This window comes from Rhizobium atlanticum (assembly GCF_030182485.1).
Lineage (GTDB): Bacteria > Pseudomonadota > Alphaproteobacteria > Rhizobiales > Rhizobiaceae > Rhizobium.
The window spans coordinates 279,989-337,267 of sequence record NZ_JAQJCJ010000003.1 but is presented as its reverse complement, the minus strand read 5'-3'; the positions used below and the strand labels follow the sequence as shown (position 1 = coordinate 337,267).

At 61.0% G+C, this 57,279-nt stretch carries 53 protein-coding genes and 2 pseudogenes (2 of these 55 only partly in view); 25 read left to right on the top strand and 30 right to left on the bottom strand.

The window, feature by feature from the left end:
- From PH551_RS06935 to PH551_RS06900, 8 genes are all read left to right on the top strand, one after another.
- Positions 1-1,916: the 3' portion of an FdhF/YdeP family oxidoreductase gene (locus PH551_RS06935; RefSeq protein ID WP_285192395.1), read on the top strand. Its footprint begins 487 nt before the window's first position; only the last 1,916 of its 2,403 coding nucleotides appear in the window; the start codon falls outside the window, past its left edge; its stop codon occupies positions 1,914-1,916.
- A gap of 215 nt (positions 1,917-2,131) precedes the next feature.
- Positions 2,132-2,674 (top strand): c-type cytochrome, encoded by a 543-nt coding sequence (locus tag PH551_RS06930; RefSeq protein WP_285192462.1) that lies wholly within the window; start codon positions 2,132-2,134, stop codon positions 2,672-2,674.
- Entirely contained in the window at positions 2,671-3,654 is a 984-nt protein-coding gene (gene coxB, locus PH551_RS06925) for a cytochrome c oxidase subunit II (protein WP_285192394.1), read from the top strand. Before PH551_RS06930 ends, coxB begins: the two co-directional genes overlap by 4 nt.
- Positions 3,651-5,564: a cytochrome c oxidase subunit I gene (ctaD, locus tag PH551_RS06920; protein ID WP_285192393.1), complete on the top strand. Its 1,914-nt coding sequence runs from the start codon at positions 3,651-3,653 to the stop codon at positions 5,562-5,564. The genes coxB and ctaD overlap by 4 nt, the downstream gene beginning before the upstream one ends.
- Positions 5,561-6,163 carry a cytochrome c oxidase subunit 3 gene (locus PH551_RS06915; RefSeq protein WP_285192392.1) on the top strand — a complete coding sequence of 201 codons (603 nt, stop codon included), beginning with the start codon at positions 5,561-5,563 and terminating at the stop codon, positions 6,161-6,163. Before ctaD ends, PH551_RS06915 begins: the two co-directional genes overlap by 4 nt.
- A complete protein-coding gene (locus tag PH551_RS06910; RefSeq protein WP_285192391.1) occupies positions 6,160-7,056 on the top strand; it encodes a cytochrome c oxidase assembly protein in 897 nt (298 codons plus the stop codon). Before PH551_RS06915 ends, PH551_RS06910 begins: the two co-directional genes overlap by 4 nt.
- A complete protein-coding gene (locus PH551_RS06905; protein WP_285192390.1) occupies positions 7,031-7,453 on the top strand; it encodes a c-type cytochrome in 423 nt (140 codons plus the stop codon). The genes PH551_RS06910 and PH551_RS06905 overlap by 26 nt, the downstream gene beginning before the upstream one ends.
- 211 nt (positions 7,454-7,664) lie before the next feature.
- Positions 7,665-7,928, top strand: a complete 264-nt coding sequence (locus tag PH551_RS06900) for a hypothetical protein (protein WP_285192389.1) — start codon at positions 7,665-7,667, stop codon at positions 7,926-7,928.
- A gap of 132 nt (positions 7,929-8,060) precedes the next feature.
- Here PH551_RS06900 and PH551_RS06895 read toward each other — a convergent pair whose 3' ends face one another.
- The 12 genes from PH551_RS06895 to PH551_RS06840 form a co-directional block, all read right to left on the bottom strand.
- Complete coding sequence (locus PH551_RS06895; protein ID WP_285192388.1) at positions 8,061-12,032, bottom strand: CheR family methyltransferase; 3,972 nt, start codon at positions 12,030-12,032, stop codon at positions 8,061-8,063.
- A 64-nt stretch (positions 12,033-12,096) separates the two neighbouring features.
- Positions 12,097-13,119: a chemotaxis protein CheB gene (locus tag PH551_RS06890; protein ID WP_285192387.1), complete on the bottom strand. Its 1,023-nt coding sequence runs from the start codon at positions 13,117-13,119 to the stop codon at positions 12,097-12,099.
- A 244-nt stretch (positions 13,120-13,363) separates the two neighbouring features.
- The gene (locus tag PH551_RS06885; protein ID WP_285192386.1) at positions 13,364-14,536 is read right to left on the bottom strand and encodes a helix-turn-helix domain-containing protein; all 1,173 of its coding nucleotides are present in this window, start codon (positions 14,534-14,536) and stop codon (positions 13,364-13,366) included.
- A 150-nt stretch (positions 14,537-14,686) separates the two neighbouring features.
- Positions 14,687-15,601 (bottom strand): cytochrome c, encoded by a 915-nt coding sequence (locus PH551_RS06880; protein WP_285192385.1) that lies wholly within the window; start codon positions 15,599-15,601, stop codon positions 14,687-14,689.
- Between the two features lie 121 nt (positions 15,602-15,722).
- Positions 15,723-16,457: a TIGR04290 family methyltransferase gene (locus PH551_RS06875; protein WP_285192384.1), complete on the bottom strand. Its 735-nt coding sequence runs from the start codon at positions 16,455-16,457 to the stop codon at positions 15,723-15,725.
- Positions 16,458-16,477: 20 nt separating this feature from the next.
- Positions 16,478-17,524, bottom strand: coding sequence for a UDP-glucuronic acid decarboxylase family protein (locus tag PH551_RS06870; protein ID WP_285192383.1), 1,047 nt, complete (start codon positions 17,522-17,524; stop codon positions 16,478-16,480).
- 12 nt (positions 17,525-17,536) lie between these two features.
- The gene (locus PH551_RS06865) at positions 17,537-18,637 is read right to left on the bottom strand and encodes a CgeB family protein (RefSeq protein ID WP_285192382.1); all 1,101 of its coding nucleotides are present in this window, start codon (positions 18,635-18,637) and stop codon (positions 17,537-17,539) included.
- Positions 18,634-19,722, bottom strand: a complete 1,089-nt coding sequence (locus PH551_RS06860; protein ID WP_085781471.1) for a CgeB family protein — start codon at positions 19,720-19,722, stop codon at positions 18,634-18,636. The genes PH551_RS06865 and PH551_RS06860 overlap by 4 nt, the downstream gene beginning before the upstream one ends.
- On the bottom strand, positions 19,719-20,849 hold the full coding sequence (locus PH551_RS06855; protein ID WP_285192381.1) for a CgeB family protein: 1,131 nt from the start codon (positions 20,847-20,849) through the stop codon (positions 19,719-19,721). The genes PH551_RS06860 and PH551_RS06855 overlap by 4 nt, the downstream gene beginning before the upstream one ends.
- Positions 20,850-20,851: 2 nt before the next feature.
- The gene (locus PH551_RS06850; RefSeq protein WP_285192380.1) at positions 20,852-21,964 is read right to left on the bottom strand and encodes a glycosyltransferase family 4 protein; all 1,113 of its coding nucleotides are present in this window, start codon (positions 21,962-21,964) and stop codon (positions 20,852-20,854) included.
- Positions 21,961-24,003 (bottom strand): NAD-dependent epimerase/dehydratase family protein, encoded by a 2,043-nt coding sequence (locus PH551_RS06845; protein ID WP_285192379.1) that lies wholly within the window; start codon positions 24,001-24,003, stop codon positions 21,961-21,963. Before PH551_RS06845 ends, PH551_RS06850 begins: the two co-directional genes overlap by 4 nt.
- The gene (locus tag PH551_RS06840; RefSeq protein WP_285192378.1) at positions 24,000-25,103 is read right to left on the bottom strand and encodes an NAD-dependent epimerase/dehydratase family protein; all 1,104 of its coding nucleotides are present in this window, start codon (positions 25,101-25,103) and stop codon (positions 24,000-24,002) included. The genes PH551_RS06845 and PH551_RS06840 overlap by 4 nt, the downstream gene beginning before the upstream one ends.
- 198 nt (positions 25,104-25,301) lie before the next feature.
- On the opposite strand from PH551_RS06840, the gene PH551_RS06835 reads away from it, so the two are divergent.
- Both PH551_RS06835 and PH551_RS06830 read left to right on the top strand, forming a co-directional pair.
- Positions 25,302-26,291, top strand: a complete 990-nt coding sequence (locus tag PH551_RS06835) for an MDR/zinc-dependent alcohol dehydrogenase-like family protein (RefSeq protein ID WP_085781467.1) — start codon at positions 25,302-25,304, stop codon at positions 26,289-26,291.
- Entirely contained in the window at positions 26,288-27,313 is a 1,026-nt protein-coding gene (locus PH551_RS06830; RefSeq protein WP_285192377.1) for a Gfo/Idh/MocA family protein, read from the top strand. Before PH551_RS06835 ends, PH551_RS06830 begins: the two co-directional genes overlap by 4 nt.
- 4 nt (positions 27,314-27,317) lie before the next feature.
- On the opposite strand, the gene PH551_RS06825 is transcribed toward PH551_RS06830, so the two are convergent.
- From PH551_RS06825 to PH551_RS06815, 3 genes are read right to left on the bottom strand one after another with little or no spacing between them, the layout of a single operon-like run.
- On the bottom strand, positions 27,318-27,488 hold the full coding sequence (locus tag PH551_RS06825) for a hypothetical protein (protein ID WP_285192376.1): 171 nt from the start codon (positions 27,486-27,488) through the stop codon (positions 27,318-27,320).
- Positions 27,485-27,682 (bottom strand): hypothetical protein, encoded by a 198-nt coding sequence (locus PH551_RS06820; RefSeq protein WP_285192375.1) that lies wholly within the window; start codon positions 27,680-27,682, stop codon positions 27,485-27,487. The genes PH551_RS06825 and PH551_RS06820 overlap by 4 nt, the downstream gene beginning before the upstream one ends.
- The gene (locus PH551_RS06815) at positions 27,679-27,900 is read right to left on the bottom strand and encodes a hypothetical protein (protein WP_285192374.1); all 222 of its coding nucleotides are present in this window, start codon (positions 27,898-27,900) and stop codon (positions 27,679-27,681) included. The genes PH551_RS06820 and PH551_RS06815 overlap by 4 nt, the downstream gene beginning before the upstream one ends.
- A 186-nt stretch (positions 27,901-28,086) precedes the next feature.
- Between PH551_RS06815 and PH551_RS06810 the strand changes: the two genes are divergently transcribed.
- Together PH551_RS06810 and PH551_RS06805 are read left to right on the top strand one after the other, a co-directional pair.
- The gene (locus PH551_RS06810) at positions 28,087-28,893 is read left to right on the top strand and encodes a nucleotidyltransferase family protein (RefSeq protein WP_085781464.1); all 807 of its coding nucleotides are present in this window, start codon (positions 28,087-28,089) and stop codon (positions 28,891-28,893) included.
- A 10-nt stretch (positions 28,894-28,903) separates the two neighbouring features.
- The gene (locus tag PH551_RS06805; RefSeq protein ID WP_085781463.1) at positions 28,904-29,626 is read left to right on the top strand and encodes a metallophosphoesterase family protein; all 723 of its coding nucleotides are present in this window, start codon (positions 28,904-28,906) and stop codon (positions 29,624-29,626) included.
- Between the two features lie 18 nt (positions 29,627-29,644).
- Here the strand turns inward: PH551_RS06805 and PH551_RS06800 are convergent, their stop codons facing one another.
- Positions 29,645-29,851 (bottom strand): hypothetical protein, encoded by a 207-nt coding sequence (locus tag PH551_RS06800; RefSeq protein WP_285192373.1) that lies wholly within the window; start codon positions 29,849-29,851, stop codon positions 29,645-29,647.
- A gap of 271 nt (positions 29,852-30,122) precedes the next feature.
- Between PH551_RS06800 and PH551_RS06795 the strand changes: the two genes are divergently transcribed.
- Entirely contained in the window at positions 30,123-31,292 is a 1,170-nt protein-coding gene (locus tag PH551_RS06795) for a zinc-dependent alcohol dehydrogenase (protein ID WP_285192372.1), read from the top strand.
- 11 nt (positions 31,293-31,303) lie between these two features.
- A complete protein-coding gene (locus PH551_RS06790; protein WP_097599714.1) occupies positions 31,304-32,104 on the top strand; it encodes an SDR family NAD(P)-dependent oxidoreductase in 801 nt (266 codons plus the stop codon).
- 71 nt (positions 32,105-32,175) lie between these two features.
- Here PH551_RS06790 and PH551_RS06785 read toward each other — a convergent pair whose 3' ends face one another.
- The 3 genes from PH551_RS06785 to PH551_RS06775 form a co-directional block, all read right to left on the bottom strand.
- Positions 32,176-32,439: a hypothetical protein gene (locus PH551_RS06785; RefSeq protein ID WP_064712032.1), complete on the bottom strand. Its 264-nt coding sequence runs from the start codon at positions 32,437-32,439 to the stop codon at positions 32,176-32,178.
- Positions 32,440-32,493: 54 nt separating this feature from the next.
- Positions 32,494-32,739 (bottom strand): hypothetical protein, encoded by a 246-nt coding sequence (locus tag PH551_RS06780; protein ID WP_285192371.1) that lies wholly within the window; start codon positions 32,737-32,739, stop codon positions 32,494-32,496.
- 75 nt (positions 32,740-32,814) lie between these two features.
- Positions 32,815-34,713, bottom strand: coding sequence for an APC family permease (locus PH551_RS06775; RefSeq protein WP_285192370.1), 1,899 nt, complete (start codon positions 34,711-34,713; stop codon positions 32,815-32,817).
- A gap of 213 nt (positions 34,714-34,926) precedes the next feature.
- Here PH551_RS06775 and PH551_RS06770 point away from each other — a divergent pair, with 213 nt between their 5' ends.
- The 7 genes and pseudogenes from PH551_RS06770 (at position 34,927) to PH551_RS06745 (ending at position 41,999) form a co-directional block, all read left to right on the top strand.
- Positions 34,927-36,333 (top strand): cytochrome B6, encoded by a 1,407-nt coding sequence (locus PH551_RS06770; RefSeq protein WP_285192369.1) that lies wholly within the window; start codon positions 34,927-34,929, stop codon positions 36,331-36,333.
- 120 nt (positions 36,334-36,453) lie between these two features.
- Complete coding sequence (locus tag PH551_RS06765) at positions 36,454-36,978, top strand: DUF4142 domain-containing protein (RefSeq protein WP_285192368.1); 525 nt, start codon at positions 36,454-36,456, stop codon at positions 36,976-36,978.
- 61 nt (positions 36,979-37,039) lie between these two features.
- A complete protein-coding gene (locus PH551_RS06760) occupies positions 37,040-39,022 on the top strand; it encodes a protein-L-isoaspartate(D-aspartate) O-methyltransferase (RefSeq protein WP_285192367.1) in 1,983 nt (660 codons plus the stop codon).
- Positions 39,023-39,124: 102 nt separating this feature from the next.
- Positions 39,125-39,652 (top strand): DUF4142 domain-containing protein, encoded by a 528-nt coding sequence (locus tag PH551_RS06755; protein WP_285192366.1) that lies wholly within the window; start codon positions 39,125-39,127, stop codon positions 39,650-39,652.
- Between the two features lie 51 nt (positions 39,653-39,703).
- Positions 39,704-39,790: pseudogene (locus PH551_RS32885) on the top strand (DUF2934 domain-containing protein); the annotation flags it as partial.
- Between the two features lie 51 nt (positions 39,791-39,841).
- On the top strand, positions 39,842-40,099 hold the full coding sequence (locus tag PH551_RS06750; protein ID WP_245362264.1) for a hypothetical protein: 258 nt from the start codon (positions 39,842-39,844) through the stop codon (positions 40,097-40,099).
- Between the two features lie 115 nt (positions 40,100-40,214).
- A complete protein-coding gene (locus PH551_RS06745) occupies positions 40,215-41,999 on the top strand; it encodes a thiamine pyrophosphate-requiring protein (protein WP_285192365.1) in 1,785 nt (594 codons plus the stop codon).
- A 68-nt stretch (positions 42,000-42,067) separates the two neighbouring features.
- Here PH551_RS06745 and PH551_RS06740 read toward each other — a convergent pair whose 3' ends face one another.
- From PH551_RS06740 to PH551_RS06710, 7 genes are all read right to left on the bottom strand, one after another.
- Positions 42,068-42,832, bottom strand: a complete 765-nt coding sequence (locus tag PH551_RS06740; protein ID WP_085781452.1) for a FadR/GntR family transcriptional regulator — start codon at positions 42,830-42,832, stop codon at positions 42,068-42,070.
- A 25-nt stretch (positions 42,833-42,857) separates the two neighbouring features.
- A complete protein-coding gene (locus PH551_RS06735) occupies positions 42,858-43,922 on the bottom strand; it encodes a four-carbon acid sugar kinase family protein (RefSeq protein ID WP_285192364.1) in 1,065 nt (354 codons plus the stop codon).
- A complete protein-coding gene (locus PH551_RS06730; RefSeq protein ID WP_285192363.1) occupies positions 43,919-44,911 on the bottom strand; it encodes an ABC transporter ATP-binding protein in 993 nt (330 codons plus the stop codon). Before PH551_RS06730 ends, PH551_RS06735 begins: the two co-directional genes overlap by 4 nt.
- The gene (locus tag PH551_RS06725; protein WP_285192362.1) at positions 44,911-45,918 is read right to left on the bottom strand and encodes an ABC transporter ATP-binding protein; all 1,008 of its coding nucleotides are present in this window, start codon (positions 45,916-45,918) and stop codon (positions 44,911-44,913) included. The genes PH551_RS06730 and PH551_RS06725 overlap by 1 nt, the downstream gene beginning before the upstream one ends.
- Positions 45,915-46,874, bottom strand: coding sequence for an ABC transporter permease (locus PH551_RS06720; RefSeq protein WP_183704180.1), 960 nt, complete (start codon positions 46,872-46,874; stop codon positions 45,915-45,917). Before PH551_RS06720 ends, PH551_RS06725 begins: the two co-directional genes overlap by 4 nt.
- A 2-nt stretch (positions 46,875-46,876) precedes the next feature.
- Complete coding sequence (locus tag PH551_RS06715) at positions 46,877-47,833, bottom strand: ABC transporter permease (protein WP_097599727.1); 957 nt, start codon at positions 47,831-47,833, stop codon at positions 46,877-46,879.
- A 132-nt stretch (positions 47,834-47,965) separates the two neighbouring features.
- Positions 47,966-49,603 carry an ABC transporter substrate-binding protein gene (locus tag PH551_RS06710; RefSeq protein WP_097599728.1) on the bottom strand — a complete coding sequence of 546 codons (1,638 nt, stop codon included), beginning with the start codon at positions 49,601-49,603 and terminating at the stop codon, positions 47,966-47,968.
- Positions 49,604-49,911: 308 nt separating this feature from the next.
- Here PH551_RS06710 and PH551_RS06705 point away from each other — a divergent pair, with 308 nt between their 5' ends.
- From PH551_RS06705 to pdxA, 4 genes are all read left to right on the top strand, one after another.
- The gene (locus PH551_RS06705) at positions 49,912-50,817 is read left to right on the top strand and encodes a dihydrodipicolinate synthase family protein (RefSeq protein ID WP_285192361.1); all 906 of its coding nucleotides are present in this window, start codon (positions 49,912-49,914) and stop codon (positions 50,815-50,817) included.
- Positions 50,818-50,828: 11 nt separating this feature from the next.
- Complete coding sequence (locus tag PH551_RS06700; RefSeq protein ID WP_285192360.1) at positions 50,829-52,016, top strand: sialidase family protein; 1,188 nt, start codon at positions 50,829-50,831, stop codon at positions 52,014-52,016.
- Between the two features lie 345 nt (positions 52,017-52,361).
- Positions 52,362-53,495 (top strand): iron-containing alcohol dehydrogenase, encoded by a 1,134-nt coding sequence (locus PH551_RS06695; RefSeq protein ID WP_285192359.1) that lies wholly within the window; start codon positions 52,362-52,364, stop codon positions 53,493-53,495.
- 25 nt (positions 53,496-53,520) lie between these two features.
- Positions 53,521-54,507 carry a 4-hydroxythreonine-4-phosphate dehydrogenase PdxA gene (gene pdxA, locus PH551_RS06690; protein WP_285192358.1) on the top strand — a complete coding sequence of 329 codons (987 nt, stop codon included), beginning with the start codon at positions 53,521-53,523 and terminating at the stop codon, positions 54,505-54,507.
- A gap of 115 nt (positions 54,508-54,622) precedes the next feature.
- On the opposite strand, the pseudogene PH551_RS32880 reads toward pdxA, so the two are convergent.
- From PH551_RS32880 to PH551_RS06675, 4 genes and pseudogenes are all read right to left on the bottom strand, one after another.
- A pseudogene (locus tag PH551_RS32880) lies at positions 54,623-54,811 on the bottom strand (RES domain-containing protein); the annotation flags it as partial.
- Positions 54,812-54,834: 23 nt separating this feature from the next.
- Entirely contained in the window at positions 54,835-55,605 is a 771-nt protein-coding gene (locus PH551_RS06685) for an ABC transporter permease (protein ID WP_285192357.1), read from the bottom strand.
- Positions 55,602-56,390, bottom strand: coding sequence for an ABC transporter ATP-binding protein (locus PH551_RS06680; RefSeq protein ID WP_285192356.1), 789 nt, complete (start codon positions 56,388-56,390; stop codon positions 55,602-55,604). Before PH551_RS06680 ends, PH551_RS06685 begins: the two co-directional genes overlap by 4 nt.
- Before the next feature lie 8 nt (positions 56,391-56,398).
- On the bottom strand, positions 56,399-57,279 hold the 3' portion of the coding sequence (locus PH551_RS06675; protein WP_285192355.1) for an ABC transporter substrate-binding protein. Its footprint extends 166 nt past the window's final position; 881 of the gene's 1,047 nt are visible here — the last part of the coding sequence; its start codon lies beyond the right edge, outside the window; it ends in the stop codon at positions 56,399-56,401.

The following is a 57,279-nucleotide window of genomic DNA, read 5'->3' as shown; positions in this document are numbered from 1 at the left end:
AAACTTCCTACATGTATCAGCTCTTTGCGCGCATCTTCGGCAGCAACAACCTGCCCGATTCTTCCAACATGTGTCACGAAAGCTCCTCGGTCGGTCTGCCGGAAAGCATCGGAGCCTCCGTTGGCACGGCAATCCTGTCCGATTTCCAGAACTGCGATTGCATTTTCTATATGGCGCAGAACGTCGCCACCTCTTCCCCGCGAATGCTGCATGACTTGCAGGATGCCGTCGACCGGGGCGTGAAAATCGTCACCTTCAATCTATTGCGCGAACCGGGCCTCGAACGTTTCATCAACCCGCAAATGCCGAGCCAGATGCTGACCGGCCGGTCGACGCCGATTTCGTCGGAATATTATCAGGTGAAGAACGGAGGCGACATCGCGGCCCTCTTCGGCGTCTGCAAAGCCTTGATCGAAGCCGACGATGCAATGAAGGAAATGGGGATGAGCAAGGTTTCCGGCTCCGATGCCGTGCCCCATAAACCGGATAATGCCGCGTCGGTGGCGTTCGCCGCTTCCATTGCGGCGGCCGACAAAAAGCATGTTCTCGACCACGATTTCATCAACACGCATACATCGGGTTTCGAGGAGTTTGCCGAAGCTGCCCGCCGATATGACTGGGCCGAACTGGAACATGTTTCCGGCTTGACCCGCGAGCAGATGATTCAGGCAGCCCGCACCTATGCCCATTCGGAGGCGGTGCTGATGGTCTATGGCATGGGTCTGACGCAGCATGTGATGGGTGTCCAGAACGTTCATATGGTCGCCAATCTCGCGCTGCTGCGCGGCAATATCGGCAAGCCGGGCGCCAATATCTGCGCCGTGCGCGGCCACTCGAACGTGCAGGGCCAGCGCACGGTCGGGATAACGGAAAAGCCGGACCTCGTGCCGCTCGACAAACTGGCGCAACTCTACCAGTTCGAACCGCCACAATGGGAAGGACGCTCAACCGTCGACACCTGCAAGGCGATCCTGGAGGGCGAAGCCAAAGCCTTCGTCAGCCTCGGCGGCAATTTCCTGCGCGCCGTCCCGGAAACGGAGGCGATGGAGGAGGCGTGGCGCAAACTCCGCCTGACCGTACAGATCGCGACGAAACTCAATCGCAGCCACGTCATCCATGGCGAAATCGCCTATCTCCTTCCCTGTCTCGGCCGTATCGAAGTCGATGAACAAGCGAGCGGTCCGCAAGCCGTTTCCATGGAAAGTTCGGTGGCGCATTTCCATGGCTCGCGTGGAAGGGCGAAGCCTGCAAGCGAAGAGCTTCTGTCGGAGCCCGCCATCATCGCCGGCATCGCCAAGGCAACGCTGACCAAAGGCCGCGTTCCCTGGGATGAATGGGTCGGCGATTATTCGAAGATCCGCGATGCAATCGAAGCGACCTATCCCGAGACGTTTAAAGACTTCAACAAACGCATGTTTCAGCCGGGTGGCATCCCGAGACCGGTGCCGGCCAGGGAGCGCAAATGGACGACGCCCAACCAGAAAGCCAATTTCATCACGCCGCCGCGCCTCTTCCCCGAACTTGACATCGGTCCAGGCGCCACCGAGGTTCTCAACCTCGCCACGCTGCGCTCCAACGACCAATTCAACACGACAATCTACGCATACGGCGATCGCTACCGGGGCGTGAAGGGAACGCGGAAGGTGGTCTTCATGAACGAAGAGGATATTGGCAGACTGGGCTTCAAGGAAGGCGATTTCGTCGATCTGACGACAGCCATCGACGTCGCCACAACGCGCCGCGTCACCGGCTTCAAGGTTGTTCGGCGCCTAATTCCGGCCGGGTGCTGCGCGGCCTATTATCCTGAGGCGAACCCGCTTTTCCCGCTGGCACACCACGACGCCAAAGCCAAGACCCCGTCTTACAAGATGTTGCCGGTGCGGCTCAGTCTCTCGGCCCTGTCATCACGGCCCTGATCCAGGTCCCGGCAATGCGCGAAAGCAAGCACGTCCCCTGGTCGGCCGCAGTATCGCTTCTCGCGATGGCAGCCGTATGGGCCGCCATCGCCTGGGCAAGCCGTCCACGCTTGCGTCGCGCCCATCCCGTCGTCGCGTCCAATCTGTTCCCTTTGCTTGCCGATAGCACCGTCAAGAAGGGCGGCACCTGGTTCGTCTCGACGTTGCTATTCGGTATGTTCGTGATCGGAGCCGCGCTCGGCTGGGCAAGACATCCAAGACAATACCGTGCCGATCCGCCCGTCACATCGTCTCTCGATCAGTTCCGGCTGATGCCGGACAGGATCGGCGGCACACCACCCGACGTCTATTTCGCGCTTGGCAAGCCCTATGAGACGACCGCCTATGATCTGAGCCAGGGCAAGCGCCTTTATTCCTGGTTCGGCTGCTCTAGTTGCCATGGAGACGGACGAGGCGGGACCGGCCCTTCGTTTCTTGACGGCTGGTGGTTTTATGGCTCGGAAATGGTATCGGTGGTGGCATCCATACGCGACGGACGGCCTCACGGCATGCCTGCCTTCGCGAACAAAATGACCAGCGACCAGATCTGGCAGCTTGCTGGCTATGTCAGGACAATCGGCGCCTATTCCGCCCTCTACACCGCGCCGAGCCGCAATGACGACAAGCATACGAGACCGGCAGAGAACAGGGCGCCGGCCGCAACTCTTTTCGAGGAAGGGCCGGTGGGCGTTCGCTCCGATCGAGGGGTCCGGCCTTGAAGATCGCTCCGGCATGCACCCTGTTTCTGTCTGGCTGCGCTGCCGGGACGCAATCGGCGCTGAATGCGGACGGACCTGCCGCTTCGGAACTCAAGAGCCTGTTATTCCTGTTCGTCGCCGTCTGCGGCGTCATCTTCGTGCTCGTCATGGGCGTCATGGCATGGGCGCTGGTTCGGCGGAAAAACCAGGCCCCCGGCGAACCGCAGACCGAGCGTTCCTTGGCCAGGGTCGTTACCTCCGCGATCGTTATGACCTTCCTGGTCGTAAGCTTCCTGACCATCACCAGCTTTTACGCAACCAATGGCGTCGACCGCGGCCGGGACAATCCGCCGACCATCGCCGTCCGCGGGCAGCAGTGGTGGTGGCAGTTTACCTATCTCGATGCGGATCCCGCCAGAACCTTCCAGACTGCCAACGAACTGCATATCCCGGTGGGAGCCGATGTCCGGCTGCGCCTGGAGGCAACTGATGTCATTCATTCCTTCTGGGTGCCAAACCTGACGGGAAAGCAGGATCTGGTCCCCGGCCGCGAGAACGGGCTGACGCTGCATGCCAGCAAGGCCGGCATCTATCGCGGCCAATGCGCCGAATTCTGCGGCCTGCAGCACAGCCACATGGCACTGCTGGTGATTGCCGAGGAGCCGGAGGACTACGCCAGGTGGCTGGAGTCGCAGAGAAAGACGGCAGCCGCGCCGGCCGATGGTGATGCCGCTACGGGAAAGCTCGTCTTCATGAGCAAGCCTTGCGCCGCCTGCCATACCATCCGGGGCACCGAGGCATCGGGCACTTCAGGGCCTGACCTCACCCATGTCGGCAGCCGCAGCATGATTGCGGCGGGGCTGCTGGAGAATACGCGAGGATCGGTTGCGGCATGGATTGCCGACCCGCAAACGCTGAAGCCGGGCAACAACATGCCGTTGGTTCCCCTCACCGGCGAAGAGCTGCGACAGGTGAGCGCCTATATGAGTGGTCTGCGATGATTGGCGGTGGCAGAACCCCTTCCCCCGCCGATCTGGCTGCCGGCTGTCCCGAGGCGGAGGCCTTCCTCAGGCGCACATGGTCGACGCCGCCTGGATTGTTGGCAGCGCTCTCCACGGTCGATCACAAGATCATCGGTCGGCGCTATATCGCGACAGCCTTTGTCTTTCTCATCCTCGGCGGCGTGCTGGCGCTTGTGATGCGCATCCAGCTCGCCTTCCCCGAGGCCCGCTTCATCAGCGCCGACCGGTACAATCAGATCTTCACCGTGCACGGGAGCAACATGATGTTCCTGTTTGCGGTGCCGGTCATGGAGGCGATGGCGGTCTATCTCGTGCCTCTGATGGTCGGAACCCGCAACATCGCCTTTCCCAGGCTGAATGCCTTCTCCTACTGGATCTACCTCGCTGGCGGGCTGCTGCTGTGGATCTCGCTTGCCCTCGATACCGCGCCCGATGTCGGCTGGTTTTCCTATGTGCCACTTGCAGGCCCGCAGTATGGCGCGGGAAAGCGGGTCGATCTCTGGGCGCAGATGATCACTTTCACCGAAGTGTCCGCCCTCGCGGTCGCCGTTGAGATCGTCGTGACCGTCTTCAAGCTGCGGGCGCCGGGCATGTCGCTCAATCGCATCCCGCTCTTCGTCTGGTCGATGCTGGTGACGGCCTTTCTGGTCATCCTGGCAATGCCGGCGATCATGTTCAGCTCCTCGTCGCTCATTCTTGACCGGCTGGTCGGCACGCAGTTCTACAATCCCTCCGAAGGCGGCGACGTCCTTCTCTGGCAGCACCTGTTCTGGTTCTTCGGCCATCCGGAGGTCTACATCATCTTCCTGCCGGCGGTCGGCATGGTGTCCGCGATGATCTCCACCTTCACGCAGCGTCCTGTCTTCGGCTACCTTCCTTTGGTGCTGGCAATGATCGCGACAGGAGTCCTGGCCTTCGGCCTCTGGGTGCATCACATGTTCGTCGCCGGTCTGCCCCGACTGGGAAGCAGCTTCTTCACCGCCTCAAGCATGGCGATCGCCATTCCCGCCGGAACCCAGATCTTCTGCTGGCTGGCAACGCTGTGGGATGGCCGTCCAGTCTTTAAGACACCGCTGCTTTTCATCATCGGCTTCCTCATCACCTTTGTGATCGGCGGAATGACTGGCGTGATGGTTGCGTCCGTGCCGCTCGACACTCAGGTTCACGATACCTATTTCGTCGTCGCGCATTTCCATTACGTGCTGATCGGCGGCTCGGTCTTCCCTCTGATCGGCTCGATCTACTACTGGTTCCCGAAGATGACCGGCCGGATGATGAGTGAAAGGCTCGGCCGATGGGCTTTCGGCCTGATCTTCATCGGCTTTCACCTGACGTTCTTCCCTATGCACATCCTCGGCCTTGAGGGTATGCCGCGGCGTGTCTATACCTATCCGCCGGAGTTGCCCTGGGCAGGCTTGAACCTCTTTGTCAGCCTCAGCACTATCATCCTGGCCGTCGGCTTCCTGGTCTTCTTCGTTGACGCCATCCGCAGCTTCAAATTCGGGCCGCCCGCGGAACCGAACCCCTGGAACGCCTCGACGTTGGAATGGGCCACATCCTCGCCCCCTGCCCCTTACAACTTCCGCCACATCCCCGTCGTGGAATCGGCCGAACCGCTCTGGACATCCGGCGAGACGTTGCCGGTGGCGACTGGACTTCGGCTCGATCGGCGCGAACTGATCGTGAGTAGCGTCGCAGCGGGCAAGCCGGAAGCGCGGGAGTCCTCGCCAGCCGATTCGATCTGGCCGTTTCTGGCCGCTATCGCCACGAGCATTATGCTGATCGGCTCGATCTTCAGTCCGTGGGCCGTCGTCTGGGGAGCCGTGCCGGTGGCAATCACTCTGACGGGATGGTTCTGGCCCAAGCAAACGCCGGAGGACGAGTCATGAAGGAGCGTGTGGTCACCGATCTGTCGAAGCTTCCCCTGCACGGCCTAGGCAGCGCGAGCCTGACGTTCTGGGGCACCAGTGCCTTCATGCTGATCGAAGGCATGGGATTCGCCTTGGCGATCGTCGTCTACTTCTATCTCATGAGCCTGGCGCCGCGTTGGCCGATCGAAGCCCCTGCCCCGGATCTTCTTCCCGGCACGATTCTGACCCTGCTGCTTCTCGTCAGCATCGTGCCGAATATGCTCATTGCGCGGTGGGCAAAGCACAGGGATCTCCCCAAGGTGCGCGCGGGACTGATCGTCATGGCGCTTCTCGGTGCAGCACCCCTCATACCCCGCGCCTACGAATTTCCTGCCCTTCACGTAGGCTGGGACGACGATGCCTATGGATCGATCGTCTGGACGATGCTCGGCCTGCACGCGACCCACATCATCACCGACCTCGTCGATACCGTCGTTCTCGCCTGTCTGATGTTTTCGAAGCATGGCGACAAGGCGCGGCGCTACGGCGATGTCGAAGACAACGCGCTCTACTGGAACTTTGTCGTCCTCGCCTGGCTTCCTCTCTACGGATGCATCTATTGGGTGCCGCGGCTATGAGAACAGCAACGACGATCATCTTTCTTCTTCTGATGGCGACACCGGGCTTGGCACATGAAGGCCATGCCCATTCGAATTCCCTCCCATGGACGGCCGATCCCTGGATAATCGCGCCGCTCGCAGTCTGCGCTGCCCTCTATGCAAGCGGAAGCCTTCGCTTGATGTCGCGATCATCCACGGGCCGCCGCGTCTTCGCGCACCGGCTTTTGGCCTATTGGGCCGGCTGGCTGGTGCTTGCTGGCGCACTGATCTCTCCCCTGCATTGGCTGGGAGAACAGCTTTTCACCGTCCATATGATCGAACATGAACTGGTCATGGCGGTTGCCGCGCCGCTCATCGTATTGGCACGCCCGTCGGCGGTGCTGCTCTGGGGGCTGCCCAGGATCGTCAGACGCCGGGTGGGACAGGTGCTCGCCTCGAGCGTGGTCCGCGGGACCTGGACGTTGCTCAGCAACGGCACTATCGCGACGCTGCTGCACGGAGTGGCAATCTGGACATGGCATGCACCTCTTCTGTTCGACGCCGCGATCGAAAGCACGCCGCTCCACCGTCTGCAGCATCTTTCCTTTTTCCTCAGTGCCGTCCTGTTCTGGTGGCCTGTTATCTGGAAGACGGACAGGGGGCTTGCGGCCTGGCATCTGTTCGTGACGATGCTCCATATGAGCATTCTTGGGGCCCTTATCGCCCTGTCGCCGAACGTGCTCTACGTCGTGCAGACACGATCGTCTGGGGCTTGGGGGCTGTCGCCGCTCGAAGATCAGCAGATGGCAGGCCTGGTAATGTGGATTCCTGCCGGCATCGTCTACGCCGCTGTTGCGCTGGCGCTGACGGCATTATGGATCAGGGATTCCGGAAAGGGAGGCGCAGATGGAACGCCTATCGTCGCCCCATAATTCCCTTCGCCCCGCTTTGCTGATCGCCGCCTGCTTGGTGAGCCTGACGGCGGCATTGACCTTGACCGACATCTACCGGCAGCGATCCGAAAGGCAAGCTGTTGCCGTCGCCATGACAAAAGGCGATCCGGCGCGGGCGCCGGCGATTTTTCGCCGATATGGCTGCGCCGGATGTCACACCATTCCAGGCATCGAGGGCGCCGACGGCAAGGTCGGCGGCGATCTCTCCGGTCTGCGCGAGCGGGTCTACATTGCCGGCGTGCTCAACAATTCCACCGACAACCTCATCGCCTGGATCGTCGCGCCACAGGCCCATTCGCCAAAGACGGCGATGCCCACCACCGGAATATCCGAACAGGAAGCCCGCGATCTCGCAGCCTATCTCTATGCTCGCTAAGAAATTGGTGTTTCCGATCAACTCGCCTTCAACAATTACTCGGACGATCACGGCGCGCCAGTATCAAAACGTTGATAATAAGCGCATGATCACCCTTAGGTGCATGTCGTCCGGAAGTCTGCAGCTCCAGGATCGTGATATGCATCAAGACAAGAAACTAAAGCGCGTTGCAGGAATCAATTTGCTCGACGCGCTTTAGAAGGAGATCCGCATGGATCGCATGATTGTGAAGAAGCATTTGGAGCAGGCGCTGGAACATGTCGCCGTTGGACGAGGGCATGTTGCTCGCCAGCGCGAGATCGTCGCTGAACTGACCGAACGCGGCGCCGACGTGACGGAAGCGATACGGCTTTTGACCAATTTCGAGGAGTCGCAGATCATGCATGTGGCGCACCTTGAGAGGCTTGAGGCAGAGCTGCTGGAATGTGACGAGAAGCATCAGGCCGGCGGATCCGAAGATAGTTCGGCCCTGTGACGGGCGAGAGTTTCCCGCCCTGTTTTAGTCTAGCAACAGCGCCCACTGACACCAAAAACAGCTGCGGCAGGACGCACGGCCGTCAGCCACAATCTGTCCTACATCGCACGCCAAGCATCGACGTCTTATCTTTCAGCCGTTCGCATCCTCTTCGACCAGATTGCTGACGGAAATGGGAATTGCGATCGAGCAACTGATCCCGTCCTCTCCAAGTGTGTAGGAGGTTTTCGCATCAAGCTGATAGGGCAGCGCGCGCTCGATCAGTTCACGGCCCTGGCCGCCCCCTTGGGGTCCGGAATTTTCGGGCGGCATCTTCACCCCACTCTCCCGCCAGTCGACATGCAGCCATGGCTTGCCACCGTCGCCGGATTGCTCGACATGCCAGTTGATGGCCAGACGTGCCCGAGGTTGGCTCAGCGCTCCGTATTTGACCGCATTGGTCGCCAATTCATGCATTGCCAATGCCATTGTCTGTACGCTGGTCGAGCGTAGCCTGACGCCGTCCGCACCTTCGAGGGTAATCCGGTCCATCTGGCCGTCCTGCACGCCGTGCGCCGCCAGTTCCGATAGGATAAGCTGATCGAACGTGATGCGCTCCCCCTCCTGCAGGCGCGAAAGAAGACCCTGCACACGCGCCAGTACATCCAGGCGGTCGCAAAACCTCTTATAAAAGTCAGGCAGATCGGCGCTGGTGCGCATGGTCTTGTCCGCCATCGACCGCACTACCGCCATGAGATTGCGCGTGCGGTGCTGAAGTTCGGCGACCAGCACTTTCATCCGGTCGGCAGAGGCTTTTTCATCGGTGATATCGCGGCCGATACCACCAATCTGCTTGACATTGCCCTCCTCTCCTAAAATCGGAAAGTCAGCATTGCGCAGCCAGCGGATCTCATGGTCCGAAGCACGCCTGATGCGGTATTCGAACTCCACGCGTTCGCCGTTTCGCACCCGGCGGATTTCGGAGAGCGCCAGTTCGCGGTCTTCGGGAATGATGAGTTCGGCCCAGCTGCGGAAGTTGTTGCCGGTCATGGCCTGCTCCCGGTCGACCCCATAGATCGTCTCGAACGCCGGCGTCAGGTAGACCCATTGCAGCGTCTCGGCGTCCCGGATCCACAGCACGTCGGAAGAGGCTTCGCCAAACAGACGGAATTGCTCCTCCCCCTGCCGCAAAGCGGCCTGCGCTTGTTTGCGCGCCGAGATGTCGATGCAGAACTCGGCAATCGTGCCATCGCCAAGATCGCGCCCGGCAAACAGCATCCAGCGACGCGTCCCGTCTGCGAGGACATATTCTTTTTCATAAGGGCCGAGCTTGCCGGTCTCTTTCACCGCCGCCATTTGCGCTTCGCTCTCCGCGAGGTGCTCCGCCGGCGTGAGCCGCCGCCAGTGCAGCTCGGAGCGCTCCATTTGCGAGCGCGTATAACCTGTCATCTTCAGGAACACCTCGTTGGCATCGCAGATAACGCCGTCCTGATTGATGAATACCACTCCAACTGCATCCGTCTCCAACACGCGCTGCAGGCGCTCTTCGCTGCGGCGAAGCGCAACCTCCGCCTCGTAAGTTGCGGTCAGATCGGTGAAGGTCACGACAGCCCCGCTGATATAGTTGTCGACACTGCGATAAGGCAGGACGCGCGCGGCGTAGTGGCGGTTGTTCGTCGGGTCGCTAACCTTTCGATCTACAGGCACCAGCGTCCTCAGAACGAGACGAACATCGTCCAGGAGCTCCGGATATGCGACGCGCGAAACGACGTGATCCAGCGGCCGCCCGACATCGGTTTCGAGCAGATGGAATATTTCCGTCGCCGCCGGCGTGAAGCTCCTGACGCGCAGATCATTGTCGAGGAAGACGGTAGCGATCTGCGTTGCCTCGAGAAGGTTCTTCAAGTCAGAATTGGTGCGGTCGAGTTCGGTGACGCGATGGGCGAGTTCGCCATTGACGGTCTGTAGTTCCTCGTTGACCGACTGCAATTCTTCCTTAGAGGTTTCCATCTCCTCGTTGGCCGACTGCAGCTCTTCATTGATCGACTGATATTCTTCGTTGGAAGATTTGAGCTCCTCATTTGTCGATTCGAGCTCCTCGATCGTTGCCTGCAGCCGGTCACGGGTGACGCGCAGATCGGTCTCCAGCCGCTGGACATGCTCTTCGCTCGTCAGCCTTCCGCCATCAGGTGCCGTCCCCTCGGCCACCTGCCCGGCATCCTGAAAAAGCACGATCAGCGAAGTGACATCGCCGGTACCTAGGGGCTCGACAATGATATTGACTGCGTAGGTGCGGTCGTCCTGGCGCAGCAGCACCCTCGGAACTTCGACCTTGACCGCCTCCGTGGTGGCACGTTGCAAAGCGGACCGCATGTCGAGCCTGAGATCACGATGTGCAAGGCTCAGGAGATTAAGCGTCGCAGTCCCCGAAGCGGGTTCGAGGTAGCGGCCCGTGCGTCCCGAGAAGTGCAGCACGTCATAGTGTGAATCGACGACGACATAGGCCGGAGCGAAGCGCTCGGCGACGACCTCTGCCTGGCGGCTGATCGTCGCCGACAGCCGGCCAGTCTGCAGCATCGGCGCCGGCGCCGAAAGCGCATGGTCGGGGCTGCGAGGACGTGGACTGAGCGGGAAGTCCGGAATGATGCGGGTCGCCGTCTCCAGCCTTCGAAACAGCCGGTTCTTTCGGTCGACGGGCGCGAAGAGCTTGGCGTGGCGGGTAACGTTTTCCGAAGAACCCAGAAACAGGATACCACTCGGCCTGAGGGCGAAGTGAAAGATCGGGATGACCCGGTTCTGCAGCTCGCTGTCTAGATAGATCAGCAGGTTCCTGCAGGAGAGGATGTCGATTCGAGAGAATGGCGCATCCTTGACGATGTTGTGCGGCGAGAAGATGCACATTTCCCGCAATTCCTTGACGACGCAATAGGTGTCGCCTTCACGCACGAACCATCGGGCAAGCCGGTCCGGCTGGAGCTGGGAGGTTATCGCTGCGGAATAACGCCCGGCACGCGCAATCCCGAGCGCGCGGGCATCGAGATCCGTCGCGAAGATCTGCACATCAGGAGGGTAATCCATGGTCGCCATATGCTCGCGCAGCAGCATCGCGATCGAATAGGCTTCTTCGCCGGTGGCGCAGCCTAGCACCCAGACGCGCAGCTGATCACCAGGTTCCTTGCCCTCGAACAGCCTCGGAATTTCGCGCTCCAGCGCTTCGAACTCGGCGGGATCTCTGAAAAACTGGGTAACGCCGATCAGCAGGTCCTGAAAGAGGTTTTGAACTTCGTCGCGGCTGGCGCGCAGCCGCTCGATATAGGCATCGATATCGCCGATTTGCAGCACCTGCATACGCCGCTGAACACGCCGCGTGAAGGTGCCGCGCTTGTATCCGTGGAAGTCATGGCTGGTGACATTACGAAGAACCGTGGCAATCTGCGTGATCTGTGCCTCGATGGCGCTCGGGGCCTCCTCATCCAGGCCCGCGTCTTCCTCCTCGACGACATTTCCGGTATAAAGCGCGATGTGGGCTGCGATGCCCTTCGCCGGCAGTCGCAAGTCCGCGATCGCCAGCGCACCTCCCTCCTCAGCAGATTGATAGTCGCCATCGTCCATCTCCGTGATCGACAGACCGCCAAACTTCTTGGTTGCCGCCACACCGGCGATGCCATCATTGTCGAGACCCGCCAGAACCACAGCGATCGCGCGCTCATGGGCATGTTCCGCCAGCGAGATCAACATCGTGTCGACGGTGCCACGATGGCCAACGGGTTCCGAGGCAGGCCGAATGCGGATATGGCCATCCTCGACGGTCATCATATCGTCGGAGCCGCCGACGTAGATATGGTTCGGAAGGATGCGCTCTCCATCCACCGCGACCGTCACCGCAAGTCGTTGCTGCTGTGCCAGCATTTCAAGGACGGCAGCTGCAGTGAGCCCCTCCTGCTGGCGCACCGCCACGAGATAGGATGCGCCGAGGTCGGCGCCGAGGTCGGAGAATATCTGCTCGAGCGAACGGAGCGAGCGAGCGCATACGGCTATGCCGACGATCACGATAGGCTGTTCGTGCTCATCCCGCTCAGCCGCGCCTGCCTGTTGCTCCATGTCTTCCCGTTCGTCGTACGCCATCGTCTATCCATGCCTCTGCCGCGGCGATTCTAAACCGTCCGCACGGTAGAAAGATACAACTTTATCAGATGTCCTGGAACCGCGACGCGCGACCGTGGCGCAACGAGCTTAGAGCGGCGTCTCGCAGGGTCGCGGAATATTGCCGATATTCCACCGCCCTTGCCTCGTAGAGTTCGGCGACGGCATTGCGGCCGGTGGCGCGGGCGTCGCGCGCCATCCGTTCCACGAGCGTCAGCCGCTCCTCCATGATACGCATGGCGAGTCTGATTGCCTCATCAAGCTCGTCTATATGCGAAGCAAGGACGTCGGCGGTATAGGCGTGGCCGATCTGGCACCGAAATCGCAACGGCCGCGAACCGCGAACCTCGGAAAGCACCCCATGGCAATCGGGGCAGGTCAGGGCGCTGGGAGAGGCGAACTTGCGAAGTTCGGCACTGCCAAGCCGGTCGCCAGCCGCAATTTCGACCTCCAGCCGCAGATCGTCGGATGGCACGTCAGGAACCGGTCCGGCCTCGCTTCCGGCGATTTTGGCAAGAAGCCCGCCGAGGTCGGCTGCAGAGGCCACGTGATCGACCTCCACTGCTTCCAGCGCGGCCAAGGGCATTTGATCCGCCTCCGCGTCAAGCGGATGTTGCACCACCGTCGTCCCGCCATGGGACTTGATCGCATGCAGCCCCGCCGCTCCGTCATTGAGCATCCCGGTCAGGACGAGCCCCACTGCTCGTGGACCGAACGACAGGGCAGCAGATCGAAACATCGGGTCGATCGACGGACGGACCATGTTCTCGCGAGGGCCGGCTCCGAACTTGATCGTTTCCCCCATGAGAAGAAGGTGGCGGTCGGGTGCAGCGACGTAGATGTGGCCGCGCTCGATTGGCTGCCCGTCGACCGCCTGCCTCACGGGCAGGTTGGAACTATCGGCAAGAATCTCAGACAGTAGGCTGGGAGAATTCGCAGGAATGTGGGTGCTGACGAAAATGCTTGCCGGAAGGTCGGAGGGCAAATCGGCAAAGAGGGTCTTGAGGACAGCTCTGCTCCCCGCCGACCCGCCGATGGCAATAATATCCTTGGTGGTGCTGGAAGACATCATCTCGCCTTTCATGTCATCCCAACAGCCGATGCTCCATATTGTTCCCTTGCCCGCGAGCGCAAACGGCATCAGTCGGCCGGTACCGGCTCGGAGCGATGGCTGGCGGCAAGGAGATGCAGGCGAGCCAGGTGCGCGTCACCACCCTGCAAAACAGCTCCACCGCGAGGCGATCAATCAAACCGTTTCAAACCATGTCGACGGGGCGTCTGTGACGAAGTTCAGCAATTTTCGCCATGGAAATTTATGAGCGGCTATCTCTCCCCTGAATTTGGGGGCTGAAGAAGTGAGGACGTGATTGGTTATGAGCCCTTCTGACATTCTCGGTGTCCCTCAACGAAAACCCCATCAACCGCTCGTATTCCGCCTCCGGAATGCCGTAAGAGCCATTGGCCTTGAGAATGAGGCCCTCGCGATCGACGACGATTACCTTACCTCGTACCGACCTGATGAGCTTTTCGCCCTCGAGGATGGGAAGCGCGCCGGTAACTCCGGAGCGCCGGACGCCGAGCATGGAAGACATATGTTCGTGGGTGAGAAGCAGCGCCTGGCTGTCGGATCGGTCATCGAGCATGAGCAGCAATCGGGCCAGTCTCTGTTCGATGGAATATCGGCTGTTGGCCAGGGCCGTATAACCCATTTGAATAGCGAGCGTCCTTGAAAATGTTGATGAAAGCGATCGCAACTGCGGTGCCCTCTGCGTGAGACGAAGGAAGCTGTCGATGTCGGTGCGCTGCGCGGTTCCTTCGGTCAGCACCACAAGATTGTAGGGAGTGCGCCAATCGCCCTCCAACAGCCCCGTGCCGGTTACCCCTTCACGGCCGATAAGGCCAACCTCTACGTGCGAGCCATCCAGGGACGAGGCGACCAGCGAGACCGTCCCGCTTTCAATGAAGGAAACCGTCGTGATCTCTCCAAACTGCTTTTCAAGAACCTCGCCTTGAATCAGCTGAACCTGCTTGAGAAGCGGCCGGATAAGATCATTTTCTCGCGGAGAAAGAGCGGAAAGAACGAGATTCTTCTGACCGCCTGATGACTTCGCCGTCGAACCTCCGCACTCGGAAAGGGCAGTGTAAATCGCGCTCGTGTCCAGCGGTTTTTCCACGAAAATCCGATCCGCAAAGCGGGGAGGCACGACATCACGGCTGTAGCCGGTTGCGAAGAAGAACGGGATATTGCGCTTTGCCAGCGCATCGGCGACAGGGAACACCATCGTTCCACCGAGATTGATGTCCAAAATGGCCACTTCAATTTGGGAATCTTCAATATATTGCAACGCTCGTTGGACGCTCGGCGCGGGACCAACTACCCTGATCCCGCTTGCGATCAGCTTCGATGCGAGTTCGCTGGCGAGAGCGTAATCGTCCTCGACGACCAAGACAGCTTTTTGAGCGAGTTCGTCAAAAGCCGTATTCATGACGACCTGCCTCCCACATCTTACCTGTTCACCTCAAAACGTTGCGGCCATCGCTCCGTTCCGTCGCCCAACCTGATGACGTTGCATCAATAATAGCTTAATCGCCCCACGTCCTCGCCTTCTTCAGTATCACGCGATCGGCGATACGCATCAAGGCTGCGGCGTCGGTCGCGCCGGCAGCGACTTAAGATATCGGGCGATAGCAATGCGGTCGGCCTCCGGGAGCTCCGCTATATTCTCGACCACATCCGCCATGGACCAACCGACATAGCCATGATCCGGCGTTCGGCCGCTGTGAAGCATTTCGGCGACATCCTGCTGCGACCACGAGCCGATACCTGTCGGCGTGATGTTAGGGTTGAAGCCGACACCTTCGGAACTCACTCCGCCGGCGAACCGCGTCTTGGGCTTCACGGCGCCGAAGATGTTGCGAGACGAGTGGCACTCGGCGCAATGACCGAGAGTCTCCACGAGATAGGCACCGCGATCATGCACGGGATCGCCGCTCGGCGTTGCTTCCGATCTGCCTTCGCGGAAGAACAGGAGTTTCCAGAAGCCGACAAACCGCCGAATGCGAAACAAGGGGGAAATATCGTGTGGCTGCGGGCGCTCCGGCACGGGCGACAGCGTGTGCAGAAAGGCGTAGAGATCTCTTACGTCGCCGAGAGTCATCCCGGTGTAGCTGGGATAGGGGAATACCGGGTAATAATGCTGCCCTGAGGGAGAGACCCCTGAAATCAGCGCATTGGCAAGGTCGGCAACCGACCACAATCCGATACCGGCAACCGGGTCGGGCGAGATATTGGGAACTCTGAAGGTCCCATAGGGCGAGGCCAGCGCAAGATCTCCTCCGAGCCTTAAGCGGTCCGGCTGACCAGGGGAAGCATGACAGGAGGAGCAGCCGCCTGCAGCAAAGACCACTCTGCCGCGCTCGACATCCCCCGGCGTCAGCGTGGGATCGCCGGCAGCGAAGCGTGGATGCGGCCTCGTCAGCAGCCAGGTTGCGAGGCAGACAAGGAGGACCGCGGCGACAGCGGTCGAAAACAATCGGGCACCTTTCACCATCCTGGACCCGCTAGAGCAATCCCGGGAAAACCATGAAACAGTTTTCCGTCCGGAGTTGCGAACGACAACTCAGAGCGGTTTCGCGTTTCCATGGAAAGCTCAATCGCTCTGCATGAATACTTCAACCGGGCGGTGGCTCGACCATATATGGCCGCCGCCCCAGGCGGCAGAGATAAACTTCTCGCTCGGGATTGGCCTCTATGACAAAACCCGAGCTGCGTAGCATCGCTTCGACCGCCGCCTTGTTGGGAATGAACCAATTGGTGGGATCGGCAGCATAGCGCTGTTCGACAAAGAACAGCTTCGGAAAATCCGGCCGGTTAAAAACCTTCCATTCCGAAAAGTCGTAATCCTCTTCCAGCGTGGCAATGCGCTCTTCGCCGCGCTGCAGGCATTGGAACAGCATGAGGTCTGCAACCACATGTTCGTGGAGCAGATCCAGTGCCAGCAATGGATGGCGCAGATGGTAAAGCACGCCCATGAAGAGCACCAGATCGAACCTCTCCTCGAGTTTCGACACCTCATAAACCGACATCTGCCTGAACTCGACATCAAGGCCGAAATGGTCGGCGGCGAAACGGGCCTGCTCGAGATAACGTGGATCGCTGTCGATGCCCAACACCCGACCGGCGTTGCGGCGCTTCATTTCGAGCGCATAAAAGCCTGCATTGCAGCCGATATCGAGAACGCTGCGCCCTTCCAGGTCCTTGGGCACGACATGTTTGAAGCCTTCCCACTTGAATGCCGGATAGTCACCGAGAAAGTGATCCGGTGCGGTTTCGAACTCCCCGAGCCGCATATTCTGAAACCATGGGCCGAGTTCGTTGATACGCTGCTTCAAAGCCAGGTTCGTCATCGCTTGAATCCGCTTCTCGCTTAGTTGTCCATGGGAGCAGCCTGCGGGGCCACCGCGCCCCGATGACGACGAGCCGCCGCGACGCGTTTCCGGGGACCATCATCCAAATTGGCGGAAAACCAGTCGATCGTATATCTCAGCCCCTCGGCAAGGGGCACCGTCGGCTGCCAATCGAGAAGTTCTGTCGCGCGGGAAATATCGGGCCGGCGGCGTTGAGGATCATCCTTCGGCAAAGGTCTGTAGGCAACAGCCGTTCGTACCGGCACCATTGAACGGATCATCTGCGCGAGCTCGTTGATGGTGAACTCCCCGGGATTGCCGAGGTTGACGGGCACGCCAGGGTTCGGCCGCACATCCATCAGCGCCATGAGGCCGCCGACAAGATCGCTGACGTAGCAGAAGGACCGGGTCTGCATGCCGCTTCCGTAGATGGTCAGCGGTTTCCCCGAGAGGGCCTGCACGATCAGGTTGGAGACGATCCGGCCGTCATTGGCCTGCATTCGCGGCCCATAGGTGTTGAAGATGCGGGCGACCCGCACGTCGACGCGGCCGCCACGCAGCATGTCGAAGCAAAGAGCTTCGGCGGCGCGCTTTCCCTCGTCATAGCAGGCGCGCGGTCCTGTGCAGCTGACATTACCGCGATAGTCTTCCTTTTGCGGATGCTCGGCGGGATCGCCATAGACCTCGCTCGTGGAGGCCTGAAGAAAGGCGGCCCGATGCCGCTCGGCAAGCGCCAGCAGATTGCCCGTACCGGCGACGCACGTCATCATCGTGTGTACGGGATCCGCCTGATATTGCGGCGGGGACGCGGCGCAGGCCAGATTGTAGATCTGGTCGAGCGGTTCGTCGATTTCAATGAATTTGCAGATATCCTGTTCGATGAGCCGGAAGCCCGGATGGTTCATCAACGGCCTGACATTGTCCCGCGAGCCGGTAATATAGCTGTCGACGCAAATGACGGTGTCGCCACGGCCGAGCAGAGCATCGCAGAGATGCGAGCCGACAAAGCCGGCGCCTCCTGCCACCAGAACAGTCTTGCCTTTTCCGCGACGATTGACCTGAAGCATCGATACTCTCCTTCACGCTGAGATACGGTCGAAAGCTGGATTGGTGGGCAGGTCGGAAAGAGCCCGGACGAGCTCACCGGCACGTGCGGCACCGGTATGACTGCTCATCACCAGCTTTCTCGCTGCGGCGGCGACGGCCAGACGGTCGGTGTCGGGAAGCTCCGTCAGCAGCGCCACGACATCCTCCGGCGCGCGCGCAATGAACAAGGCCTCGCCGTCCGGCAGCAGCTCATCGAGGCCCTGCCAGAAGTCGCTGATAATGGGCGCCCCGCAGGCGGCAGCCTCGAACAGCCGCACGCTGGGAGACCAGCCGGCAGCGATCATGTCGCCGCGGGTCACGTTCAGCGTGAACCGCTGCCGGCTGTAAAAGCTTGCGTGATCGGCAGGCGGCAGATGCTCGATGCGCTCGACATTGGCCGGCCATTCGATCTCGGCGGGATATTGCGGCCCGGCGACAACGAAGCGCATCGACGGCAGGCGGCGCGCCGGCTCCAGCAGAAGCCGCTCCAGTGTGGTTTGGCGGTCGGGGCTATAGGTTCCGAGATAGCCGAGATCCCAGCAAGTGGGCTCGCCGGTATCGGCATAGCGGTCTTGGTCGACCGAACAATAGAGCGCGATGGCCCTGCGCGCGCCATATCTCTGTTCGAGCCGCGTCAACACCCTTCCCCCGGAGAAGGAGAAGTAGGTGTCAAATAAAGGAATCTGGCGCAGCGCCAGATACTCCTCATCGCCGCGATCGAGCTTGGCGAGGGTGACCGGCGTGTCAATGTCATAGAAGCAGAGCCGTTTCAGCTCCAGCGCCTCGAGCCTGTCGATGAGCGGCACACCATCGGGAACGTAGGATCCGACGATGACGGCATCGGCCTTGCCGAGCCTTTCGCCGTGACGCTCGACCATTGCGCCGATACCGGAATAGTAGGCGAGCTCGCAGAAATCAGGCGAAGGCAGGTCCCGATGGCTGGCATACCAAGGCACGTCCCGCTCCAGGAACAGGACCCTATGGCCACCCTGCCTAAGGCCTTTGATCAAGGCGCGATAGGTCGTGGCATGGCCATTTCCCCAGGAAGAGGAAAGAGAGAGGCCGAGGAAGACGATGTCGAGCGGTCTCGTCATTCAGCTGCCTCCCGCGCGCCAAGACGGGCGCGAAAAATCTCGTCCGCCGTTTCGGCGCGATTGACATAGGTATGTTCGGCCAGAACGCGCCGACGCGCCCTTTCTCCGATTTCCCGTGCGGCTTGCCGGGACAAGCCGCTGAGCAGGGCAGCCACGTCCTGTCCGTCGCGGGCGACCAGGACCTCCTCGCCGGACTTCAGAAAGACATCGATGCCTTCCCAGTAATCGGTAATAAGGCAAGCCCCTGCGCCAGCCGCCTCGAAGACGCGCGTCGCAGGGGAAAAACCATTCTCCGCCATACTGGCGCGCGATATGTTGAGGAGCGCCATCGGCGTCACGTTGAAAGCATTGTGATCGCGCGTCGGGACATGGCCGATATAGCGGACGTTTGAAGGGATCGGCTTGTCCTGCCAGCCGGATCCGCCAAGCAGGAATGTCCGGTTCGGCAGACGAGACGCCGGTTCCAGGAAGAAATGCTCGACCCTCGCCTCGCGATCCGGCAGGCGGTTGCCAAGGAACCCTAGGTCGGCCGCGAAGCGGTAGTCCTGCGGCACCGGATGATGCGTTTGCGGGTCCAGCGCATTGTAGATCGGCACGCATTCGGCCGCTCCGACGGAACGGTATGCGCTCACGACAGGATCGCCGCCGCCATAGGTCAGCACGAGATCAAGCCCGGCGAGCGCACGGCGCAACGGATGATCTGGGTTGGCCCTGAGTTCGGCAAGCGTCGCCGGCGCGTCCACGTCCCAGAAGATCTTCAACGCTTGGGGCCGGGCGTTGCGCAGCACCTCTTCCAGCAATCGGTCGTCCTCGAAACCGACGCCGCTTGCCTTGACGACGATATCAGCCTCGGCCGCCTCGATTGCGACGGCCTTGAGAGCGTCAATCGTCCCTTCGTAGACGACGACCCTGCACCAGTCCGGCGGATCCATGTCGCGGTTCTTCTGCCGATCATAGACATCGGGCTCATAGAAGGTGATGTCATAACCCTTCTCCGCCAGCGCCCGCAGCAGGCCGCGATAATAGGTGGCGGCGCCGTTCCAATAGGCGGAGACGAGGCTCGAACCATAAAAGGCGATCTTCATTCGGCGGCCTCCCTGGATTGCAGGTTTGCGGTGACCCTATGCGTGCCGCAGCGCGCCAGGATGGCGAAAAGCTCGTCGACGCGGTGGCGGCAGGTGTGACGGGCCTTGATCGTTTCGAGGCCGGCAGCGGCAAGGCTTGTAGCCAGATCGGTATCGGAGAGGATATCGCGCAGGCTTTTCTTCATCTCCTCGCCATCACCGACGACCAAATAGTCCCTGCCGGGTTCGAACAGATGTTCGGCGTCGTTCCAGGGCGCCGAAAGCAGGGGTATTCCGCAGGCGAGCGCCTCGAAGACACGGATGGTTGGAATGCCCGGCAGATGTTCGACATAGGGTCGGCGCGGAATGTGTACGGTGACCCTATGGCGGGCGAAGGCCGCGGGAACGTCGGCATTGGCTATCCAGCCGCCATAGGCGATGCCGGCCTTGCGCAGCTCGTCCAATGCATGGCCGGGATAGCGCACGCCGCGAACGACCGTGTTCAATCCGAGATCTCTGGCGGGACGGATCAGGAATTCGCCGATTTCGGCCGACCGTTCATCGTCGCCCCAGTTGCCGATCCAGATGAGGTCTCCGGTTTTCTCGATCTCCGGCAGCGGCCGAAACAGGGCGTCGTCGGCCGCCTCGTGCCAGGTAAATACCGACTTTCCCCAGCCGGCTCCGAGATACCGTTGGCGCAGCGTCTGTCCGAAGGCCAGCACGCCATCATAGTCGTCAAGCGCCAGTCCTGCGATATCGCCTTCGGCGGAGACGGCGCGATGATGCGTATCGTGGAAAAGCAGCGTGAAGGTTGCGCCATCGCGCCTGATGCGGCCGAGCCTCTCGACCAATTGCGGTTCTGTCCACTCGTGGACGATGACGACGTCGGCATCGGCAAGCGCTGCCTCGTGATCGAATCCCTTGCCGTAGATCTGCGAACGGTGCTGCGGAAATGCCCGGTGAAATGCCTCGACCGCAGCCGCCCCCTGGTCGCTCTCCAGATTGGCCCGGCTCCAGGCATCCTGCGGCTCCAGCGCCAGCGTTTCATGGCCGCGCCGCTGGAGATCGCGCATGACGCCGCGAAGAAAATGGGCGTTGCCGTGATTCCAGTCGGAGACCAGTGAATGGGTGTAAAAGACAAGCTTCATGATCACTCCGCTGCTGTTGAAAAACCGCGGGCGCACATGCCGAAATAGATCGAGCACATCGCCTCTGCCTGAGCCTTGACGCTGAAGCCGGCGGACCGGGCACGCGCTTTTCGTCCGAACGCAGCCCGCAACTGCGGATCTTGGGCAAGCCTATTGAAAGCTTCGGCGAAGACATCGGGGCGATGCGGATCGGCAAAAAGAGCGGCTCCGTCCCATATCTCGCGATAGGTAGGAATGTCAGAAAGCACCAAGGCCGCGCCCGCCCGCGCCGCTTCGAGAGCGGCTAGACCGAAAGGCTCGTAGAGCGACGGCGAGGCAACGACGGCCGCCTGTCGCATCAAGGCGCTCATCCGCTCATGCGAAAGCTCTCCGCGGTGATCGGCATGGCGAAATCTCATGGTCTCGCCACTGGGACCGGTAGCCGCGCCGGCTGCCGCCACCGGCCATCGCGTCATAGCTGCAGCCTTATCCAGCACGTCGCCGTTTTTGCCGTCGTCCCACCAGCGCCCGGCGGCAAGAACAAACTCCTGCTTGGGCTCGTCGGAAGCCTCACGGCCGCTGCCGTTATGAACGACCTGAAGATTTCCGATCGTTCCATAGGCCGCTTCCATCGCTCTCGCATGGCTGCGGCTTGGCGCGATCACCGCGTCAGCACATGCAAAGCCCTCCTGGTTCAGCCGGTACTGCCATTGCCAGTCCTTTGGCACTTCACGTCCGCGGACGACGGCAAACCAAGTGACGACACAGGAATGGCAAACCACGACAATCGGCAGGTTGGTTTCCAGGCCCGCCGCCTGCGACGGCAGATTGAGATGCAGAAGATCGGCCTGTTCCCGGCGCGCGAGATCGGCGATCAGCCTCGGAACTTCGGCAACTGCCTCTTCATTCTCGACCGTCCAGTCGAGCGGCGCATCCAGCCAGACGAGCTTGCCGGCCCGGCTAGCCTCCGCAACCTTGTCGTCTGTCGGGAAAGGCCCCAGCCCCGCAAAAACAACCTCGATGTTGTTCGATTTCAGGGCTGCGGCCAAATCCATCGCGTAACGCCAGACGCCGCCGATGGCATCAACCGTCATCAGCACGCGGCGGTGCCGCTTGCTTCGTTCATGTTCGCTCATGCCGATGCCTTCCGCTTTTCTCTGCGGATCTGCCGGCCACCGAAACGATGGGCCGTCAGCCATTCGGCGAGGTGCCGCAAACCATGACGCCATCCGATTCCGGCTCGCCAGCCGGTTTCCTGTTCAAGTCTCGTCGTGTCGGCCACGAAATAGAGTTGATCGCCGGCGCGCCATGGGCCAAAGCTGGTTTCGACAGGATGGCCCGCAAGCACTTCGATCTCGCGCAGCACCGCGAGCACGCTGACGGCGTTACGCGGCCCTCCGCCGAGGTTGAAGGCTTTGCCGCTGACCCGCTCGATATTGGAAAACAGCGCCCGATAGGCAGCGACGGCATCATCGACATGCAGAATGTCCCGCACCTGCTTGCCGTCGCCGTAGATGGAAATGGGCTCGCCGCCGAGCGCACGGATCAGGAAATGCGCCACCCAGCCCTGGTCCTCGGTGCCGAACTGACGCGGTCCGTAGATGCAGCTCATCCGCAGGACGGCGGCAGGGATGCCGTAGGACTTTGCGTAGTCGAGAATATACTGATCGGCCACACCCTTCGAACATCCGTAAGGCGTGCAGAAATCGAGCGGCCGGTCCTCGCCGATCCCTTGCCTCCTGACGGTCTCGTTTTCGGGAAGATAACGATCGTCGAGTTCGATCATGCCGAGATCGTCGAGAGCGCCATAGACCTTGTTGGTGCTGGCGAAGATGACCGGCGCCCGTTTGCCTGCCCTGCGCACCGATTCCAGCACATTCAGCGTGCCGCGCGCATTCGTTTCGAAATCTTGCAGCGGGTCGACGAGGCTGGTGGTCACCGCCGTTTGCGCAGCATAGTGGAACACTGCCTTGGCATCCCTGAAGGCTGCTTCGATGCCTAGCAGATCGCGAACGTCGGCGAGGACCGGATGCACCCGCCCGCCATGCCGATCTTTCAGCCAGGAGAGATTCTGATCGACTCCAGATCGCGCCAGATTGTCGAGAATGATGACGTCCTCGCCGTCGCTCAGCAGGCTATCGGCGAGATTGCAGCCGACAAACCCGCTGCCGCCGGTGACGATGATCGGCGCGGCGCCAGAGGCGATGTTGGGAGCGGCAAGGGCGGCGACCTCCTCCAGCCTCTTGACGCCTCCCTCCATAAGAAGGCGTGCAAGCAGCTTCGGTTTATTGTCGTGGCTGACAGCGCCCAGATGATAATGCCTGGGATCGAACCACAGGCCTTCCTGAACCGGAACATCCGGCGGCACGTCGCGCCATGAATACCAGTACATGCGATCGGCCGGTAATTTCAGCGCGTTGATGAAGCGCCGCGCCTGTTCGATCTCGTCATTGCGCCAGGTGGAGTAGCCGGTTTCGGTGATCCATATTTCTGCATCGGCATTATAACGATCGATAATCCCACGCATCTCTCCGAGATGCATGTCCCAGCCGCCCCAGCTTGCCTCCTCGCTGTCCCAGGTTCCAGGGAAACCGTGGAAACCGACTGCATCGACGACGCTAAGTACGCCGCGCGTGCCCATCAGATTGAGCCAATGGGGATCGAAGGGGCACGGGCCGCCAAGCACCGGCTTATAGCCCCTCTGCTTCGCCCAGAAGGCGGCGCCTCCGACCATTTCGCAGAAAAGCAGGAAGTCGCTGTCGTGGCGCCAGTCCCAATCAAGCAGGTTGTTCGGTTCGTTCCAGAGCTCGACATGGCTGATATAGCGGCCATAGCGCGTCAGGACATGATCAACGAAGTCAGCATAGGACTTGAGATCGACCGGCGGACCCGAAGACCTGCCCGTCCGGGACAGAGAAGGCGGCGTGTAGTGTATGCAGGGCAGGAGATCGATTTCACTGCCGATACGCGGGATCAGCCAATCGAACCATTCCTTGCCGCCGGGGGCCAGATATTCGGCCCAGGAAAGATGCGTACGGAGATAGCTGGCTCCGCATCTCAGCATATCCGGCAGCACGATCTCGGTCCGCTCATATTCTCCGGGCCGGAACCATTCGACAAAACCGAATTGTCTCGTCTCCTGCTGATCGGCTGCTCGAGAACCGGCCTTGTTCATGAAACCAGCCCCCGCTCTTCCAGTTGCCGCTTCATTTCGGCGCCACGATCGACAGCCCCCGTCTGCCGCACCCATTCGGCGAAGGGCGCGAGCGCATTTTCGAGACGATATTTCGGTTCGAAGCCGAGGAGTTCGCGCGCCTTGGAAATGTCGGCGAAGCAATTGCGGATGTCACCCGAACGCGCCTTGTTCATGATGTCAGGGCCGATCTCGGGCACGCCCATGGCATCGGCGAGAAGCGTCGCGACATCGGCGATCGAATAGGCCTGGCCGCTGCCGATATTGATCACGTGACCGGCTGCCGCGGGTTTTTCCAGAGCCAGGCGGAAGGCTGTCGCCACATCGCGGACATGGACGAAATCGCGTCGCTGCCTGCCGTCCTCGAAGATCATCGGCGGCTGGCCGTTGGCGAGGCGCGAACCGAAATTGGCGAGTACGCCCGTATAAGGATTGGAAAGCGCCTGGCCCGCGCCGAAAACGTTGAAGAGACGCAGCGCGACGGCATCCAGGCCGTAGGCTTCACCGAAAATCAGAACCTGCCTCTCCTGGGCGTATTTCGTCAAAGCGTAAATGGACGCAAGATCGACCGGTTTCTCCTCATCGGTGGCGACCGGAGTCAGCGGCTGGTTGTCCCGATCAAGCGGATCCCACTTGCCCTGCTTGACATGCTGCATGCGTCGCCTGACATAGCCGAGCCGCTTTCCATCCGCAGTCCGATAGAGCCCCTCTCCATAGACACTCATCGATGAGGCGACGACGATCGTCTTGACGGGAAAGCCGATCATGGCTTCGAGGAGCACCGCCGTGCCGAGGTCGTTGCAGCCGACATAGCGGGCAATTTCGTACATCGACTGTCCGACGCCTACTTCGGCAGCGAGATGGATGACGCCGTTCACACCGGCAAGCGCCGCCCGCACGGCGTCCTTGTCTCTGACGTCGCCTTGAATAATCTCGGCTCCATCAGGCACGCTGACTTCGGCATCGCCATGCACCTGGTCGATCAGCGCATCGAGGATGCGCACCTCATAGCCGTTGTTCAGAAGTTCTTCAGCAACGTGGCGACCAATGAAGCCGCACCCGCCAGTTATCAAAATCGTCATTATGAGATCCGTCCGGTTGAATAATTTGCTTCGGAGATAGGCGCCGAACCGAACGCGGATGGAAAAGTTCCTGCTTCAATGACATCTTTCCTGCTTCAATGACATCTTTATTGACTTCATCATCAATGACTTCTTTGAGCTCTACCGGAACTCTTCAGGAGGCCTATTGTTCTAGGGGTGCCACATGGAGGACATCTCATGGACATTGCGGCGACACAGAAGGCCGGGCTCATGCGGGCTGCCATCGTCACCGGCCCCGGACATATCTCGGTGGAGACCCGCCCCCTGCCCGAACCCGGTCCGGGCCAGGTCAGGGTTAAACTGGAAGGATGCGGCGTCTGCGCCTCGAACCTCACGCCCTGGGCCGGACCGGACTGGATGACGTTCCCCACCGAGGCGGGTGGATTAGGCCACGAGGGCTGGGGTATTGTCGATGCCATTGGCCCCGATGTCACGGGAATTCGCTTGGGAGAGCGGGTTGCCGCTCTTTCCTACCATGCCTACGCCACGCACGACATTGCCGATGCCTCGATGGTCGCATCACTGCCGAAGGAGTTGGATGGCAAGCCCTTTCCGGGCGAACCGCTCGGCTGCGCCATGAACATCTTCGGCCGCAGCAACATCGAGCGCGGCCAGACCGTCGTCATTATCGGCATCGGTTTCCTGGGCGCCCTCCTCACCCGGCTTGCCGCGGCAGCCGGCGCAAGGGTGATCGCCATCTCGCGCCGGCCCTATTCACTCGAGGTGGCGAGAGAGATGGGAGCGGCCGAGACCATTCCGATGGACGATCATTGGCAAATCATCGAGAGCGTCAAAGCACTTACGGGCGGAAAATTCTGCGACTGCGTCATCGAAGCCGTCGGCAAACAATGGCCGCTCGACCTGGCGGGCGAGCTTACGAAGGAACGGGGGCGACTGATCATTGCCGGCTATCACCAGGACGGGCCTCGTCAAATCAACATGCAGCTTTGGAACTGGCGCGGGCTCGACGTCATCAACGCTCATGAGCGCGAGCCGGCCGTCTATATCAAAGGCATTCGCGACGCCATAGAAGCCGTGCGCCAGGGCCGGATCGATCCGCAGCCGCTCTACACGCATATCTATCCGCTGGAGAGGCTGGACGACGCCCTCAACACGACTCGCGACCGGCCTAACGGTTTTCTCAAGGCTCTGGTGCAATATTCATGAATGTGTTGATTTCCGAAGAAAATGCGGCGAACGCCAAACGGCTGAAGCTCGGCTTTCTCGGCGTAGGCTGGATCGGCCGGCATCGGATGAAAGCGATCCTCGGGAGCGGCGTGGCCGAGGCTGTCGCCATCGCCGACCCCTCAACAAATATGGCCCGAGAGGCCCTGGCGCTTGCCCCGGATGCCAAGATCGTCGCCGATCTGGACGGGCTGCTGGCGCAGGAGCTCGACGGCGTCGTGATCGCAACGCCGAGCGCCACACATGCCGAACAGTCGATCCGCGCCCTTGGGGCAGGCTTTGCCGTCTTCTGCCAGAAGCCGCTTGGCCGAACGGCATCCGAGGTCAGGGCTGTCGTCGATGCTTCCAGAACCGCCGACAGGCTGCTTGGCGTCGATCTTTCCTATCGACACACGCAAGGCATGCAGCAGATCCGGCAGCTCATCCGCTCGCATGCCCTTGGAAAGATCTTTGCGGCCGATCTGACTTTCCACAACGCCTATGGCCCGGATAAACCCTGGTTTTACGATAAGAGCCAGTCCGGCGGCGGCTGCGTCATCGATCTCGGCGTTCACCTCGTCGACCTGGCCTTATGGTGCCTCGATTTCCCCTCCGTCACCAATGTCACGAGCGCTTTGAGAGCCGGTGGGAAAAGGCTCGAAAACAACGGTCAGGTCGAGGATTTTGCAGCCGCAACGCTGACGCTTGCCGGCGGCGAAATCATCCGACTGACATGCTCCTGGCGTCTCAATGCCGGTTGTGACGCCGAGATCGGCGCCGATTTCTTCGGAACGGAGGGAGGGGCCTCCCTCAGGAATGTCCATGGCTCATTCTACGATTTTACGGCCGTCAGGATGTCCGGCACTTCGAGCGAAACTCTGGCCCTCCCCCCGGATGATTGGGGCGGAAGGGCTGCCGTGGATTGGGCAAGAAAGCTCGCCGGAGGCCAGCGCTACGATCCCGCGTGTGAGAATTTTATCGCAGTGGCGGAGGCGATCGACGGTATCTACTGCGCCGGCATGTAATCGATCAGGAGCCCTTGATAAGGCCGTAAAGCACTATCGTCGCATAAAGGGTGAATGCGACGACGGCGACCGTGCCGACCAGGATCAGTGCTATCCTGCCGGCATTGAGCCTCGTGCGCTTGCCCACGGAAGATGACGACGGCCGCTGAACCGGATCCTTATCCCCATCGCTCATGGTTTCTGCTCCGTCGTCGCGGCAGGTGATTTCTCGTCCGGTTCGCCGGGATGCGTCATCCATGTGAATGCGAGTGCGACAAGGCAGGCGATCAGGAAGATTGAGACGACGAATATCATCATGCGCCGCGGCGGCTGGGAGTTATCGTGGCTCATTCCTGAAGGGAAAGAGCCGCCTTTCCTCACCTCGCTCATGGCGCGCCCCTTTGCGGAAGCTCCGTCTCTTCATCGAGCTTCTCCTTGAGTTCGTCGAGCCGATCGCGCAGCAGCGACGCTTTCATGCGCCTTGCTTCCGCATCCGTCACTTCAACCGTCCGGCCGCTATCATCGGGAATGCCGGGGCCGCTTTCAGCAATGGTCTCGTTTCTGGGCCTGTCATTCGTGCCGGTCGATATTTTTGCTTTTCTGTCCATGACAGCCTCCGTTCAATTCTGGGGACGGTTACGCGCCCTTTGCCAAACGACGCGGCGCTGGCGAAGTTCCGGAATGACCCGGGGGTGTCATGGCATGTCCTCTCCGAGCTCATCGTCAGGATGGAGCGCGGCGGAACATAGACGCCATCCAAGTGTTGCTTTGCGTATCAATCACTGGGATCGACGATGACCGCTCGAAGTGCCGAAAGAGACAAAAACAACAACACGCTCATGAAAGTGAAGGCGGTTCCGGAACTCATCGATCCCGACGCCGAGCCGTTCGTGACCCAGGCCGTCCGAGAGCTCGTCGGATCGCAGATCCCGTTTCTGGTCGCCGGCACCTATGCCGTCTGCGCCTATACGGGCATTTCGCGCCAGACGAAGGACTTCGACATATTTTGCAAAGCGGGCGACTACGCGCGCATCCTCGGCCATTTCAAATCCAAGGGCTACACGGTCGAAGTCGAAGACGAGCGCTGGCTCGGAAAGGTCTTCAAGGGCAACCATTTCTTTGACGTCATCTTTGCCTCCTCCAACGGAACGATGCCGGTCGGCGACGACTGGTTCGAGGATGCGCGCAGGGTCAAGATGTGCGGCCACACGGTCAGGATCGTCAGCCCGACCGAATTGGTCTGGTCGAAGTGCTTTGTCCAACTGCGCCACCGCTATGATGGCGCCGATATCGCGCACGTCATTTTGAAGGCACATGACTCCATCGATTGGCGCAAGCTGCTGGCTTATCTGGAAGTCCACTGGGAAGTCCTCCTCATCCATCTTCTCAATTTCAGGTGGATCTACCCGACCGAGCGAGACAAGATTCCGCAATGGCTGCTGGACGAACTGCTGGATCGGCTCAAGGCGCAGCAGGAGCTGCCATTGCCGCAAATGAAAATATGCCGCGGCCGGATGTATTCCCGCGTGGATTTCGAAATTGACGTGAAGGAATGGGGTTTTGCCGATGTCGGCGGCGAAGGTGAATTGCGAGGAGATTAGGAGAACCGTAATGGATGAACAGCGAAAGAGCGTGAGAATTGCGGCGGTGGCCGATCTTCATGTGACTGAAGACGGCGCCAAGTCCTACAAGGATCTGTTCGCGGAGATTTCCTCCGTGGCCGACGTTCTCGTCATCGCCGGCGACCTTACCGATCTCGGCAAGCCCAAGGAAGCCGAACTGCTTGCGAGCGATCTGCGCCATTGCACCGTGCCGACAGTCGCCGTCCTTGGCAACCATGATCACGAGAGCGGCCAGGTCGATGACGTCTGCCGGGTGCTGACGGATGCCGGCGTGAAACTGCTCAACGGCCAGGCGGCCGAAGTCGCCGGCGTCGGTTTCGTCGGCGTCAAGGGCTTTGCCGGCGGCTTCGGGCGACACATGCTCGGCTCGTTCGGTGAGGCGGCGATCAAGGCGATGGTTGCCGAAAGCGTCGAGGAGTCAATGCGCCTGGAAAACGCGATGCGCCAAGTCCGCTCCGATCGTTCCCTCGTCATCCTGCACTACGCGCCGATTGCCGAAACAGTGGCGGGCGAACCCCTGGAAATCTATCCGTTTCTCGGCTCTTCACGGCTGGCCGAAACGATCGACCGATTCCGCGTCAATGCGGTCGTACACGGTCATGCCCACCGGGGATCCTATGAGGGCCGCACGCCGGGCGGCGCCCCCGTCTACAATGTTGCGGCCCATATCGAGAAACCCACCGGCAAGACTTACGCGTTGCTTGATCTCTGACTGGCCCGAGTATCACGCTTATTTGTTGGTGCGTCCACGACGGCGTGGATTCACACTGCCCTGAGGCGTCGTGTCGTTGGCCGTATCGCCTTCCACGGTGTTTTCGGCCTGCATCGCTTCGTCGTCCGGCGGCGCGACGATGCCCCGCGAACGGCTGATGCCCGGATCGTCTGTAAGGTCGATATCGCTTGGCTTCGTGGTCTTGGCATGTTTGGGGGAGGTCATGATTTTCTCCTTGAAACGTTGCGACCCTTCCGGAGTGAACTCACTGGATGGTCCCCGGTTCCCCTGAGGCGGCCCAGGGCCCGTGACCATGAAAGCCCTGCATCGCCGGGAACATTTCTCCGAAGCTGAGGTTGAAGCGCCATTAGAGCGCTGCGCGTCCCTTTCGGACCCTCAAAGACGCTCTAACACCATGGATCTGCGCATCGGACTTTCCGAAAATCGATTCCAATTTTCGGACCGATGCGCTGGCGACCGGCGAGGAGGAACCATCGTGAGAGCTCTGACGTGGCACGGCAAGCATGACATCCGCTGTGACAGCGTCCCCGATCCTCAGATCCAGGACGGACGCGATGCCATCATCAAGGTCACGGCCTGCGCGATCTGCGGATCGGATCTGCATCTCTACGACGGTGTCATGCCGGAGATGCACAGCGGCGACATCATGGGTCATGAGACGATGGGTGAAGTGGTGGAAGTCGGAAAGGACAATACCAAGCTCAAGGTCGGCGACCGCGTCGTCGTGCCCTTTACCATCTCCTGCGGCGAATGTTTCTTCTGCAAGCGCGGCTTCTATTCCGGTTGCGAGCGCTCAAATCCCGATCGAGCCAAGGTCGCGAAACTCTGGGGCAATTCGCCGGCAGGCCTGTTCGGCTACTCGCATCTGCTTGGCGGATATGCCGGCGGACAGGCGGAATATCTGCGCGTGCCCTATGCCGATGTCGGGCCGATCAAGGTGCCGGCAGGGCTTTCCGACGAGCAGGTGCTCTTTCTTTCGGATATTTTCCCAACCGGTTATATGGCGGCCGATTTCTGCAACATCCAGCCTGGCGATACGATCGCGATCTGGGGCTGCGGCCCGGTCGGCCAGATGGCAATACGCTCGGCCTTCCTGCTCGGAGCCGAACGGGTGATCGCCATCGATGCAGTGCCCGAGCGGATGGCGCTCGCGCAAGCGGCCGGCGCCGTCACCCTCGATTTCATGGACAAGGACGTCTACGAGCAGATCATGGAATTGACCGACGGGCGAGGTGCGGACGCCTGCATCGATGCCGTCGGAACCGAAGCCGAAGCAGCCGCCAGCTGGGATTCGCGCCTCGACCGCATCAAGGTCGCCATGTTCATGGGCACGGACCGCCCGCATGTGCTGCGTCAGGCCATCCACTGCTGCCGCAACTTCGGCACGGTCTCGATCGTCGGCGTCTATGGCGGTTTTCTCGACAAGATTCCGATGGGTTCGGCAATCAACCGGGGCCTGACCTTCAAAATGGCCCAGACGCCGGTCCAGCATTATCTGCCGATCCTAATGGAGCGTATTGAAAAGGGCGACATTGATCCGTCCTTCGTCATCACTCATCGCGGCACCCTGGAAGACGGTCCGGCCCTCTACAAGACGTTCCGCGACAAGCAGGACGGCTGCATCAAGGTCGTCCTAAAACCTTAAGGAGAAACATGATGGCTGATCGTCAATCAGGCAAAGGCCTGGCGGTCGTCACCGGCGCCTCCACCGGCATCGGCTACGAACTGGCGAAGTGTGCGGCCCGGGACGGTTATGATCTCATCGTTGCCGCCGACGAGGAGCGGATCAACCAGGCGGCCGCCGATCTCAAGGCATTCGGCACCTCAGTCGATGCTGTCGAGGCCGACCTTTCAACGCTTGAAGGTGTCGACCGGCTGACCGAGCGCATCACCGCGAGCGGCCGATCGGTCGATCTGTTGATGGCCAATGCCGGGCGCGGCATCGGCGAAGGTTTCCTCGACCAGAATTTCAATGAGGCGCGCAAGGTCATCGAAACCAACATCACCGGAACGATCTACCTGATCCATCAGATCGGCAACCAGATGCGCAGCCGCGGCGCGGGCCGCATCCTGCTGACAGGCTCGATCGCCGGATTTATGCCGGGCTCCTACCAGGCCGTTTATAACGCCACCAAGGCCTTCATCAACAGCTTCTCCTTCGCCTTGCGCGAGGAGTTGAAGGATTCCGGCGTCACCGTCAGCTGCCTCATGCCGGGGGCGACGGAAACCGAGTTCTTCAAACGCGCCGGTCTTCTGGATACGGCGATCGGTCAGTCGAAGAAGGACGACGCCGGCGAAGTCGCGCGCATCGGCTATGACGCGATGATGGACGGCGAAGGCGATGTTGTGAGCGGTTGGAAGAACAAGCTCCAAGCTGCCGTTGCCAATGTCACGCCGGCAAGCGTGCTCGCCCATCAGCATTCGAAGGTGGCAAAGCCCGGTTCGGGCACAAAATAGATGGCAGCTTGCCTAAACGACTGGTCGCCGCCATCATCACGGCAGCGACCAAAGCCAATGAGGTCGAGCGCTCAGTCGCGCTCGACGAACTTGTTGAAGCGGCTCGTCTTTCCGTCCTTGGTTTTGTCCTGGTAAAGAAAGGCGAGCTTGTTTTCGTCGAAGATCTTGAAGAATTCGTCCCAGTCGATCTCGTCGAATTCCTCTTCCTTTTCGCCGAAATCGATCCGGAGAACGCCGCCTTTGCCGCGAGTCCGGATAGCCGCCGGCCTGCCATCCCTTTCCTCCGCCCATTTGCGGATTTTCTTGTGATCCGTCGTTGTCTCAGAACTGCTCATTGAAGCCTCCATTCCTCTTGGTTTTGAGCGATGGTGCTGCCATGGCTCACGCGGTTACAGCAGCGGTTGTCTTTGCTTCCAGTCACGATAGGGCGCGAGCACTTGGCCAGGATAACGCCGCTCGATCTCGTCCTCGGTCAAAGCAATCCGGAAAAGAACCTCTGCCGTCGCATCGTTCCTGGCGGCATTGCTCGCTTTTTCCAGCGCGCTCATGGTCAAGAACAGCTCGTCGTCAGTCATCGCCTCGAGGCGGGTGGCAAGCTCTTCGACCGGTTCTGTCATAAGTGGATTCGCGGACATCGGCGCCTCTTTGCTGATGCCTGTCCAACTTCCCTCCGCACACTAAGTTCCGCCACGGGGCGGCGCAAAGGCCCCTCACGCCGCCGCCTGCTCCTCCCGATATAGCCGCCAGGGAACCGTCGCCACCGTCAGGCGGGGACCTCCAAGCTTGACCAGTTTTGCCCTTAGCCGTCCTGCCCTGTTCATGTGCAGCAGCTTCTGCCACCATTTGTCTTTCACCGTTTCAGGGATCAGAACCGCGACCCGCCTCTCCGGACTATCGGCATCGAGCTTTTCGATCAGCCGCAAAAGCGGCTCATGCAGTTGCCGATAAGGCGCTGGGATGAGCATGAGCCGCGGCGGCTTCAGCCCGTGGGCGGCGATCGGCTCTTCCACCTCGATGCGCCATTCCTCGCGAAGCGCTTTTTCACCCTCCTCCCGATCGGGCCCACCGAGGCGGATGAAATGGACGGCGACAACATCGGGCGAGATCGTCAGTGCGAACTTGATGGCGCGTTCGCTCAACCTGTTCCATGTTTCGGTTACGACGAGAACGGTTGGGGGCTCGATATCTTCGACGGTGATAGGACCAGGCGTCCTGAGTTCGCGTTGAAGCGAGCGGTAGTAGCTCTTGATCGATTTCAGAATGGCAATGGTCACCGGGACCGTGATGAGGGTGATCCACGCGCCCTCCGCAAACTTGGCGATCAGGATGATGATGAGCGCCGCACCTGTCGAAACCGCGCCGACCGCGTTCATCGTCAGCTTTGCGGTGTATCTTTTGGGATGACGGCGCCAGTGAACGGTCATCCCTGCTTGAGAAATCGTAAACGTCAAGAATGCGCCGATTGCAAAGAGCGGGATCAGATGATCGGTGATTCCTCCGAAAACGATCAGAAGCAGCGTGGCGAAGCCGGAAAGGAAGAGGATGCCGACAGTAAATACCAGCCGGCGTCCCGGCTGGGCGAAGGCCTTGGGGAGATAGCCGTCGGCGGCGACCATCTGGCAAAGACGTGGGAAGCCGACAAAGCTGGTATTGGCCGACAGGCAAAGAACGCTGAGAAGGCTTGCCATCGCGATATAGTAGAACGCGCCATGGCCGGCGACGGCGGCAATCAGCTGCGACAGCACGCTCTGATAGCCCTCTTTCGTCTGATCCATTGCGCCGATTTCGAAGACGCTGACAATGGCGGCAATACCGCCGAGAAGCAGACCGAGAATGACAACGATGACGCTGAGCGTGATATAGGCGTTCCGCATGACGGGCTGCCTGAACGACCCCATCCCGTTGGAGACGGCTTCCACTCCGGTCATCGCCGTGCAGCCGCTGGCGAATGCATGCATAAGCAGCCATATGGTCGCGCCCTGTGCTATCGGGTTCAGCGGAGGCGGGGAGACGACGGGTGCAGGTTTCTCCACCAGGGCCATCGCGATCAGGCCGTAGCCGATGACGCCCAGGAAGCAGATGATAAAGAGGTAGGTCGGCAGTGCAAATAGCCAACCGGCCTCTCCCGTTCCGCGCAAATTGGCGAGCATGACGATGAGGACGACGACGAGGCAGAGAGGCAGAATGTACGGATGAAGGCCCGGTAACGCCGAGACAAGCGCTCCGACTCCTGCCGAAACGCCCACAGCGACATTCAAGACGTAATCGATCATCAACGCCGCAGCAGCAAGCAGGCTCGGATATTCCCCCAGATTTTCCTTCGCCACCACATAGGCGCCGCCATTCGTCGGGTAGGCGGCAAGCGTCTGCCGGTAGGAGAAATATAAGATCGTCAGCAGAGCGACAATGCAGCCCATCACTGGCCCGATATAGGTCAGACCGAGCGCCCCCAGCGGCATGAGAATGGTGAGCGCTGCCTCGGGGCCGTAAGACGACGAACCCAAGCCATCGAGCCCCATTGCGGGCACTGCCTCTATCCAACCGATCTTCTTGTCTTCGTGCTCGCGATTGGCGAGACGGCGACCAAACAGGAAAGTCGCGAGGTTCATTTCTATTCCTATCCCGGGGCTGACGGCGATAACCAACAATCGGCGCTCGCTCGGGTTCCCGGCGCCGCGGCATAGGCTATTCCCGGCACGGGACAGTCCGCTGCCCCCGAACCGATCCACCAGAAACTGCAGACCGCACGCGAATTGTGCGGAACAATTAGTTGCGCGTGCAGTTCGGACGCCAGCTCAACCCGCGAGCAGAGGAGAGGGAACATGCGGAAATCTCACGCTGTTGGACTGCTTTACGCGGCCTCTTTTGCCGGTGTCGGCGTCCTTGCTGCCGGCGCATTGTCAGACCCCTTACCGCCCGACACTACCTATCGGCCTTTGCCGACCATGCCGTTTTTCGAGGCAAGGAAAATCGACGAGGCGCAGAAACCCGAGGTCGCTCAACGGCAGCGCACCCTTCTGGAGCGGCGTTACGATCTGGCGGACAAGCCGATGCCGGGGGTCATGATGTCGGGGGGCATGAAGCCGGTGCAAGATGGCATCCGCGTGAAGCTTCCGGCGGACACGAGCTGGGATCAGCTGGCGGACATGACACCGGCAGAGATCAAGGAGAAGAACCTGCTTCCGGAAGGCTTCCTGCCCCTGCCGCATGTGAAGCAGGCGACCGGCGGGCAAGTTTTTCCCAATCGCCAGATCGATGAGATAAATGCGAGGGAAATGCGGGATCTCCGCCGCTTCGACGTCGATTTCGACCTTCCCGACAACCTCACCCCGGAATTCCCGCCACCTGTCTTTCTGACTACCCATCCGGAGCTCGGCGACGTTTCCCGTGGCCAGTTGCTGACGATCAAGAACTTCTACGAGAACATGAACGGCATCATCACGCCGGTTCAGATGGAAGGGCTGCGGCTGCTTCTGACGCCCTTTCCGCAGGAAGAGTTCAACCAGACCGAGGACAGGAAGGTCGCGGACCAGAGCATGGGCGTCGCCTGTCTCGACTGTCATGCCAATTTCCACACCAATGCAGCCTTTCACCTGACCCCGGATGTTCGCCCGCAAGCGGACCGTTTCCGGTTAGATACAACGAGCCTGCGCGGCCTTTTCAACCAGCAGATTCACGGATCGAAGCGCTCGCTGCGGTCGGTCGAAGACTTCACCGAATTCGAACAGCGAACGGCCTACTTCAACGGCGACCATGTCAGCGCGACACGCAAAGGCGTCAATCTTCCCGACCGCCCGAACCAGGTCGCGATGATGGCGCAGATGCAAAATATCATCGATTTCCCACCCGCTCCGAAGCTCGACCCGTTCGGTCGGCTGGATCCCGCGCTCGCCACCTCCCAGGAACTGGCCGGCGAAAAAATCTTCATGGGCAAGGGACGCTGCGCCGATTGCCACTTTCCGCAGACGGAGTTCATGGACAACAACATGCATGACCTGAAGCTCGAGCGCTTTTACAGGATCGGGCAGGTTTACAATGATTTCGTCACGCTGCCTGATGGCCCTATCAAAACCTTCACGCTGCGCGGCATCAAGGATTCGCCTCCTTATCTGCATGACGGCCGGCTGATGACGCTCGCCGACACCGTCGAATTCTTCAATCTTGTCCTCGGGGTCAAACTGACCGGACAGGAAAAGAAGGATCTCGTCGCCTACCTGTTGACGCTGTGAGGCATGAAGGAGAGGCCCGTGTACCGCAACCCTATCGCCGTGCTCACCACGATCATGCTGCTCAGCAGCACTGCGTTCGCTCAGATCGGCAATCCGGCCGGAATGGGCGCCGACACAAAGATGTCGAAGCCCGGCGTTCCGGCTCCGCATCAGACCAATAACCAGGACAGGCTATTTGCGCAGCTCGCAGCCGCCGGCGGGCTGGCGGAGGTAGAGCTGGGCAGGATGGCGTCCGGCAAGGCGGAAGCGAATGCCGCCAAACAGTTCGCGGAGGTGATGGTTCGCGATCACACGGAGGCCAACGCCAAGCTGAAAGAGCTGGCTGAGGCTGCCAAGATTCCGCTTCCCGCGACGCTCAATCCGGATCATCAAGTGGTTCGCGATCAGTTGGACAAGCTGAGCGGCACGCCGTTCGATATTGCCTATATCAAGGCACAGATCGTCGACCATCAGAAGACGGCGCAACTGCTGGCTTGGGAAATCTCCCTCGGTGAAGACGCCGAAATGCAACGTCTGGCGGCGTCGATGCTGCCAATCGTGCTCGATCACCTCAGACGCGCGCAGGAAATCAATGCCGAGCTGACGGGCGCGGCAATCCGGTTGCCCGCGCAAGCCATGGCGGCAAGCGGGCCGAAGCCGCAATAGCGCCATTGCCCCGGAACAACCGCCTGCTTTCAGCTGTTCTCCTTGAGAGTGGAGGTGATCCATGGATATGACCCGCAGCCGAGACCACATGGTCGAACATCATGTCGTGGGTCGCGGCATTCGCGATCGAAGCGTCACCCGAGCTATGCGGATGGTGCCGCGCGAAAAATTCGTCGATCCCGGCTTCGAGGAATTCGCCTATGAGGATGCCCCGTTATCGATCGGCGAGGGGCAGACAATTTCGCAGCCTTACATCGTCGCACTGATGATCGAAAAAGCCGATCTGGACGCCGGCGACAAGGTTCTGGAGGTCGGAACCGGTTCCGGCTACGCCTCGGCCCTCATCAGCCGGATCGCAAAACACGTCTATTCCATCGAACGGCATGAAAGATTGGCGGTTCAGGCCCGGGAGCGATTCGACAAGCTCGGATACCGCAACATCGACGTCCGGGTCGGCGACGGCAGCAAGGGCTGGGCCAAAGCCGCTCCCTTCGATGCCATCATCGTGTCGGCGGGCGCACCGGAGGTTCCGGCCTCCTTGAAGGAGCAGCTGGATCTCGGAGGGCGCCTCATCATCCCGGTCGGCCGAGGTGAAGAGCAGCGGCTGAAACGCATCACGCGCACCGGTGCAACCACCTTCGAGGAGGAGGATCTCGGCGGCGTCTTCTTCGTTCCCCTGATCGGCGAGGATGCCTGGACTGCCGCACATCCGATGTACACGGCGGCAGCCCCGTCATCGCGCATGGAGGAAGCGCCTGACAAACTCATCGCGGCCGTGGCGGAAGAATTTCCCTCGGTCGACGACCGGAGCTTTGCCGCCCTTTTCGATCGGTTTGCCGAAAGCCGTATCGTTCTGCTTGGTGAATCCACCCATGGCACGGCCGAATTCTATGAGGCGCGCGCGGCCATCAGCCGTCACCTGATCGAACATCACGGCTTTAACATGGTGGCGGTCGAAGCGGATTGGCCGGACGCCGTGGCGGTCGACCGCTGGATAAACGGTCAGCCGTCGAAAGGCGATCAGCCATTCAGCCGTTTTCCCAAGTGGATGTGGCGGAACCTGGAATTTTCGCGGTTCCTCGGCTGGCTGAAGAGGGATAATGAGCGTCGCAAGGGTTTACACGCCGATCAGGTTCGGTTCTACGGCCTGGATCTCTACAACATGTCGGGATCGATCCGCTCCGTCCTCGACTATCTCGAAAATGTCAGCCCGGAAACCGCCGAAATTGCCAGGGAACGCTATGGCTGCCTCAGCCCCTGGCAGAGCGATCCGGCGACTTACGGCCGGGCCGTGCTTACCGATGCCTATAGATCATGCGAGGAGGCGGTGCTAAGGCAATGCACGGAGCTGCTGGCGCGCTCCCTGGACGACGCTGCCTCAGACGGTCATGACTTTCTGAACGCCGCCCAGTCGGCGCGGTTGCTAGCCGCAGCCGAGCGGTATTACCGGATCATGTATTACGGCGGTTCTCAGGCCTGGAATCTCCGCGACACCTACATGGCCGATACCGTGGAGCATCTCCTCGACTTCCACGGTCCGACGGCAAAGATCATCATATGGGCGCACAACTCGCATATCGGCGATGCCCGCTATACCGATATGGCAGCCGCCCGCGACGAACTGAACCTTGGCCAGCTGTGCCGGCAGCGTTTCGATGGAATGACAAGCCTCATAGGACTGGGAACGCATTCCGGTGAGGTGATCGCGGCAAACGACTGGGATGGACAGGCCGAGAAGAAGCAAGTCAATCCGTCCCTGCCGCAAAGCTACGAGCGTCTCTGTCACGATTCCGGAAAGCCGCGATTTCTTCTCGACCTCGCGGCCGATGAAGAATTGCATGCAAGCCTCGTCGAACAGCGGCTTCAGCGCTTCATCGGCGTCATCTACCGGCCGGAAACGGAACGGCTGAGCCATTACATGTCGACATCGCTGTCGCGGCAATATGATGCATTTCTCTGGTTCGATGAAACTCGAGCGCTTTCACCGCTTATGGCACCGGAGTCCGGTACATCGGATCCGGAAACGTTTCCCTTTGGGTTCTAAGCCCCGGCCTCTGTCGAACGAACAGCGATCATCAACAACGCGATAAGGCGGGAACTCTGCGCCTGCCCGCAAGTTTGGCGATTACCAACCCAGGAGATCCTCATGAAACACTTTGTTATCGCTTCGCTCGCCCTCTCTCTTGCTGTTCCGGCCTTTGCGCAATCGGCTGCCGAAAAGAGCGGGGTCAATTCCCTGATCGGCGTGCCGCCGAAAACGGAAGATTTCGTCAAGGAAGCAGCCGCAAGCGACATGTTCGAAATCGCCTCCAGCAAGCTTGCGATCGAACGTGGCGACGATGCGACTAAGGCCTTCGCGCAGCAGATGCTCACCGACCATCAGAAGACCAGCGAAGAACTCAAGGCGTTGGTTTCCGGCGGCAAGGTCAAGACAGCGCTTCCAAGCGCCATGACGTCGGATCAGAAAAGCATGCTCGACAAGCTGAACAGACTGCAAGGAGCCGATTTCAACAAGCAATATCACTCCGACCAGGAATCTGCCCATGAGAACGCGGTCGATCTCTTCAAGCGCTATGGCGACGAAGGGGACAATCCAGAACTGAAGGCATGGGCTGCAAGCACGCGCCCCGCTCTGGAACATCATCTCCAGATGGCCGAGGAACTCAACAAGTAAGCGGCAAGACCGCATGGTCAAGGCGATCATGAGGCCCGCCGGGAGGCAAGGATGATCGATGAGGAGACAAGAAGGATCCGCGCCTACCGGATTGGGGAAAGCGAGGGACGCCCGGAAGGTCAGGACCTCGCACATTGGTATCGAGCGGGCGACGAGCCGGCTGACCCGGCGCAAGATGGTCGGGAATACATCCGATATTCCCATGGCGCGGCGCCGGCAGGGTCGCTGATCATCAAACTCTATCGATCGAGCAACCAGATCCGGGGATATGTTCGCAAGGTCGCGGAAGGCGACCTGGATGACACGGTCTATCCCGGCGAGGAAATGGAGCCCGAGGCGGCATTCAAACTGGCAGAGTCCCATAGAGGCAACAGCAGCCAGCCCGTCTTCGTCGAACTTGTCGAGGACGTCGAATGGGATCCGTCTTGGGGCCGCCTCCGCGATTAAACCCACGGCTGAAACAGACCGGGTCGAATCGATTGGCCCGGCCCCGAAACTGCGGCTTGATCCGGAGTAGATCCGCTTCCAGCACATTCCACACGATCCCGGGAGAACAGCATCCATGGCGAAAACTGTCGGCGATTTTCTTGTGGCACGGCTTGGCGAATGGGGTGTGCGACGTATGTTCGGCTATCCCGGCGACGGCATCAACGGCGTCTTCGGGGCGCTCCATCGCGCATCCGACAAGATGGAGTTCATCCAGGCACGGCACGAGGAAATGGCGGCTTTCATGGCAGCCGCCTATGCGAAGTTCTCAGGCGAACTCGGCGTCTGCATCGCAACCTCGGGACCCGGCGCTACCCATCTGATCACCGGTCTTTACGACGCTCGCATGGACCATCAGCCGGTTCTCGCCATTGTCGGCCAACAGGCGCGCCGCGCGCTCGGTGGACATTACCAGCAGGAGCTCGACCTTGCCGCCCTCTTCAAGGATGTCGCGAGCGATTTCGTGCAGCAGGCTTCCGCCCCGGCGCAGGTGCGCCATCTGATCGACCGCGCGGTTCGCATCGCACTTGCAAACCGGACGGTGACAGCGATCATTCTGCCGAACGATCTGCAGGAAATGCCCTATGAGGAGCCAGCGCGAAAGCATGGAACCGTGCATTCGGGTCCGGGTTACCGCCCGCCGCGAGTCTTTCCGCACGGAGACGATCTTCAGGCCGCGGCCGATATTCTGAACGCGGGAAAGAAAGTGGCGATCCTCGTCGGCGCCGGCGCGCTCAACGCCACGGACGAGGTCATTGCCGTTGCGGACCGCCTCCAGGCGGGCGCTGCCAAGGCCCTGCTCGGCAAGGCCGCTCTGCCGGATGACCTGTCATGGGTGACGGGCTCGATCGGCCTTCTCGGGACGGAACCTTCATGGAACCTGATGCGCGACTGCGACACCCTGCTGATGATCGGCTCCGGTTTTCCCTATTCCGAATTCCTGCCGGAGGAAGGCCGGGCGCGGGGCGTGCAGATCGACATCAATCCCGACATGCTGTCGCTGCGCTATCCGATGGAGCTCAACCTGACGGGTGATGCGGCCGAAACGCTCAGGGCGCTGCTGCCTCTGTTGCGGGAAAATCCTGATACCAGCTGGCGGCAAACGATCCAGAAAGACGTCGCCTCCTGGTGGAAGACCCTGGACGAGCGCGCCCACGTCGACGCCAATCCCGTCAATCCGCAGCGCGTCGTCAGCGAACTTTCGCCGCGGCTGCCGGCAAATGCCGTTGTCACCAGCGATTCCGGTTCCTGCGCGAACTGGTATGCACGGGACCTGAAGATGCGCCGCGGCATGAAGGGCTCGCTTTCCGGCGGCCTGGCATCGATGGGAGCTGCCGTCCCCTACGCGATCGCCGCCAAATTCGCTCATCCCGATCGCCCCGTCATCGGCCTGGTCGGCGACGGCGCCATGCAGATGAACAATCTCGCCGAGATGATCACCGTTGCCAAATACTGGAAGGACTGGGCCGATCCGACTTTCGTTATCTGCGTCTTCAACAACCAGGATCTGAACCAGGTGACATGGGAGCAGCGGGTGATGGAGGGCGATCCGAAGTTCAACGCGTCGCAATCCATTCCAGACGTAGCCTACCACAAGTTCGCCGACCTCATCGGATTGCGCGGCATCTTCGTCGACCAGCCGGCTCAGCTCGGCGCCGCGTGGGAAGAGGCTCTGAGCGCCAATTGCCCCGTCATCCTCGAAGTAAAGACCGATCCGGAAGTGCCGCCGCTGCCGCCGCACATCAGCTTCGAGCAGATGCGGAACATCACCTCTGCCTTGATGACGGGGGATCCACATGAAGCAGGAGTCATTGCCGGCACCTTCCGCCAGCTCTTTGCCGGCATCCTGTCACGGCGGTAGCTCACCGCATCGTTTCGCCGCGAGCATTTGGACGCCGCCCCTTTACGCAGGTTGCAACCGGGGGTGCCTCAGAAGGACAGGTCGAGCACCCTGCCCTCGAAGAGACGGTCGCGAGAACCTTCGAGATGCGCCTTCATCAACCTTTGCGCATCCTCCGGCCTGCCATCGGCGATCGCCTTGTAGATGGCGTTATGCTCTTCATAGACCTGTTCTAACCCTTGGCGGGGGCCGAGCAGGGAAAGGCCGTGGAGATGCATACCGACGGCGATATGGGCTTTCAGTGCATCGATCGAGGCCGTGTAATAATGATTGTTGGCAGCCTCCGTCACCGCGCGATGGAAAGTGAAATCGGCATCGGCCCGGTGAAGCTGATGGCTGGTTGCCTCGCGCAGATCCGCAAGGGCGCTGGCGATCTTCTGGATGGCCTGCTCATTGCGGCGCTTGGCGGCGAAATAGGCGGCGGCCGGCTCGATGGTCAGGCGGAATTCGTAGCAGCGCTGAATATCGGCAATGGTTTTAACAGGCGAATAAGCGAGTTGCGTCGTCGGCGACCCATGCGCGCTGACGAAGGTGCCCGCGCCTTGCCGGGCATAGACCATGCCCTGATCGCGCAGCCGTGCCAGCGCATCGCGGACGATAGGCCGGGAAACACCCAGCATCGAGGCCAGTTCGTGTTCGCCTGGAAGGCGTGAATCCGGCGGATAGTTTCCTCCGCGGATCCGCTCGAGCAGCTGGTCGAAGACACGGTCGACCAGCTTGACGGCCTTGCCGCGTTCGGGCTTGCCCGGCGGGCCGGCTTCCGCGTTCAAAGATTCGCCGTTTGCGTCAACCACGTGTCATATTCTCCCCGACGGTATCTTATGCCGCCTGATTCCGAAGAACCAGTTTTAGCAGACTATCCGGTTTGCCGAACCCCCCCGACTTGACGGCGCACCGAAAACGCCGGCCATCGGCGGCCGTCACATCGAACCACGGAATGCCGGCTTCTATCTCGCCCTGGGGCGCCAATACCCGCACCCCCAATGTGCGGAAAACGGCAAGAGCCGTATCGCCGCCCCCGACCATCAGCATATCCGGCCTCGTATCATCGATGACAGCCTTGACGCCTGCCGCAAAGTTGCGAACGACGAGCTCCGCATCGACTGCCATATCGCCTGTGCAACGCAACAGCACCGGCAGCGCCAGACCCTCGCCACATTCGATCTCGCCCATCGGCGCATCCAACACCACGCGTAGGGCGCCCGTGCCTTCAAGCCGGTTCATCTGAGCGACAGTGATCGGATCGCGCGAGCCGAAGGCAAACAGGGTCCGCGGGCTTGCCGCAAATTCCCTCCTAGTCGACTGACCTGCCTCGCCGAGGCGGCGGGCAAGTGCGGCGCCGAGACCCCGGGCGCCGACGGCAAGGGTCGTCTGCCAGTCATGTCCCACGGCGATCTGGTCAAGATCGGCATCGTCCCCGGCATCGGCAACGACAACACGGTCCGCACCGCTTTTGAACAGCTCAGCGATCGGCAGCGGACGGTTGATGCCGCGGCCGACGACACAGCCACGGTAGGTCAACCGCTCCTGATCGGGAATGGCGGGCGCAACGAGGATGGTCTTCAGGTTGAATGCCTTGGCTAGGGCCATGCTTTCCGCCGCGACGTTGCCTTTTAGCCGGGAATCGATCTTCTTCATGACGACCGCAGGCTTCTCGCCACGAAAGACATCCGCCGCCAATTGAACTCTTTCGGCAGCTTCGTGCTCATTCAGTGCGCGAGACGCGGTGTTGATGACGACGACATCGCAGCCAGTGGCGACTGCCTCCCGCGCCGCCTCTATATCAATGGCGACGGCGACCGAAAGGCCGGCTTCGACGAAAGGCGTGCCGGTATCGAGCGCGCCGGTGAGATCGTCGGCAATGATCGCGGCTTTCAGCGTCATGCGATCTGCTCCGTATTGACGGCGTGGCAGGCGACGAGGTGGCCGGGCCTGGCTTCTTTCCAGGCGGGGATGACCTTGCAGCAGACATCCATGGCGATCGGGCAGCGCGTATGGAAACGGCAGCCGGACGGCGGGCTCAGCGGGCTCGGCACGTCGCCCTGCAGGATCTGGCGCTGACGGGTGCGCTCCAGTTCCGGATCGGTCTCCGGAACGGCCGACAGCAGCGCCTTGGTATAGGGGTGCAGCGGATTGTCGAAGAGTTCCTCGCGGGTGGCCAGTTCGGCCAGCCGCCCGAGATACATGACGCCGACGCGGGTGCTGATGTGGCGCACGACGGCAAGATCATGGGCGATGAAAAGATAGGTTAGCCCGTATTTCTCCTGCAGATCGAGCAGCAGGTTGATGATCTGCGCCTGGATCGACACGTCGAGCGCCGATATTGCCTCATCGCAGACAATGAATTTCGGCTGGCAGGCGAGCGCCCGGGCGATGACGACGCGCTGGCGCTGACCGCCGGAAAGCTCGTGCGGGTAACGCTGGGCAAAGCGTGTGGGCAAGCCGACATCGGTGAGCAGCGTCGCCACCCTCTCCTTCAGCTCGGCCTTGGCGCAGAGCTTATGAAAGAGGATCGGCTCGCCGATCGCTTCGCCCACCGTCATGCGCGGATTGAGCGTCGAATAGGGGTCCTGGAAAACGATCTGCAGGTCGCGGCGGAAGGGCCGCATCTGCTTTTCGTCGAGTGTGGCGAGATCCCGGCCCTTATAGACGACCTTGCCGCTGGTCGCCTTGTAGAGGTTGAGGATGGTGAAACCGGTCGTCGACTTGCCGCAGCCGGATTCGCCGACGAGGCTCAGCGTCTCGCCTTCCATGATGTCGAGATTGACATTGTCGAGCGCATAGACGGTTGCCGAGCGTTCGCCGAATGCGCCAAGCTTGACATGAAAATGCTTGACCAGGTTTTCGACCTTGAGCAGCGGTTGAGCAGCCATCACGCGGCCTCCTGCATTCTCTGGACGACGAAACAGGCGGCGCGATGATTGCTCCTGCCGGCGAGCAGTTCGAGCCGTGGCACCTTCTCGTGACAGATTGTTTCGGCGAGCGGGCAGCGCGGCGCAAAGGGGCAGCCCTTCGGCCGACGGCCGGGCTCCGGCGGCGTGCCGCCGATCGAGCTCAGCCGGCTTGCCGGCGGATCTGAAAGTTTCGGGATCGAGGAGAGCAGGCCGCGCGTATAGGGATGGCTCGGCCGGGCGTAGAGCTCGTCGACCGGCGCGTCCTCCACGACCGTGCCGGCATAGAGAACGGCGACGCGATCGACGAGGCCGGCGATCAGCGCCAGATCGTGGGTGATCCAGACGACGGACATACCGAGCTTGGCTCTGAGATCCTTCACCAGATCGACGATCTGGGCCTGGATCGTGACGTCGAGCGCCGTCGTCGGCTCGTCGGCGATCAGGAGCTTGGGATTGCAGGCAAGGCCAATCGCGATCATCACGCGCTGGCGCATACCGCCGGAAAGCTCATGCGGATAGGCCTGCAGCCGCTCTTCCGGGCCGGGAATGCCGACGAGGCGCAGCAGCTCGACAGCGCGGTCGCGGGCTTCCGCCTTCTTCATCTTGCGGTGATAGATCAGGGGCTCGCAGATCTGGTCGCCGACGCGCATGACGGGATTGAGCGAGGTCATCGGATCCTGGAAGACGAAGCCGATATCGCCGCCGCGCACCTTGCGCAATTCACGATTGGACATCGTCTGCAGGTCGCGGCCGTCGAAGGTGGCCGAGCCCTTGGCGACCTTGATCTTGTTCGGCAGCAGCCGCATCAGGCTCAGCATGGTGAGGCTCTTGCCGCAGCCGGACTCGCCGACGACGCCGAGGGTCTCTCCCTTGTCGACATGCAGATCGATGCCGTCGACGACGACGGCAGGGCCGTTGCGGCCGTCGATCTCGACGGTGAGACCCCTGACGTCGAGCAGGCGTTCTGTGCTTTTCGTGTTCATCATTTGCTGCCCCGCGGATTGAGCGCGTCGTTGAGGCCGTCGCCGAGGAAGCTGAAGGCAACCGAGGCAAGGCCGAGCACGGCCGCCGGAGCGGCGAGAAGATGCGGATAATGCTGCCAGACGCGAAGACCGTCCGAAATCATGTTGCCCCAGCTCGGCGTCGGCGGATTGACCCCGACACCCAGGAAGCTGAAGGCGCTTTCCAGCACCATCGCCGTGCCAAGGCCGGCGCTGACCGAGACGATCAGGGGGCCGAGCGCATTCGGCACGACATAACGCTTGATGATGATCCAGTTCGACAGGCCAAGCGCCTGAGCAGCCGTAATGTAGGGCCGGCTGCGGATCGACAGCACCTGGGCGCGCACCAGACGGGCATAGGGCGGCCAGGAGATCAGCGCCATCGACCCGAAGACGAGAATGAAATCCACCCATATGGTCTGGCGGTAGAAGGGATTGAGGGTCTCAAGATAACGGGCCTCCATCCACTTGGTGATCGGCGATTTCAGCGAAGCGTTGATGACGACGACGAGCAGCAGGTTGGGAACCGACATCGTCACATCGGTCAGCCACATGATAGCGCGGTCGAAAGGGTTGCCGAAGAAACCGGCGACGGCGCCGAGCGTGAGGCCGATCAGCACCGCGAAAAAGGTGACGATCACGGCGACGAGGAAGGCTGTCCGCGTGCCGAAGACGACGCGGCTGAAGACGTCGCGGCCGAGATCGTCGGTTCCGAAAAGGTGGCTCATCGACGGCAGCGCGTTGCGGGCGTTGAGGTCCTGGCTCAGATAATCATAGGGCGTGAGATATGGCCCGAAGATCGCCGTGAAAGCGAGAATTAGAACAACCATGAGACCGAAGACGGCAAGCTTGTTGCGCCGCAGACGATGCCAGGCGTCGCGCCACAGGCTGACCGGCGGCTCATCCACGGTTTCGGTGGTGGAAAGAGGGATTGCAGACATGGTCAGCGGCTCCTTCTTGAATCATTGGCGCGCGGGTCGAGCAGCGGATAGAGCACGTCCACCAGCAGGTTCGACACCATGACCAGGAACGATCCGATCAGCGTAATTGCCAGGATGACGGGATAATCGGAATTGATCAGCGCCTGCACAGTCAACCGGCCGAGACCCGGCAGGCCGAAAACGAGTTCGACGAAGATCGCACCGTTGACGATGGTGATCATGATCAGGCCGAGCTGGGTCACGACAGGCGTCAGCACCGGCCGCAGGATATGGCGCAGCGCCACGACGATCTCCGGCACGCCCTTGGCGCGCGCAGTGCGGACGAAATCCTCCGACAGAACCTCGATGACGGCGGCCCGCGTCTGGCGCACGATCAGCGCGATCGGCTGGAAGGAAAGCACGATCAGCGGCAGCAGGATGCGGACATCGAAGACGCCGCCCCAGCCGTAAGGCACGCTCGTGCCTGGCAGCAGCACGATGAGGCCGACCATCAGCAGCGGCCCGGCGACATAGGCCGGGATCGCCCAGAGAAAGAGCGCGGAGCCCAGAATGGCATAGTCGAGGCGCGAATTCTGATTCAGCGCAGCGATCATGCCGAGCGGGATTGCAACGACGGCCGTCAGGATGATGGAACAGAGGGCAAGCTGGAAGGAGACGGGTGCAGCGGCCGAAACCATCGCCCAGACGGCGCGGCCCGATGTCAGCGAATTGCCGAACCGGCCGTGCAGCAGGTTCCAGATGTAAAGGCCGAACTGTTCGATGAAGGGCCGGTTGAGACCCGCACTTTCGCGAATGGCCTCGATGCGCTGCGGATTGTAGGCGACGTCGCCCGGCGCGCGCAGGAAGATGAGCTTGATCGGATCGCCGGCGCCGTAGAAAGCCAGCGCGTAAACGGCCAACATCACCACGAGAACGGACGGAATCCAGATGGCGAACCGGGTTAGCACGTAGCGCAGCAAGGGGCCACCTCCCACCTGTTGAACGATGCGCTCCCGCTCTTTGCTGAAGCCCGGCGGATCGCATCTCTTCTTGAAACTTGCGCGAAGGCCTTGCGGCCTTCGCGCGCTTATTGTCAGAAACGAAAGTCCCGATCAGCCGATGGAGATGTTCCAGGGCTCGGCGATCTGCCAGTCGAGATTCTTCTCCATGCCCTTGACCTCCTTGGTGGCCCAGCGCGACATCGCCTGAGAATACCACGGAATGAAGGCCCAATCCTCGCGGAACGCCTTCTGGGCCTCCTGGGCGAGAGTAACGCGCTGCGGATCGTCCGCAGCCTTGGTCGCCGCTTCGGCAAGGGCGCTGTCAACCTTCTCGTTCTTGTATCCGCCGAGCTTGTTCTGCGCGTTCGACGAAGTCGAGGCGATGCTGCCCGTGAGATAGGAAACGGCGTCTGGAACACGGGTGCCGACGTCGTCGCGGAAGATCTGGACCGAGTTCTGATCCGGACCGGCATAGGCGTCCTGTTGCGGCTTCATGTCGACGGCCGTGATCCCGAGATTCTGGCGCCACTGCTCGGCGATGAACTGGGCGGCGGCCTGAATGGCCGGCGCCGAGATGCCGACGAACAGGAGCTTCGGCAGGCGCTCGGGCCCGCCATAGCTCGATTCGGCAAGCAGCTTCTTGGCGGCGGCCGGATCATAGGGGAAAGGCTCGAAGCCGGAATTGTCGGCGCCGGGAACCGAATTGAGGATCTGGTCGGCCTTCTTGTGAGGCCCATCCGGATAGGAGGCCTTGAACAGACCGTCGCGATCGACGGCCATGATCAGTGCCTGGCGGACCTTCGGGTCGTCCATCGGCGCGCGGGAGATGTTGAACCAGAAGTGCTGGCTGGTCGGGATCAGCGGGCCGGCCGAGAATTCCGGGCCGAGATCCTGGATGATGGTCGAGGTGACGAGCTCGGTATGGGCGTTGAACTCGCCCGACTTGATCAGCGACGTCGCAGTGACATTGTCCTCGATCGAGGTGATGTCGATGCGGGCAAGCTTCGGCTTCTGCCCAAAGAAGTTCTCATTCGGCTCGAACGTGATCTTGCCGGCATCGATATCGATGCTCGTCAGCTTGAACGGGCCGGAGAAGACCGGCTCATTCTCAGGCTTGTACCAGTCGATGATTTCCTCGCCATCGCTGCCGCGCGACTGCGATGCCTTTGTGATCGGCGCGATGTGGTTTGCCAGGCGCATGAAGAAGATCGGATCAGCCGCGGCGAGCGTCACGACCACCGTCCCCTCGTCGGGCGTCGCGACACCGGTCAGCTCGTTGCCGGAGCCGGCGGCGATTTCGGCGTAGCCCTTGACCTTGCTCAGCACCTGGTCGGCGCGCTGGCTCTTGGTGTTCGGCATCGAGGCGACTTCCCACGATCCCTTGACGTCGGCGGCGGTGATCTTGCTGCCGTCGGAGAAGACGGCCTTGGGGTCGATCTTGAAGGTCCAGACGGTGTTGTCGGCCGATTCCCAGCTGGTGAAGACGTAAGGCTTGATATTGCCTTCGCTGTCGAAATACATCGGCGCGGCCCACCAGATGGAATTCCAGCGGAAGGTTCTGCCGCCGCCGCGCAGCGGCGACCAGTCCTGATCGAAGGCCGGATGCGCGACCTTCAGCACCTGGCCTTCATCGGCCAGCACGATGCGCGCATTCATGCCGAACACGGTGAGGCCGACGCCCGCCGCAAGGCCGAGCTTCAGCGCGTTGCGACGTGAAATATTGGTTTTATCCGATTGATCAAAAGACATGGCATTCCCTCCCACGGTGAATTCGGCAGCGTTCTCCCTGCGCCTGCCGGGCGCAGCACAATCCGTCGCCTATCGTTCACTCGTTATTGTAAATATGTCAACAAAAAATCGCAGTTCTGACCCGTTGAAAATTTTGAGCTTAAAATAATTCAACAATTACAATAATGTAGATTTTCGCTCTCGTATTAATCAATTTTGTCTTCTTGACAAAAGCGTCACGATGGAAAAGTTCTTGGCACTCATCGCCACAGACGAACGACAATTTTTCTGCGCAGCCGGCCCGGCAAGCGCGCCTAAGGGAGGGCGGAATGAGCCATCACAGGATTACAGGCGTTTTCAGCGCGGCCGCTACGCCACTGACCGCAGATAACGCGCCGGATCTCGCTCTTTTCACCGATCATTGCCGTCGGCTGCTGACCGAGGGCTGCCATGGCGTGGCCCTGCTCGGCACCACCGGCGAGGCCAATTCCTTCTCAGGAGCCGAACGCCGCGCCATTCTGGAAGCGGCGCTGGAAGCCGGCATTCCTGCCGGTAAGCTGCTGCCGGGTACGGGCGTCGTCGCCATTCCCGAAACCGTCGAACTGACCCGGCACGCGCTGTCGCTCGGCGTCACCAAGGTCGTGATGCTGCCGCCCTTCTACTACAAGGGCGTTTCCGACGACGGCCTCTTCGCCGCCTATTCGCAGGTGCTGGACAAGGTCGCCGACTCGCGCCTGCAGGTCATCCTCTACCATATCCCGCAGGTCTCAGGCGTACCGCTCTCCATTCCGCTGATCGGCCGGCTGATCGCCGCCTTCCCGGAAACCGTCGTCGGCATCAAGGAATCTGCGGGCGATTTCAACAACATGCAGGCGATCATCTCCGCCTATCCCGGCTTCTCGGTGCTGGCGGGCGCCGATCCGCTGCTGCTGCCACTGTTGAAGGCCGGAGGTGCGGGATGCATCACGGCGACCTCCAATCTCGTGGCGGATTCGCTGCGCACCGTCTACGACCACGTCCATGACGAGGACCGCGCCGGCGACGTTGAGGCGGCGCAGGCGCGCATCAACGCCTATCGCACGCTTTCCAACTCCTACGTCCAGATCCCGACGATCAAGGCAATGGTCGGGCTGAAGACAGGCAATCCCGCCTGGAAGCGCACGCGCGCACCGCTGATGCCGCTCAGCGAAGCGGATTATGCCGCACTCGCCGAAAGCTACGCCAAGCTGCCCTGAGGAGACCCGCCATGAGCTTTACCGGCCTGCCCCCCGAAGCCGTTCCCGCCCTGATGACCGGGATCATCGCTCCTCATCCCTCCTTCAAAGGCCGCGCGGATGCCTATCTGCCCTCGCCCTGCATTCAGAACCACGCGGCAAATCTTGCTTTTCTGCCCGACGGCACGCTCACCTGCGTCTGGTTCGGCGGCACGATGGAGGGCATGGGCGATATCTCGATTTACATGTCGCGGCTGGCGCCGGGCTCCGATCGCTGGTCCGAGCCGGAGAAGATGAGCGACGATCCGGAGAAGTCCGAGCAGAACCCATTGATTTTCAACGCTCCTGACGGAAAGACATGGCTGCTCTATACCTCGCAGACCTCGGGCAACCAGGACGGTTCCGTTGTCAAATGCCGGATATCCGAGGATGGCGGCCGGACGTTCGGCCCGGTCCGGCTCCTCTGCGACAGCCCCGGCACATTCGTTCGCCAACAGATCGTCGTGAACGACAGGGGCGAGTGGCTGCTTCCGGTCTTCCGCTGCGTCGGCCTCGACGGACGGCGCTGGAGCGGCGACGCCGATACGGCAGCGGTTCTGATCTCGCGCGACGGCGGTGCGAGCTGGCAGATGCACGACATTCCGAACAGTATCGGCGCCGTGCACATGAACATCCTGCCGCTCGGCGGCGACGAGATGGTCGCCTTCTACCGCAACCGTTTCGCCGAAAACATTCTTTCCAGCCGATCGAGTGACGGCGGCAGGACGTGGAGCGCGCCCGAGCCCACGGAACTGCCGAACAACAATTCCTCGATCCAGGCAACAGTCCTGAATGATGGAGCGATCGCAATGGTTTACAATCATTCGAATGCAGCCATGTCGGACGCGCGGCGCCAATCTCTCTATGACGAAATCGAGGGCGACGAGGCTGGAGAAACGGCCGTCGTCCTCGCCGATATAGGTCGCAAGGCGGTCTGGGGTGTTCCTCGTGCGCCCCTGAGCCTTGCGATATCAAGGGATGGCGGCAAGAGTTTTCCGCGTCGCATGGATCTCGATACGGGTGACGGGTTCTGCCTCAGCAACAATTCCAAGGACTCGCTGAACCGCGAATTCTCGTATCCCTCGGTCATCCAAGGCGGCGACGGTACACTTCATGTCGCCTACACCTACTATCGGCGGGCGATCAAATATGTGCGCCTCGCCCCGCCACTCCTGCCGTAGCGAGGCGGCCGCTGGCTTGTTGTAAATTTGCGTCCCATCTAGCGCGAAAAGGTCGCTGGCATGATCGGTTCGACCGACTGAACGTGGAGAAATTGACAACAGAGTTGGCGCCTCGTCGCCAGCGCAGTGAAGGCCGGCTCGCACCGTCTACTATCGACGACTGTCAGCTATATATCTGATTATAATTATCAAACATCAATGCAGATGGCTGCAGAAACCTGAATCCAGCGCATATCAGACGATAAAATTTCGCGCTCTCAGAAATGCCCGCTTGACTTCGATATGACAACTTTACATTAAAGAGGGCGACACTATCGCCGCAAGATCCTGCAGGGAGGACTGGTCATGGCCAGCTTGGGTTCGCCAATCACGATAATTCGGCCGCATCAGATCGAATTCGGCATCGGCACGGCAGGAAAGCTCGGCAAATGGGCTGCCGAGAAAGGTTATCGGCGCACGCTTGTCATCTCGGACGCTTTCAACGCTTCGCGCGTCGACGTGCTGGAACTGAAGGGCGAGGTTGCGGTTTTCTCCGAAGTAACGCCTGAGCCTGATACGGCCAATCTCGACAAAGTGCTGACTGCGGCCAACGCCGCCGATGCCGAGCTGGTCGTCGGCTTCGGCGGCGGCAGCGCCATGGATCTGGCAAAGCTCGCCGCCGTTCTCGCCGGTTCCGGGCAGACGCTGCATGAGGTCGTCGGCCCGAACAGGGTGCGCGGGCCGCGCAAGGTGGGACTCGCCCAGGTACCGACAACCTCGGGCACCGGCAGCGAGGCCGGCATCCGCGCGCTCGTCACCGACCCTGCGACGATGGCGAAGCTTGCTGTGGAGAGCCTGCATATGCTGGCCGACATCGCAGTCGTCGATCCAGCCCTGACCTTAAGCGTGCCGGCGCGCACCACCGCCGCAACCGGCGTCGACGCCATGGCCCATTGCGTCGAGGCCTTCACCAACCGCAAAGCCCATCCGATGGTCGACATCTATGCGATCGAGGGAACGCGGCTCGTCGGCAGATATCTCGCCCGCGCCGTCAAGGATGGCAACGACGCAGAGGCGCGCGCCGGCCTATCGCTCGCCTCGCTTTACGGCGGCTTCTGCCTCGGCCCGGTCAATACCGCCGGCGGCCATGCTCTCGCCTACCCTCTCGGCACGCGCTGGCACGTGGCGCATGGAGCGGCGAATGCCCTGATCTTCCCGCATGTTCTCGCCTTCAACACGCCGGCGGCCGCGGAGAAGACGAAAGCGGTGATGGCAGCGCTCGGCTATGAGGCCTCGGAAAATACGGCATCGGTCTTCGATGCGGCTTATGCTTTTTGCGCCGAACTCGGCATTGAGATGAAGCTCTCCGGCCTTGGCGTGCCGGAAAGCGATCTCGACGCCATGGCTGACGACGCCTTTGCCATTCGCCGTCTGCTTGATAACAATCCGCGTGATCTCAGCCGAGCCGACATCCGCTCGATTTACGCGGCCGCCTTTTAATACTGTTTCAGAAGGGACTTTGGTGATGGACAGGAATGCGAAAGTCGCCGTGACGTTGGGCGATCCGGCTGGAGTCGGCCCCGAGGTGATCGTCAAGGCCTTGGCGGCGCTTCCGAGTGAAGAGCGCCGCGATTTCGTCATCGTCGGCAATGTGGAAGCGCTGGAGCGGGCTGACCGCGTTAGCGGCACCGGGTTGAAGTTCGTGCCTGCCGATGGATCCGATGACGACAGGATTGCCGTCGACGAAGTCCCGCTCGGCGCACCGCTGCCGGAGATCGGCAAGGTCAGCCCGGTCGCGGGCGATGCGTCCGTGCGCTATATCACCCGCGCCGTCGATCTCGCCATGTCCGCCAAAGCCGATGTCATCGTCACCGCGCCGATCAACAAGGAGGCGATGAACCTTGCCGGTCATCACCATGACGGCCATACCGGGCTTCTCGCGCATCTCACGGGCTCGAAAAGTTCCTTCATGCTGCTGGCCTCCGAGCGGCTGAACACCATCCACGTCTCCACCCATATCTCGCTGAAGGGCGCGATCGAGCGCGCCAAGACCGAGCGGGTGCTCGCGACCATCGAAGCCGGCCACAGGCATTTCCTGCGCCTCGGCAAGACCGCGCGCATTGCTGTTGCCGGCCTCAACCCCCATTGCGGCGAAAACGGCCTGTTCGGCACCGAGGACATGGACTTTCTGGCGCCGGCCGTCGAGCAGGCACAGGCTCGGGGTATCGATGTCGTCGGCCCGATCTCCGCCGATACGGTGTTTGCCCGTGCCTATAACGGCGCCTTCGATCTCGTCATCGCCCAGTATCACGACCAGGGCCATATTCCGATCAAGCTCGTCGCCTTCGAAACCGCGGTCAATGTCTCGCTCGGCCTGCCGATCGACCGCGTCTCGGTCGACCACGGCACCGCCTTCGACATTGCCGGCACCGGCAGGGCCAACCACGTCAACATGCTGTCCGCCATCGCCTATGCCCGGCTGATGGCCCGCTCGCCGCGGCGGCAGGTGTGATTGCGGCAAGATGTCGAACAGTGCCAACATCATAATCTGCTGACCAAGTCTCATCCGTCAGGCGTTTTGGTCTACTCTGCGGAAAGGTTGATTGAACCCCAACCCCGTCACATGCCCGGCGGTCCCAGAACACGGGGGCGGTGATCGAGGGGAATTCCGGGTGGGCCGGGTTGATCAAGATGTTACGGTCGACGCGGGCGACGACGCTTGGCACCGCAACATGGCGCAGCGTTCTTCTTGCGACATTTTTCGCCGAAAGACTTGCTACGGCGGCCGGCATGCTGTCCCAACCGGGCAGCGCGGGGCGGCGTTCGCTCGTGCCGGGGCTCAGCTTTGCCCCTGATGCAGCCGACGGAAAATCCGCTCGATCTGGGCGACAACGGAAAAAAAGACGATGCCCGAGAGAGAAGCGAGCACGACGGCGGCAAAGAGCCTTTCCGCCTGGTAGTTGAACGTCGACTGAATGATGACAGCGCCCAGCCCCTGGTTCGAGCCGATCCACTCCCCGACGATCGCGCCGATCACACAGGTGGTTGCCGAAATGCGCAGCGACGCAAACAGCAAGGGGGCGGACCGTGGCGCGCGCAGGCGCCAGAACGTTTCCCACCCACTCGCCGAAAGCACATGCATCAGCTCAAGCTCGCTTACAGTAGCCAGATTGAGGCCCCGGGCGGTATTCACCAGGGTTGGGAAGAAGCAGATGAGAGCGGCGATGATGACCTTCGGGAGCATGCCGAGGCCGAAGATGAGAATGATGATCGGCGCGAGCGCCAGCACCGGAATCGTGTTGAAGAGCAGGACAACGGGAAAGTAGGCGGCCTGGAACCGCGGATTATAGACAAAGGCAACCGCCAGTATCACAGCGAGACTATTGCCCAGGAGGAAGCCGAGGCCGGCCTCGGCCCATGTCGGGACGGCGTTCGACAGCAGGAGGCGCCATTCGATGCCAAGCGTGCGCATGATCGCCAGCGGCGTAGGAACGATATAACTGGGAATACCGAGAGCCGGCACCAGCCATTGCCAGGCGAGGAGCAGCGAAAGGGCGCCGATAATGGGAAACCCGATCGCCTCTCTGAGGGACAACGGACGGTGCGTCATGCAGCCGCACTCCCCTCCTGCAGCAACCTTCGCAGATGGGCGGCGGCCTCCTGGACATCGAGGCTCTCTCGCCGACAGAGGCCACGCTCGTCTTTCAGCGGTTTTAGGTCGATCAGCGCCTGGACGCGACCCGGATTGGCGGCCAGGACCATCACGCGTCCGCCGAGATAGATCGCCTCGACGACGCTGTGGGTTACGAACAGGATGGTCGTGCCGGTCCGGCGCCAGACGTCCAGAAGCTCATCGTTCAGTCGTTCGCGGGTGATTTCGTCGAGCGCACCGAAGGGCTCGTCCATGAGCAGGATATCCGGCTCGCATTGAAGCGCGCGCGCTATGGCGACACGCTGGCGTTGTCCGCCGGACAACTGGTGCGGATAGCGGTCGGCCAGATGCGACAGGCCGACCAGCTCGATCCAATGGTCGGGCCGCGGATCGACCAATCGCGAGATGCTCTTCTTCCCCACCTGCAGCGGCAGCGCGACATTCTCCCTCACGGTCCGCCAGGGTAACAGCGTTGCGTCCTGAAAGACGAAGGCGACCTCGCGCCGCCGGCGCGCTTCCGAGGCAGTGCTGCCGAGCACCGACAACCGCCCATCAAGGGGCGGAAGAAGATCTGCCACCGCACGCAAGAAGGTCGACTTGCCGCAACCGGAAGGGCCGAGAATGGTCAGAAACTCACCCCTGCCGACGCTAAGGTCGACGCCGGACAGAATGCGGGTCGTCTCGACGGCGCCGGCGTAGCCTATAGCCAGATTCTTGGTTTCGATGGCCACTGCTTCAGGCAAATCCGCTCTCATGCGATCTTCGGGCGGTCACCCGTCGTCATATCCAATATCTCGGTCGTATAGCAATCCTCCAGTTTCGGCGCGCCGCTCTTGAACTGGCCGATCTTGTCGTAGACGGAAATCTGCTCGGCGAGAGCGGCTGGATCGAAGCTGCCCCAGCCTTCCCTGCCGGTCTCTGCGTCGAAGCTCAGCGACAATATGCGCGGCACCGTCTTCAGTTCCACGGCAAGATCGAGCTGCGGATAGGCCTCCACCGTCAATTTCACCGCCTCTTCGGGATGTTCATGCGTCCAGGCCCAACCCTTGGCGACGGCACGCAGCACCTTTGCCAGCGTCTCGGCATGGCCGGTCACGGCATCGTCGGTGGCGAAATAGACATTGGCATAGGATGGCAGGCCCGTGTCCTTCATCATCAGATCGATGCGGTCGGGGCCGATGACGGAAAGGGCCTGCGTGTTGGTGATCCATCCGGTGACCGCATCGACCTGGCCGGTCATCAGCGGCGTCATGTCGAAACCGATATTGGTAATGGCCAGGCTCGAAGGATCGATACTGTTCTTCAGCAGGATGGCATCGAGCACGTAACGGGCCGTCGGCTGGATGCCGATACGCTTGCCGACCATATCCTTGACGGTGCGGATCGGCGCCTTGGGCAGCGAATAGAAGGCGAAAGGCGCCATGCGGAAACCGCAGGCGAAGATCTTGATCGGCACGCCGGATGACCGGGCAAGAAGAAGCTGTGCCGAATCCGAGAACTGACCGAGTTGCGCATCACCCGTGATCACAGGCGGCACCGTTGCCGAATTCGGACCCCCAGGGGAGAACTCGACGTCGAGACCCTCGGCCTCAAACAGGCCTTGCTTGGCGGCAACGATATCGCCGATCTGTC

Bases quoted from the DNA above. Each gene is read 5' to 3' on its own strand.
- PH551_RS06930 (WP_285192462.1), top strand. From the start codon at position 2,132: ATGTTCGTGATCGGAGCCGCGCTCGGCTGGGCAAGACATCCAAGACAA.
- ctaD (WP_285192393.1), top strand. From the start codon at position 3,651: ATGATTGGCGGTGGCAGAACCCCTTCCCCCGCCGATCTGGCTGCCGGC.
- PH551_RS06915 (WP_285192392.1), top strand. From the start codon at position 5,561: ATGAAGGAGCGTGTGGTCACCGATCTGTCGAAGCTTCCCCTGCACGGC.
- PH551_RS06910 (WP_285192391.1), top strand. From the start codon at position 6,160: ATGAGAACAGCAACGACGATCATCTTTCTTCTTCTGATGGCGACACCG.
- PH551_RS06905 (WP_285192390.1), top strand. From the start codon at position 7,031: ATGGAACGCCTATCGTCGCCCCATAATTCCCTTCGCCCCGCTTTGCTG.
- PH551_RS06900 (WP_285192389.1), top strand. From the start codon at position 7,665: ATGGATCGCATGATTGTGAAGAAGCATTTGGAGCAGGCGCTGGAACAT.
- PH551_RS06895 (WP_285192388.1), bottom strand. From the start codon at position 12,032: ATGGCGTACGACGAACGGGAAGACATGGAGCAACAGGCAGGCGCGGCT.
- PH551_RS06890 (WP_285192387.1), bottom strand. From the start codon at position 13,119: ATGTCTTCCAGCACCACCAAGGATATTATTGCCATCGGCGGGTCGGCG.
- PH551_RS06885 (WP_285192386.1), bottom strand. From the start codon at position 14,536: ATGAATACGGCTTTTGACGAACTCGCTCAAAAAGCTGTCTTGGTCGTC.
- PH551_RS06880 (WP_285192385.1), bottom strand. From the start codon at position 15,601: ATGGTGAAAGGTGCCCGATTGTTTTCGACCGCTGTCGCCGCGGTCCTC.
- PH551_RS06875 (WP_285192384.1), bottom strand. From the start codon at position 16,457: ATGACGAACCTGGCTTTGAAGCAGCGTATCAACGAACTCGGCCCATGG.
- PH551_RS06870 (WP_285192383.1), bottom strand. From the start codon at position 17,524: ATGCTTCAGGTCAATCGTCGCGGAAAAGGCAAGACTGTTCTGGTGGCA.
- PH551_RS06865 (WP_285192382.1), bottom strand. From the start codon at position 18,637: ATGACGAGACCGCTCGACATCGTCTTCCTCGGCCTCTCTCTTTCCTCT.
- PH551_RS06860 (WP_085781471.1), bottom strand. From the start codon at position 19,722: ATGAAGATCGCCTTTTATGGTTCGAGCCTCGTCTCCGCCTATTGGAAC.
- PH551_RS06855 (WP_285192381.1), bottom strand. From the start codon at position 20,849: ATGAAGCTTGTCTTTTACACCCATTCACTGGTCTCCGACTGGAATCAC.
- PH551_RS06850 (WP_285192380.1), bottom strand. From the start codon at position 21,964: ATGAGCGAACATGAACGAAGCAAGCGGCACCGCCGCGTGCTGATGACG.
- PH551_RS06845 (WP_285192379.1), bottom strand. From the start codon at position 24,003: ATGAACAAGGCCGGTTCTCGAGCAGCCGATCAGCAGGAGACGAGACAA.
- PH551_RS06840 (WP_285192378.1), bottom strand. From the start codon at position 25,103: ATGACGATTTTGATAACTGGCGGGTGCGGCTTCATTGGTCGCCACGTT.
- PH551_RS06835 (WP_085781467.1), top strand. From the start codon at position 25,302: ATGGACATTGCGGCGACACAGAAGGCCGGGCTCATGCGGGCTGCCATC.
- PH551_RS06830 (WP_285192377.1), top strand. From the start codon at position 26,288: ATGAATGTGTTGATTTCCGAAGAAAATGCGGCGAACGCCAAACGGCTG.
- PH551_RS06825 (WP_285192376.1), bottom strand. From the start codon at position 27,488: ATGAGCGATGGGGATAAGGATCCGGTTCAGCGGCCGTCGTCATCTTCC.
- PH551_RS06820 (WP_285192375.1), bottom strand. From the start codon at position 27,682: ATGAGCGAGGTGAGGAAAGGCGGCTCTTTCCCTTCAGGAATGAGCCAC.
- PH551_RS06815 (WP_285192374.1), bottom strand. From the start codon at position 27,900: ATGGACAGAAAAGCAAAAATATCGACCGGCACGAATGACAGGCCCAGA.
- PH551_RS06810 (WP_085781464.1), top strand. From the start codon at position 28,087: ATGACCGCTCGAAGTGCCGAAAGAGACAAAAACAACAACACGCTCATG.
- PH551_RS06805 (WP_085781463.1), top strand. From the start codon at position 28,904: ATGGATGAACAGCGAAAGAGCGTGAGAATTGCGGCGGTGGCCGATCTT.
- PH551_RS06800 (WP_285192373.1), bottom strand. From the start codon at position 29,851: ATGACCTCCCCCAAACATGCCAAGACCACGAAGCCAAGCGATATCGAC.
- PH551_RS06790 (WP_097599714.1), top strand. From the start codon at position 31,304: ATGGCTGATCGTCAATCAGGCAAAGGCCTGGCGGTCGTCACCGGCGCC.
- PH551_RS06785 (WP_064712032.1), bottom strand. From the start codon at position 32,439: ATGAGCAGTTCTGAGACAACGACGGATCACAAGAAAATCCGCAAATGG.
- PH551_RS06780 (WP_285192371.1), bottom strand. From the start codon at position 32,739: ATGTCCGCGAATCCACTTATGACAGAACCGGTCGAAGAGCTTGCCACC.
- PH551_RS06775 (WP_285192370.1), bottom strand. From the start codon at position 34,713: ATGAACCTCGCGACTTTCCTGTTTGGTCGCCGTCTCGCCAATCGCGAG.
- PH551_RS06770 (WP_285192369.1), top strand. From the start codon at position 34,927: ATGCGGAAATCTCACGCTGTTGGACTGCTTTACGCGGCCTCTTTTGCC.
- PH551_RS06765 (WP_285192368.1), top strand. From the start codon at position 36,454: ATGTCGAAGCCCGGCGTTCCGGCTCCGCATCAGACCAATAACCAGGAC.
- PH551_RS06760 (WP_285192367.1), top strand. From the start codon at position 37,040: ATGGATATGACCCGCAGCCGAGACCACATGGTCGAACATCATGTCGTG.
- PH551_RS06755 (WP_285192366.1), top strand. From the start codon at position 39,125: ATGAAACACTTTGTTATCGCTTCGCTCGCCCTCTCTCTTGCTGTTCCG.
- PH551_RS06745 (WP_285192365.1), top strand. From the start codon at position 40,215: ATGGCGAAAACTGTCGGCGATTTTCTTGTGGCACGGCTTGGCGAATGG.
- PH551_RS06735 (WP_285192364.1), bottom strand. From the start codon at position 43,922: ATGACGCTGAAAGCCGCGATCATTGCCGACGATCTCACCGGCGCGCTC.
- PH551_RS06730 (WP_285192363.1), bottom strand. From the start codon at position 44,911: ATGGCTGCTCAACCGCTGCTCAAGGTCGAAAACCTGGTCAAGCATTTT.
- PH551_RS06725 (WP_285192362.1), bottom strand. From the start codon at position 45,918: ATGATGAACACGAAAAGCACAGAACGCCTGCTCGACGTCAGGGGTCTC.
- PH551_RS06720 (WP_183704180.1), bottom strand. From the start codon at position 46,874: ATGTCTGCAATCCCTCTTTCCACCACCGAAACCGTGGATGAGCCGCCG.
- PH551_RS06710 (WP_097599728.1), bottom strand. From the start codon at position 49,603: ATGTCTTTTGATCAATCGGATAAAACCAATATTTCACGTCGCAACGCG.
- PH551_RS06705 (WP_285192361.1), top strand. From the start codon at position 49,912: ATGAGCCATCACAGGATTACAGGCGTTTTCAGCGCGGCCGCTACGCCA.
- PH551_RS06700 (WP_285192360.1), top strand. From the start codon at position 50,829: ATGAGCTTTACCGGCCTGCCCCCCGAAGCCGTTCCCGCCCTGATGACC.
- PH551_RS06695 (WP_285192359.1), top strand. From the start codon at position 52,362: ATGGCCAGCTTGGGTTCGCCAATCACGATAATTCGGCCGCATCAGATC.
- pdxA (WP_285192358.1), top strand. From the start codon at position 53,521: ATGGACAGGAATGCGAAAGTCGCCGTGACGTTGGGCGATCCGGCTGGA.
- PH551_RS06685 (WP_285192357.1), bottom strand. From the start codon at position 55,605: ATGACGCACCGTCCGTTGTCCCTCAGAGAGGCGATCGGGTTTCCCATT.